Genomic DNA, 57,671 nt, shown 5'->3' with positions numbered 1-57,671 from the left:
AAACCATATTGCCAGCCAAAGTAGAAGTTTCTGTTTCTGATCGCATCAAAGTTTCCATTGGTGTTTCCGCTTAAAATAGATTCTACGTTTCTAAACTCAAGTTCATTATAATTTCTGTCAATTTCCGTTCTGAAAGATAATCTTGTCGGAATAGGGTTAAAGTTAAATTCTTTTACCCATCTCAGATACTTCGTAGACTTCGCCGTATCGCTGATCATTTTGTTAAAAGGTTTCACCACCCAAGGCTTGAAGGTATAGTTGTAATCAATATACCCTCTCAGATATTGTCTGTAGTTTCTCTTGGTATAAATATCTCTGAAATAGTCATCATTATAAACCGCAGTTACCGAAACGTTTTCAATATCATAAAACTTAGGCTTTTTATTTTGATTAACTCTTTCTTTACGCATATTCACCACTCCGATACTTCTTTGCTGGGTATATGTTCTTGCTACTTTCTTCAGCTGTTCTTTGTTTGGTGCCTTACTAAACTCCACATCGGTATCCAAAGGATTGTACTTCGGATCTTCAATGGTTTGTGAATAAGAATAATTTAAAGGAATCTTTACTCCCGTTTTTTCAGGAAGAAGCTTATCTACATTGATTGCAGTATTGATACTGAACGCAGACTGTGTAGACTGAGTTCTTTCTGCAGGCTTTGAATCTATATTTCCGAAACCAACTGAGGTATAAGAAGCATTGGCGTTTACCGTAGCAAAATCTCCCATATTGAAATTCAAACTTGCATTTCCTGCATATCCGCCATCGTTTTCAATTTCAGACAAACGGATTTCGTTTACCCAAAGAACCCTATCAAGAGGCATAGCATCTTGTTCTCCCCTTGCAACACCATTTCTCACCCCAATCATAATGGTTGTTACGTTTCCTAAACTAGGACGACCTTTGATATAGATTTTTTTATCATTATCACCTCCTCCAAAAACATTATCAAGTGTCCTTTCGGCAATATTATTCGGGTTATTTTTATCTCTTCTAATCTTTGCGTCTACAAAATTTTGAATATCAAGATCAACATCGTTTTCCATTGGCCAGATTTCCATTGGTGTTGTCTCTGTAGTTCTCGTTAGTTTTAATGCTGCTTCATATTCGTAATAGTTGTCTGTGGCATCTGTTCCAAAACGAATAAAAAATCTAGTTTTAGGATCAATTCTTCCTAAATATTTATCTCTATTCGCCGGATCATGAGCATGAGTAAAAAGCTTAAGTTTTTTATATCTTCTCATATCAAGAGAAGTATTCTTAAATACTCCTCTGGCATCACCACTTTCCAATTGATTGGTCTTTATATACAAAGAGGCTTCATTTTGCCTTTGTGCTCCGGCATTTCCACTCAGTACCTGTCGATCTATTCCCGGAGGCAAAACGTACGGAGGTTGGTTAAATGCGTTTTCTTCAATATTCACACTTCCTACATCAAAGTTATCATTTGATACTTCGCCTATTCCTTCCTGGTTTCCACCTACATTTAGACTTGCAATTTTATTTGGATATTTTCTCCAGTCTGATCTCACCAAGTCCATGGTCGCAAATCTTAATGTAGAGGTTTGCTCAAATCCTGTCAGCATTAATCTTGCAAATCTCACATTATTCAATACAGAGGGATCTGCCGTTCCTTCATTTTTATCAAATTGAGAAACCGGTATTCTGAATAAGAACCATTTTACATCTGCAGACTGCCCGTTTTGGAAACTTGCTTTTACTGTTTTTACATCTACAATATTATTATTCTTTGTGCCCAATACCAGATCTGTTTGCTTTAGACTTACAGAGTATTGATTATAGCTTTCTGTCTGATCAAGATTATAATCTCTGTTGATATCTTCCGCATCCGGAGTCTGTGATGCCACATTCAGAGAGTTGGCTTCAGAGTTTCCATCCGGATTTCTGAAATATTTATATCGTTGGATCAATGAAGAAGCCTGGCTTCCTGTAAATTTATCCGACAAATAAAATACAAAGTCATCCACTGCAGGGTCAACAATATTTGTTACCGGATTTACAAATGTATTTCCAAACTTCATTGCTTCCTGATCTGAGCTTAAACCATCATATCCAACATCCTGCCTCTTTCTGTCATCTCCTTCAGTAGAGAATGCATATAGAATAGGTGGCTGCTTTGGTTGTGTCCCCCAATTTGAAGTAGTCGTAGATGATTGCGTAGCTGGAGTTGGAAGTCCATTTTCATAAAGCATTTTTCCATCTTTCAATACATCTTCGGAAACGTTTCCTAAGTGTAGTAGAAGTTTTGCGTTATCCCCTAATTTATTACCATCCGCATATGGATCCATCATCCAGAATTCAACATATTCAATATTTGAACTTACAAAGTTAGGAACACTAATTGGTCTCATAATCCCCGCCCATCTACTCTGTGCCTGCTCTGCTCCCGGATTTACATTGTATGGTCCTCTTTCCTGAGGATAGTAAGAGATATCAAAAGTATTCGTGTAGGTTTGCTCACCTGCTACGAAGTCTCTGTTATTATAAATTTCAGAATACTGCACCCTTCTGGAGGCATGATTGGATACAGACTGCGGTGTGATTCCACCGGGAGCTTTCCCTCCCACATTCCAGAATCTTGGGTCAATATTATACCAGGATAATAGCCCTCTTCCATAACCACTTGTGATATCGTCGTTAGCAGGAACCGTATTGAATGGCGGTAGTGTATTTTTCTCAGGTTTTGAGGCCAGACTCCAGGCTGCCGGTTCTTTTAATGAGATTTTAGAAGTTGTTTGTTCGAAATCATCAATATAAGACTGACTGTTTGTTGCCTTGTTTAATCCCGGAATCAAATAAGCTCCTTCCATCTTGAAGTTAATATTGGATGGTGCTTCAGTTTTTATTAACGGAAGTTTATCTGTCAATCTTGTCAGGAAAGGGGCCTGATTGTTATACATCAAATTGATCCCTGCCATCGTATTGTTAACAGCTTCCTGCCCGAAGTTCACTTTTTGGGTAAGCGGAGATTCTGAATAATTGATTACTGTACCTCCTAAGATAAAGTGCTCGTTAAACCTTCTTTCCAGGTTTAATCCCAAAAATCTTTTTCTCTGGGTATTAAAGGTCAATTGATTTTCTAATGAAATATTAATGGCTTGTCCGGACTGCTTTACATTTTCATTGATGATGGTCACTGTACCTAGCATATAGTCTACAGTATAGTCTACCCCCTCGGCAAGTTGTACTCCATTGGCTGAGACTTTTACAGATCCTTGCGGCACGTTTACAGCACCTAAAGAAATACCTTGTCCTTGAACTCCTTTGTATCGCCCTTCCAGAGTATATCTTTGTGCAAGGTTACTGGAAAGTGCTTGTTGTTTTTGTTTATCATAGAGATCATGGAAAACATATTGAGGATCATTACTGCCTCCTAATACTTTTTGCATATAATCTCCAAAAGGCTGGACCTTCGTAAAAATAACCCTTCCTGTTTCCGGTCTTATAGTAATTCCGTTTACAAAGTCAAAAATACCATCCCCCTTAGTACCATCTTTATTGTTCTGAATATCTCCGTTCATATTCAGACGGTCCCAATTGAATAATTTCAGTAAGTTGATATCTTTTACAGGAGTATCCGGAAGATAATTGACTTTACCACCAGTTTTTTGATCTCTATAGTAAGCGTTCAGAATAAATCCATCCGGTGATACCTGACCTGCATCTAAAGAATACACGTTCTTCATCATCAGATCCCACATTGGCGATTCCGTATCTACTTTATTGTTTACCCTTAGTACTTTGGTAATCAAAACAGGGCTTTCCTCAGAGAATTCTCCGACTTTATACACCTTATTACTTCCATTGACAGTATATGAATAAGAAACGGCCAAAAGCTGATTCTCATTAAGTTTCTGATTCAATGAAATATATCCTAACTGTGGTTGAAATATAAATTCACTGTTGTTTAATTTTCTGGCTTTGGTATTATAGATAAACTGATCACTGTTATTGTATGGTACTGTACTTCCCGGAAAAGTCTGCCCCTGTAAGATGGTACCATAGTTTTTACCTGCTTCTCTGGTTCCCGCTGCTGCTGATATAGCATCATATAACCCGTTCTGCGAGTTATCCGGCAATGGCGTGGTGCCACCCGGGCCTTCCCCCAGGTCTCTGATCCCGATAATACTTTTCTGATAGGCTAAGTTGCTGTTTCCCTGATCCAGTACCCATACTTCTATTCTTGTAATATTGATGGTAGAATTGATTTGTGGATAATTCTGTAAGGCATCATCATATTTATTAAGAAAATAGTGTCCTAAAAAGAAGTGCTGATTTTCTTCGTAATCAATAGCGTTGACTTTAAAATTATTCATCACACCACCACCCTGTACTACAATATTTCTGGCTTCACCCTGTTGCTGTGAGAGAACGACTGTTCCAAAGGTTTTCCCTAATTGGAATTCTGCTTTCACCCCGAATAAAGATTGGGATCCACGAATTAAACTGGTTGAAAGTGGCATATTTACGTTACCGAATTCAACTCTTTTGATAATTTTATCTTCTCCTCCTTCGCTGGGTTTGTCAACATTTCCAAGACCTTTATTCTGAAGATCTTTCCAGCTTCCTTTTGCCTGCCAAACGAGATTCATTCTGTTTTCAAATGCAAATCCACTCTGGGTATCATAGTTAGCCTTTAACTGAAGGTTCTCTCCTACTTTACCTAATAATCCAAGCTGAATTCTCTGGTCGATATCAAAGGTAAAACTGGTTCTGTTTTGTGGTAGAATAAGTGGATTATCAATCTTCTGATATAATCCTGCAAAATCAATTGAGGCATACCCTGAAGGGATAATCTCAATTTTATTCCCTCCAAATATAGTTTCAAATAATTTGTTGTTGATGAGTAAAGAAGGAATCAGCCCTTTTTTTCTGGCATCACTTCTATCTTTTCTGAAAAGGAGATTGTATTTATCGGATTTTTCCTTGTAATATGCTTTAGTCTGTGTGGCGAGCATGTATTCTTTATACTCTTCAGGAGACATGGCAGTAGGAGGACCGGTTATGGTATTTCCGACTTTGGGATATACATAGTACATCCCGGTTTTTATATCGTAATAGGCCTCATACCTTGTAGGGTCAGCCACTTCGTATTGTTTTCTTATGATCAGTGTGTCTGTCTTTTTCTGCTGTGCAAAGGCACTCACAGACATACACAGGAACGACAGGAACAAAAATATCTTAAAATGCTTATTATTCGCCACCAAATGTTAAATGTTTTTTAAAATTTGTTTAACCAATTCTTCAACTGAGCTATTTGGATTTTGCTTCAATATTCTGTCTGCAATTTTTTCACTCATTCGCTTCGGAATCCCCAAAACTTCTAATGCAGATAACGATTCTTCCTTAATTTTATTATCCACAGGCGCAGAAATGTTCTCACCCGGAACACTGAATTTCTGTACTTTATCTTTAAGATCAACAATAATTCTCTCAGCTGTTTTGGCCCCAATTCCTTTAGCTTTTTGGATCAGCGCACTGTTCTTTGAAAGGATTGCATTAGCAATCTCGTCAAGACTAAGTGTTGACAATAAAATAAGAGCAGAAACAGCTCCTACTCCGTTAACACTTATTAACAGATTGAACATTTCTTTTTCAGAACGAGTGTTAAATCCAAAGAGAAGATGGGCATCTTCACGGATGATCTGCTGAATAAACAGAAAGGTCTGCTGATTAAGAACCAGCGTCTGTGAGGTCATTAAGCTGATTCCCACGTAGTAACCAACTCCTTGTACATTAATTACGGCGTAGGTAGGCGTAAGTTCTTGAACTGTGCCTTGTAAAGAAAATATCATTATTAATTTTTAAAACTCCCAAATATAGCAATTTAAACTAATTAATATTTTCATTTCACACACGAATGCTTTTTAACTTAAATTTTGAAGCGATATTCAATCAATTTATTATAAAAATAAAAGATCACCAAAAAATAAAATTTCTTAAATATTCATTTTATGGTTTAAAATATTTCTTATTTTAACCAAATTACTTTACCACCATACCTCAAGCTGGAGACCAAATGAAAACCCATTATTTTTACTGATAAGCCTTGTGTTGAAATCTGACATCCCTGTAGTCCCCTTAAAACTATCAGACCAATGCGCATAGGTAACAAACGGTCTTAATACCGGTCTTGAATAATATCCGTAATCCCAGGAAATCTGAGGCGAAAATGTGACTTTCTGTAAACTTCCTTCTACTCCTGATCTGTTATTTTTTACATAATCGTTTCCAGCCTCCAAAGCAAGATTAAAATGTTTATTGATATAATACAGATATCGGAAACCCACGCTAAAAAGGTTCCTTGACGCTTTATCGTCGATAATTATTCCATTATTATCGGTATTGCCAATACCAAAATCTCTATATTGGTAGGTAAGAGATGCCTGTACGGCATGTTTTCTTTTATCATCATAAACAAAATTATTAATCACATCAAAGGAATTGGCCCTATCAAGATTATACATTATTTTATCGCCTGCATTTTCCGTTATTGTTTTTCCTGTGTAAGTATTATCGGTAATGGAGCTTCCTTTCCTGAAAATTACAGTGGAAGTATTTGTGATATTCTTTTGGGAATAAGTCCACCAACCTCCGACAGCGTAGCCTGTAGAGCGTGGTGTATTTGTAATATCATTTTGAGTTTTCACACTATACTGTCCTAAAAGATTAAGTTTGGAGTGTTCCGAGACCGGAATGTCCAGATATCTGAAATCCGTTACATAGGAGTGAGCGTCATTATTTCCGTATTTAAATCTCATCACGGCCAGATTCAAGGTACCGGAGTTTTTGACCTGATAATTCTCTAATCCAATTCCTAACTGAGAATTTTGAGCAGAATTGATCCAAAAATAATCTAACATTTCTACATTTCTACGATCATAGTATCTCTTTCCAATCCAAATGCTGGCATTTTTAACGACTTTGTTTATTTTACCATACAATTGAGCGGTTTCGGGAAACTGCTTATAGTTGTCTCCACCGAAAGGAATATACTTAGACATCATGTAGGTGACTTCATACAGATTAACGGAATCTTTGTTTTTGTATCGGTAATTGAATTGAAATTCGGCATAATGGTTGGCTTCATTACCCATTCTGAATTTATGAACGTTATCCGGAGTTATAAAATTGACCATCTGACCTCCTTCTGTCCATCCAAAACCTGTTCTTAAATAGCCATTGGAAGAGAGTTCATGTGATTTAAAATTAATTTTTTGCGCATACAATAATGATCCTGTTGCCAAAAAAAACAGGTATCCTGATCTTGCAAGTGTTCTTTTTTTCATAGTCGTTTCTCAATAGTGTTTTTCTAAGAAGAACCAACTAAAAACAATACAAACTCCCCAACAGAAGAGAACATCTGCTATTTAAAAGAATCTAAGAATGTGAGTGGAATTATCTAAGTCTGATTATTGAAACATTGTACGCTTCCTTTCGGATCAATCATTATGCTTTCTATGATCAACTTATAACAAAACGATTTTATCCGCCCGAAAACTTTTTTTCCTTTTTCATGCATTTGTATTTTTGTGTTTTTAGTACGTCTTTGTGTTTTATAAACCTAAGATATTAAATAATCTTATCCATTTAAAAAAAACAATAACATTTCATAAGAAACGATGTATCAATATACTTTTTGCATTTTCAGCTCTAAAAACCAAGATACAATTTGAATCAAAATAACAAAAAATAGTAAAAAAAATTAACCTCTATTTTTTGCCACATCACAAAAACAAGCATTCCAATACTCCTATTTTGTCCTTCGATAAGGTTTAATCATATACAAAAACAAAAAAACCAGACGAATATTCGTCTGGTTTATCCCGATTTTACAATCGTTTATTTGTTACGCTTTCTTTTCTCTTCTTTGAGCATCAAGAACTGCGATAGTGGCAAGATTCACAATCTCATCTACACTGGAACGCATCTGAAGTACGTGTACCGGCTGCTTTAATCCCATTAAGATAGGTCCGATTACCTGTGCAACCTTCATTCCTCTTAGAATTTTGTATGATAAGTTGGCACTTTCAAGATTCGGGAAGATAAATGTATTGGCAGGTGTTGTTCCTAATTTTGAGAAAGGATAGTCACTTAAATGATCAGCATTCATGGCAAAATCCGGTTGAATTTCACCGTCTACGATCATTTTAGGATACTTCTCATGAAGAATACTTACTGCCTTCGCTACTTTCTTGGATGTTTCAGAGATGGCAGCAAAGTTTTCAAAACCAAGCATTGCAATTCTTGGCTCGATCGCGAAAGACTTCACTGTAAACTCCGCCATTTTAGCAATATTCACAAGATCTTCTGATGTAGGATTCTGGTTGATAGAAGTATCTGCAAAGAAAATAGGTTTCTTTTCAGACAGGATCATCATCATCGCCGCCACTTTATCTACTCCTTTATCTTTTTCAATAACTTCCAAAACAGGACGTAATACTGAGGTATAATTTTTAGAGAATCCAACGATAAGACCGTCAGTATCTCCATGCTTAAGCATTAAAGGTCCGAAGTAATCTCTCTGGCGAACATATCTTTTCGCTTTGTACTCGTTCATTCCTTTTCTCTGACGAAGTTTCCAAAGGGTTTCTCTGTATTTCTTTCTGTTTTCTTTCTGATCGTCATCGCTTGGATCAATGATTGGAATGTCAAGGTTAATTCCATAACGATCCATTTGTTCCTTGATGTATTTTTTATCTCCTAAAAGACTTGGATAAGCAATTCCTTCTTCATAAAGAATCTGAGCAGCCTTCAACACATTATATTCTTCTGCATTTCCAAGGGTAATTCTTTTTGGGTTAGACTTGGCACGGCTCTGCATCATTCTTACCAACCTTTCGTCTCTGCCCATTCTGTCCAGAAGCTGGTGTTCATATTCTTCGAAATCCGAGATTGTCTTTCTGGCAACACCACTTTCAATAGCAGCTTTTGCTACAGCACTTGAAACTTTCGTGATCAGTCTGTTATCAAATGGTTTTGGAATAAAGTAGTCTCTTCCGAATTGCAGACTTTGAACGTTATAAGCTAGAATTACAGCTTCAGGTACCGGCTCTTTTGCCAGATCAGCAATAGCATGCACCGCTGCCAATTTCATTTCTTCATTAATTCCTGTAGCCTGAACATCCAGTGCACCACGGAAAATATAAGGGAATCCCAATACGTTATTTACCTGGTTAGGATAATCGCTTCTTCCTGTTGCCATGATCACGTCTTTACGGGTTTCAAGGGCAAGGTCGTAAGCAATTTCCGGATCCGGATTAGCCAAAGCAAATACAATAGGATTTTCACCCATGCTCAACAACATTTCGGGAGTCATTACATTTCCTTTGGATAATCCAACGAAAACATCAGATCCTTTTACAGCATCTTCTAATGTTTCTATATCTGTATTAGCAATGAAATCTAATTTTTCAGGCGTAAGGTTTTCTCTTTTGTGGTTAATTACCCCCTTACTGTCACACATCAGGACGTTTTCTTTTTTCAATCCTAATGAAATATAAAGCTTAGTACAGGCAATAGCAGCAGCACCGGCTCCATTCACTACCATTTTTACTTCACCAATATTCTTATTGGCAATCTGTAGTGAGTTGATCAATGCGGCAGCAGAAATAATTGCAGTTCCGTGCTGATCATCATGCATTAAAGGAATATTCAATTCCTCTTTCAGCTTTTGCTCAATATAAAATGCTTCAGGAGCTTTAATATCTTCAAGGTTGATTCCTCCAAAGGTTGGAGCAATTCCTTTTACAATTTCAATAAATTTGTCTGGATCTTTTTCATCAATTTCGATGTCAAATACGTTGATATCTGCAAATATTTTGAATAAAAGACCTTTCCCTTCCATTACCGGTTTTGAAGCCTCAGCACCAATATCTCCAAGTCCAAGTACAGCAGTACCGTTAGAAATTACAGCGACCAGGTTCCCTTTTCCTGTATAATCATATACGGTTTCCGGTTTATCGTGAATTTCCATACAAGGAACTGCTACTCCCGGAGAATATGCCAATGACAAATCTCTCTGAGAAGAGTGTGGCTTTGATGGGATAACTTCTATTTTTCCTTTGGGTTCTGCTTTATGATAATCTAACGCGGCCTGGCTAAAGTTCTTTTCGTCGCGGTGGTTTTTACTTGACATAAAATTTCGTTTTTTGTTAGAGTATATATTTAATGTGGTAATCTACTAAGCTTTCAATTGGTTTCTGAACAACATGTCCCACATTTAAATGAAGTTCTGTAGCAACAGAACGTAGAATATTTTCGTAATAATAAGCAATAGAGCCGATGAAATTAATCTCAGCATCTTTAGCTTCATGATAAGGCAAAACCTGGTATTCGAAGAAGCTTTTCATTTCTTCAAAAACCATATCCCTGAAATAAGGATGATCTTTTCTTTCGATCACAAATTTGGTAAAATTAGCCAAATAAGCATTTGGCCTTGGAGCGTGATACATATTTTTCAATGCATCTTCTACGGTAAGATTGTAGTCTGCTTCGAATTCGGTATGAAGATCAGACGGCAGTTTTTTCATAAAATATCTGCGAACGAGTTGTTTTCCGATCGCGCTTCCGCTTCCCTCATCTCCAATCAGGAATCCAAGGGATGGCAATTCTATTTTCAGATTTTTACCGTCAAAATAGCAAGAGTTTGAGCCTGTGCCCAGAATACAGACAATTGCCGGTTTTCCGCTGTAGGCAGCATAGGCAGCGGCCATCAGGTCTTCTTTTACAATAATCTCAGCTTTTCCAAATACTTTCTGAAGCTCTTCTTCTATGGTTTCACAATTCTTTTGCACTCCACATCCTGAGCCATAAAAATAGACTTTGGTAATTGAATTTCTCACCAACATCAGGTTGCTGTTCTTCTGAATTTCAGGAGCGATAAGTTCTCTATTGATAAAATTCGGATTAAAGCCGATGGTTTCTGTTTTCAGAAAAACTTTCTTAAAGTCATCAAGAATTACCCAATCCGATTTAGTAGAACCACTATCTACAATAGCAACCATATTTTAGATTTTAATTTAAGGATGCTAAATTATGAATTTATCTTCAATTAGCATTTAAAAACAACCCGGAAGCTGTCTAAAATCACGAATGTTTTATATCAGTCTTTTTTTCGTTAAACTGCAAAAGCCAGTCTTCAATCTCATCTTCAAGATAAGAAGTCTGTAGTACCATTGCATTAATAAAATCATCGGGTACAGGTTCTCCTTTGGAGTTTTCAAGATTCCAAAGTTCATTAGACATATTTTCGTACTCAGAATACACTCGTTTGAAGCGGGAGTTTTCTTTTTCAAGAGCCTCAATATTTTTCTGTTGAAGCTGGAATTTTCTGTATTTGTTTTGACGTTTCATACAAATATTATTATCAATTGGATCAAAAAATGTTGGAGAGTATGCCTTCAACCGTGCATTACAAGATAGAAAAAACCATTAACACAAGAATTTGAAAATGAATTTATTATCAGGTTATTGTACATCATTCTGTTGATTAAAATTAGACATAATTTTTATTTAAAAAAATATTTTAACAACTTTTTTCAGTGTTTAACATATAGTTATAAATTTGCATATCCATATTATGAAATGTTATGTTTATCAATAGACATTATTCATTATTGACGAAACTAACACTACTGATTAAAAATGGTTTTTATACAAAACATTCTAAACATCAGTTTAATACGGAAATATTTTCAAGTTTTATTTTAAATTAAATGAAAGAAATACTTATACGCCAGAAACAGGTTCTGTTCTTTATCGTGGCAGGAGGACTGAGTGCTATTGTAGAAATTGGCAGCTTCAAGATATTCAGTACTTACCTTCCTCATTTTCTCGCAAAAGAAACGAATTTTCATGGGATCCATTATCCATTGAGTAATATCTTTTCGACGAGCTGCGGAATTATCACCAACTATTTTCTGAGCATTTGGTTTGTTTTCGAAAGAGGTAAGCATTCCAAGAAAAAGGAATTTGTCTATTTTATGGCCGTTTCATTCGTATCAACTTTATTAAGCTTAGGATTCTTCCAGATATTTTACAGTTTAATCTTTAAGGATAATATCAATTTATTTTTTTATACCTTGAGCCCGGAAATAATCAGTAAAATTGCAGCAATATTGCTGGTTTCCATTCTTAATTATTCGGTAAAAAAGAAAGTAATTTTTAACGGTTAAGTAGTGACAAAAATTTTAAATCATCTCTGGCGACTTTGGCTGTTTGTGTTAGCATTTGTTTTAACCATCACTCTTGGTATCCCTGTTTATATTTTATCTTTTAATAAAAAGCATTATAAATATGCTTATCAATTCATCCGTCTCTGGTGTTTCGGAATATTTTACGGAATGGGTTTCAGGTATGATCTCATTAAGCTTTCCGAACAAAAAATGGACAAAAACATCCCGTATGTTTTCATATCCAATCATACCTCGATTATGGATATTATGCTGGTTTGTATTTTATCTCCGGATCATCCGATTTGTTTTGTAGGAAAAAAAGAACTTGTCAAGATTCCTATTTTTGGAACGATATATAAAAGGATATGTGTAATGGTAGACAGAAGCAGTGCAAGAAGCCGGGCCGATGTATACCGCAGATGTGCTGAAAAAATGGAGGAAGGGAACAGCGTTGCCATTTTCCCTGAAGGAGGAGTTCCTGATGATACCTCTGTTCTTTTGGATGACTTTAAGGATGGGGCATTTATTTTATCCTCAAAACACAACTCCCCTATTGCTGTTTACACGTTTATTGGGTTGAAAGAAATGTTTCCGTTTGACAATGCTAAGGGGCACCCCGGTACTGTAAAGGTGTATTTCAATGGAGTCATAGATACTACACATTCTCCAAAAGACTCAAAATCAATAAGTTTCGAAGAAATAAAAAAAACCTTAGTTAAGTATTCCGTTTAACGGAAATAGTTATATTTGTTGTGAAATCTTTAATAAATATGTCAAATTATTCTAAACAAACCAATTGGGCACAATTCATTCCTTTGGTTACTGTATTCTTCTTTTGGGGATTTGTAGCGGCCAGTAATGATATTCTGATCCCAGTTTTCCAAAAAGCCTTCAATTTAACCCAAACTGAGAGTATGCTGGTACAGATCTGCTTTTATGTTGCATATACTGTAGGCTCTTTAATCTACATGGGTATTTCCAAAAGTATTCGTCAGGATTTGATTAACAAAATCGGATATAAAAACGGGCTTATTCTGGGATTGCTTATTTCTGCATTGGGGACATTGTTATTTTACCCTGCTGCCAATCTGAAATCTTTCCCACTAATGATCTCAGGATTATTTATTGTAGGTTTAGGCTTCTCTCTTCAGCAGATTGTTGCCAATCCGCTTGCCATTGAGGTAGGTCCTACGGAAACAGGATCTCAAAGGTTAACGATGGCCGGAGGAATCAACAACCTGGGAACGACGATCGGACCTCTTATTGTTGCATTTGCTATTTTCGGTTCTGCTTCGGCAGCCAACACGGAAGCCAGTATCGAGAGTGTGAAAATTCCTTATCTAATTTTGGGAGTTGCTTTTGTATTGGTTGCAATAATGCTGAAGTTCTCATCTCTTCCTGCTGTAACGCCAACAAATGTTGAAAATACAGATGATTCAACTCCGGGAGAGCATAAAAGTTCAGCGTTTCAGTACCCTCAATTGGTAATGGGAATGATTGCTATCTTTGTGTACGTTGGAGTGGAAGTTTCTACAGCCAGTAACCTTCCTGCCTATATGGAGAAAAACTTAGGTTTTGAAACCAAAGATGTAGCGCCATATGTTTCTTTATATTGGGCATCACTTATGATTGGCCGTTGGACGGGTGCCGTGGAAGCATTTGACGTCAATGCAGGTTTTAAAAAGATACTAAGATTCCTGGCTCCATATCTTGCATTTGGTGTATTTTTATTTGTGAACGCAATTGCCAAGCATGATCTTTCACCATTTTATGTGTATGGTTTTGTTATCATCGCCATGATTATTTGTGATATCATGAGTAAAGGAAATCCTGCAAGAATGCTTTTGATTTTCTCAGTAGCAGGAATAGCAGCATTGCTAACAGGTATGTTTACAACAGGAATGATTTCTGTGTATGCATTCACAAGTGTAGGTTTATTCTGCTCAACGTTATGGCCATGTATTTTTGCGCTGGCTATCAACGGTCTTGGAAAGCATACCAATCAAGGGTCAGGATACCTGATTATGATGATTATGGGAGGTGGTCTTGTAAGTCTTTTACAAGGATACGTAGCAGATGTTATCAATATCCAGTTTAGCTATATCGTGGGTGTTATTTGTTTTGCTTATCTTGCATTCTATGCAATCCGTGTAACCGGTATTTTAAAAAGCCAGGGAATTAGCCTGGATCATATATCTAAAGGCAATGGTCATTAACAGTACGAAAATAATATATAAAAAAAGAAGTTGGGCAGGTTTATTACTTGCCCAATTTCTTTTGTTTTACCTTTTCTCAAAGTCTTCACTGATGATTTCTTTTTTTGAAAATTTCTTTGAATTTCAAAAAGGATTTCATCAAATTCTATTCAGTTGGATTCCATTTTCTGTGGGAGATCTGCTCTACTTTATACTGGGAGGTTTTATTGTGTATCTTTTCATTTCTTTATTCAACAAGAAGCGTAGAAACGGCTCTCTTCTGAAGATGTTGATCATGGTCAATATCTTCTATTTTGTCTATCAGATATTTTGGGGAATGATGTATTTCCAGACTCCGATCATTAAAAAACTGTCGAGCCAGGAGAAGCCGGAGACAGAAAAGGCTAAAAAACTGGCGTTGCGTTATCTTGAAAAATGCAAGCTCACCAGAGAATCCGTGCATGAAGATCAGAAAGGAGTCTTCATGATAACGGATCTAAAGTCCATACAACAGGAAATTTTGCAACAACAGGCCAAACTCCCTCATTATATCTCAGATAAAACAACAACGCAAATTTTGGCCATTAAACCGAGCTTGTTTAAGAATGTCATGAGTTTTACCGGAATACTGGGATATTACAATCCTTTTACTGCTGAAGCTCAATATAATTCTGAACTTCCTTCTATATTCATTCCTTTTACTACAGCACATGAAAGCTCTCATCAATTGGGCTTTGCCAGGGAGCAGGAAGCTAATTTTGTGGGATACCTGATAGGCATCAATTCCAGTAATACGGATCTGAGATATAGTACAGAGTATTTTACATTGAAAAGTCTTCTAAGGTTTATTGTTGAAGAAGATCCTGAATTTGTAAAATCTGTTCTTACTAATTATTCATCTGCAATGAAAAGAGACAGGATTTATGAAAAAAAATTCGCGTTTACTCACCAGGGGTGGCTGGATGACTTCTTCGGATATACTAATAATCTGTTTCTTAAGAGCAATCAACAGGAAGGTTCGGTGACCTATTCTTACTTTATTGACCTTCTTCTCAACTATGAAAAATAGGCATAAAAAAAGAATCGTATCAGGCGATACGATTCTAAAAACACAAATGATGAAAAAAAATTTATTACCTTGACTTGTTCCCTCATTCAAGGCGATGTAAAAGTACGACATATTTTATAAATACAAAAACATTTCTATCCTTTTTTAAAACTTTATGAAAACTTTATGATTTTTTAAGTTTTTTTGAGTTCAACCGATACTAACATTATCATAATCAATCGTTCTATCCAACTATAAAAACACACTTAAAAGTATACTTAAAGTACAAAAACGCCATTAAATCAAACATTTGTTTAATAATTAAATATTCCAGTTATTCTATATTTTTCATGAATGAAAAATTGGAGTTATCTTCATTATAATTAAAAATATTTTTAAAAATAAATGCTCTTTAGTTCATTAAACTTTTGAAGTTTTTTCTACTCAAAATCTTAGAAAGATATTATTATTGGACGCAATAATTTAAGATTGGAATCTTAGAAATAAGGTATTTCTGTGTATAATATCCTCCGGTTAAGCCATCAGAAAGATTAAATTGTTTGAAAATAGAAGACCTATTCCAATAATGAAAGCTAATTCTTTATCAATTTTTAAAAGCAAGTGATTTATAGTATCTGGACAGATAATCATAAATAATCATCTCAAACAACCGCTGATTTGAAATAAACAACCGGTTGACATGCATATGAAATACACTTGGAAAAAAGGTTTGAATAGCGTCTGGGTTGTTACTTTTTATATATTGTAACACCTCTTCACACTCATTTATATTCTTTTGAATAATCTTCTTGAAAGGCATGTAATCATCGGATTCGACAAATTCTGAATATTGAGAAGTAAACACCCTGTACTTCTTATCCAACTGACTGTTCAGTCTCTTATCTGCATTAAATTCCTTTTTAAAAGACTGATTACCATGGCCTGCCCACTCTACTTTTTCGTGAATCGTTAACCCTAAATAATCTAACATTTTATCGATATGAAAAAGGGCGACCATAATTTTCTCTTCATCATCAAAGTGCAGATACTCCCGAAGTATTTCATTGCTGCTCTTCCAAAATAAAAATTCAGCTGCTTCAATAGTTTGCTCTCCGTACCGCTCAACTTCCCTTTTATAGACATCTACTAAAAATTCCGAAATCTCTCCGGAATCGATATGCTCCTGCAAACAATCAGTGATCAGTGACAGAACTTTACTAAAATGATGAATGTCCGAAAGTTCGAAACGCAGCCGAAGATGAATTTTTGGATCATTATACCGTATAAAGAACCATTTTCTTATTAAGTCTTCTTCCTGCAATTTTTGCAGTAAAGGGTTCACAGCTTCTTCCAAAATAACATCCGCTGTTTTCACTCCTGTATAAATTTTGATATACAGCCATTCACTTCCTGGAATAAACGTTCTTTTTATCAACATTTTATTTTAATTTATACATTGGAAAGATAAATTCACGCTTAAAATCTTCATTATGATTAAACAGACATTCTTCTATAACAATGGTCTTCTTACTTTGAATGGTTTGAATAAGGAGCTTTGCCATATCGTAATTTTCAAGGTTCATCGTTACAGTATGATCAAACTCTATCCATTGTATCCATACAGGAATTTTTCTTTTAATTCTCCAGTTTGTAATTTGATTTAAAAATTGTTTCTTCTCACAACCTTTACTCACCAAAAAAGAAATATCTTTTTCACTTAGTTTCCATCGAGCTTTTGAAAGAATACTATTTTTATATTCTACTCTGGGTAAAAAATTATATATTTTATCCAGCCCTTCCCAGCTGAAAGATAGTCCGGATCTATGATCCTGTGAATGAAAATCTGATAAGAAATGATATACAGGTAAAGTATTTGTAAAGTAATTATGAGCATTAGTAAGGCAAGGCTTAATTTCCTTATTTAACCTCTTAGACCGCAATACAATCTTATTGTTTTTCAAAGAAATTAACAGATCTTCTACCGGTATCTGGTTTTCTTTTGGCACTACAGATTGCGCTAAATATGGAATTTCGTATTCTCTTAAAGTTGGCCTTCTTATAATATTTCCTATTCGCGCTTCGGGTAAATGTATAACTTCCGCCAGGATATGATCCGGATTTAATTCTTTTTCCTTTACTGTGATTCTTTTTGTTAATTCACTTATTTCAGTTTTTTCAGAACAAAATCTGCCTAACAAGTTTCCAGCACTGCTCCCACTACTCCCTTTTAAATATAATTTTTCACTATGATTTTCAGATACAATTTCAGCCATAAAAGACAGCGTATCCGGTATAAGATCCCAATTTTCTGCAAAATCTATAAAATCTTCATCTGTTAATTGAATGGTATTCTGATTTTCAAGTAAAGCATCCTGCACTTTTTTGTTCAGAATTTTACTCACCGGATTGATCTCAATAATTAAATTTTGTGGTTGTTTCGAAAAATCTAAATCGTCAAGATATGGATGAATACCATCGGCAGAAAGATTTTGTCTGTAGCCAATTCCGACTTCAGTATCCAGAACATAACTCAAAGGTAGTTCCTGACCTTCAAATCTCTCACTAAAAACTCTTTTGAACTTTTCAAAATGACTGTCTTTTCGGGACAAAGTAATTTTATTTAAAAAACCGATTCCTTTTTTTAATTCTTTCTTCCAATCCGATGATAAAGAAAATTCATTTTTATTGTAAAGATCTGTTTGAAAAATATATTTCTGTTCATATTCTGTTGTAAAAGCCTTGATGAGTTCTTCGATCTCAGCATAAAGAAAAGGGTCATTTCCAATATTTTGATCTAGCCCGCTTAGTTTTTCCTTTATTAAAAGTAATCTCTTACTTTCAGTATCAGCATCTATTCTATTCAATACAGAAATCAGAATATCGAGAAAGTCTTTTCCTGAAACATTGGGCTCCATTTCACTTACCAGAACCTGATTCTCTATTAATTCATTTATAAATTCTTCGGCATCTTCTGATGCAATATCTTCATTAACAAGAACCCCGGAAAGTTGCTTAATCGTTCTTCCTTCTTTTGAAAAGTCTAATATTTTTTGCAATTCGTCAGAAATAGGAGCTGATGATATGATATAGTCTCTCTTCCCTTTATCATATTGATATTCAATATAACGAATCTTGGTCCCAATGCGATAAATGCTATTATTAGGATAAAATAATAAGCAGTTTCTGATATGTTCTGTTTTAATAAATTGATAAGCCAAACCTACAAGGAAATGCATGTCCAGTTTAGTATCTCTTATTTTCTCTGAAAGGGAATGATTCTGCTCAATTTTGTTGTCTTCAAAATTACCTAACCCCACATCAGAAAATAAACCGAAAGGAGTACATCTGGTAGTCATTCGGCTATAATATTTCAATAGAGTATTTTTAAGTTTTTGATCCTGCTTTGATGCCAGATCTTTCCCGGAAAGCCATTGTTTAATCTCATTGTATAGATATGGGGAGGCTAAATAAATGGCTTCCTGAAATACTCGATGAGTACAAATACCTGTCAACTCATCATGAGAAATCTCTTCTTGATTGAACGTCTCTTCAAACTTCTTGTATGAAAATAAGGGAGTACGTACAATAAATTTATCAAAAAATTGATAGGGAAAACGAGGCATTTTATTTTTTTGTATTTTCTTTTGGCTGATAGTCCGGATGTCCCAACTGCCAGAAAGCAAAGGCAAAAATATCTGAAAGATTCGAATGCGCATGAGCTGCAGTGGTATTCATGCCGTGCCCACCTTCATAGTCCACCTGAAGTAATACAGGATTTTTTGACGCATTAGCCGCTTGCAGTTTTGCAGCAAATTTCACAGGCTCCCAGACAAATACTCTAGGGTCATTTATTCCACCCGTTATAAAAGTTGCCGGATAACGGACTCCTTTTTTGATATGTTGATAAGCATCCATTTCCAATAAGGCTTTAAATCCTTCAGAATCTTTAGTTGAACCATATTCATCTGCACTACTCGTAGAGGAGAGTACATCTCGTAAAGCATTAGTCGTTGGAACCTCCAGAATTGCAGCTTTAAACAAATCCGGTCTTTCAGTTATTGCTCGTCCTACTGTAATTCCTCCTGCACTAGCTCCCCAGATTGCCACTTTATCTTTTGAGGTATATTTTTCATTAATTAAATAATCCGTACAATCAATTAAATCTTTCCATGAATTAGGCTTAGTTTCTTTATATCCTCCCAAACGCCATTTTTCTCCTTTTTCTGCACCTCCTCTTACATGGGCAATCGCAAAAACACCTCCTTCTTTTACCCATAATAAATACATCCTTGCAAAAACCGGATTTCTAGATATTCCATAAGCTCCGTAAGCATCTATTAAAACAGGGTTCTTCCCATTCCTTTTACTATTTTTATTATAGATAAGAGACAATGGTATTTCTTCACCATCTCTTGCTTTCACAGTAATTTCCTCAACTACGATATCTTTAAATTCCGGATATTCTGTGGTAGGAGCTATATTCTCTGTAAAAAAGGAATTTGTATTCAGCTCATATTTGAAACGTTGTTCTTCATTTGCCCAACCGGAACAGCTAACCCACAGATCCGAAAATTCTTTCCCTTTTGCTTGTAAGCTGATGCTTCCCGATGGATATGGAAGCTTGATAGGAGTATCTTTACCATCTTTATATAGGTATAGTTTCGCTTCTACTCCATTTTTGATAGTTGTGTAGTAGATCCCATCTTTAGTTATTCTATACTGACCAATAACTTCATCTTTTCTTTCAGAAACCAGGGTTATAGGATTTCTGAAATTTGGTTTTTCAAAATTAGTTTTACAAAGAGTGTAATTTTGAGAATTATACTGAGATAAAAAATACATTTCCTTATCAGCAAGCTGTAAAGATCTTACCTTATCATCTTTATCATAAAGAGGATTCCATGTTTTTTTATCTTTTAATAAATCTTGTTTTGAAATTATAAATGTTTGCCTGTAATAACTGTTATCAAGCAGCATTACTGTGTAGTACTTCTCATTATCATCTAAGATAATGGGAGGTTTATTTTCATCTAATTTTAATTCAGGATTATTTTTAGTAGAAAAAATATCCTTTAATTCTTTTGGGTTAGTTCCTATTTTATATAAAATAATCTGTGTATTCTTATAGAAGTCACGAGATCTTACATCATTAAGAGGAAAATAAGTGTAAAAAAAACCAGAATTATCATCAAGCCAATATATTCCACCAACATTAGCAGGCATTGTATTACTTATAATTTCAGGGCGGATATATTTATCCTTAACCTCCATAATAACTACTTCTGCCAATTCCTTTCCTTTTTCAGCCATGGCAATAGCTATCTTATCTCCTTTGTGACTTGGACTAATATAATTGATTATGTATTCGTGATTCCCATCAGAGTTTCTGAAATTTGTAGGGTCGAAAAGAAACTCTTCTTTTCCAGAAAATCCTTCTCGATAATAAAGCTTGGCAGTTTTTTCATTACTACTTTTCTTCAGGTAAAAATATTTATTATTACTTGTAATTTTTAAGTCAGATACAGAAAATCCTTGTCTACCATCAAATCCTAATCTTTGTTCCAGATAGTAACGCCTTTTGGGAATTTGATTAAGCAGAGAATTGGTATATTCGGTCTGTGTTTTCATCCATAATTTTGTAGAAGGATTTTCCAAATCTTCCAAATTTCTGTACTGATCCACCACCTTAGTTCCAAAATACTCCTCGGTTACCGGAAAAGATGGAGCCGGATTACTTTTCTGGCCATGTACAGAAATTAAATAAAAAAAAGTAATGATAAGTATTAATTGCCTCATGCTCCTAACGTATTATTGTCTCAGGTTTTTGAGGAATAAGTGTTGGAGGTTCATCTCCACCGGTATTAAAATTCATTTCACGACCACCTCCGCCTCCGGTGATAGTCTTCATGTTATTAATTTTCATGATTTGTGTTTTTTTCAATGATAATTTTTTTCCTTGTTCAATTGTTTTTTTCATGATAATATATTTAAAACATTGTGACAAATAAAAGAATATTTTTCAAGTTTACCATAAAAATGAACCCTAGATTTATAAATTCATATTTTAATTACTTCAAAAAAAATTCAATATCAGTCAATTACATTTTTATTGACACAGTCTAGTAGTGATTTTTTTTTAGCAATAAAAATGTAAATTTGTCACTGTATTTATGAGATGATGAAATATTTTTTTTTATTTATAATATTATTTAGCAGTTTCATTACTGCACAACAGAACAAAACTGATAGCCTGGATGAACTGAAATATTCAGAACTGAAGGATAAAATCTATGATCACTTTCAGCATAATAGAATTTCTGAAGCCGCTCAAATAGCAAAATATTATCTCCAGAGAGCAAAAAAAGAAAAAAATACTCTCGAAATAGCGGAAGGTTATAATCTTGTTCATTTCGATGCAGATTTTCCAACAGCTCTACTATATATTGATAGTATGGCTTCAATCACAAACAATATAAAAGGTGGTTTGTATCCCGCACGCACTTATCTCATCAAAGGAGGTCTATATTACACGCACAACAACTTAAAGGCAGCACTGGATAATTACATTTTGGGACTTAAATATGCAAAAGAACAAAATGATAAAAAGCAAATCGCTTATGCTAATATAAATATTGCCTATATCAATAATTATATAGGTAAAAATATTGAAGCTGCAAAAGTTTTCAGATATTATCTTTATCATAGGGATAACATAATAGATGATCAACAGAGCAGCCAGATGCGCTTAGCTTTAATAAGTTGTTATCTGGAAATGAATAAACTAGATTCTGCTAATATCTTAATTAATGAAGGACAAAAATTAGCGCTCATCAATAAAAATAAATACGAGCCATATCTCTATTCGTATTTATCCGGAAGCTACGATCTTAAGGTAAAAAATTACGATACTGCAATCACCAAATTAAACAATGCCTACAATTATTTTTCTAAATCCGGCGAAAATAGCAGTGCTAATTACAGTCTTTACAATCTTGGAAAATCTTATGAAGGAACAAAAAATAAAGAAAAAGCTTTAGAGGCTTATATTAAATTAGATTCCAGTGTACAAAAACATGACTTAGTATTTCCTGAACTTCGGGAGGCGTATACTTTTCTAGTAGATTATTATAAGGAAAAAGGAAATAAAGAAAAGCAATTGTATTATATCGATCGATTCCTAAAAGTCGATAAGAAGCTTGATGAACAAGTTCTTTACCTATCTACAGAATTACCAAAAAAATATGATACTCCTAACCTCTTACAGGAAAAAGAAAATATTATAGAAGATCTAAAGACAAGAAAAAACATTCTGTACATTTCTGTCAGCCTACTGATAATAACTCTTTTATTGGTTATATATCTCTATTTCAAATCTAAAAAGAAAGAAAGAGAGCAAAGAAAAATTGCACAGGACTTAATCAGTTGGGTTGAAAAGAGAACTCTTGAAGAAAGCAATATAAAAAATGAAGCCAAAGATACTGAAATAGCTCATATACCAACTCCGGAACAAAGTGAACAAGATGATAAGGCCTCTAAAATCATATCTGAAGAGGTCATTCAATTTATATTACAAGAATTGAGAATATTTGAATCCAGAGAGCTTTTTCTGAAAAAAGGGATCACTTTAGCCAGCTTGGCAAAAAATATAAAAACAAACACAGCTTATTTATCAGAAATAATCAATACTCATAAAGGGAAAAACTTTGCTACCTACCTGAATGATCTTAGAATTGATTTTGCTCTAAACAGATTGGTAAAAGATAAGAAGTTCCGTTCCTATAAAGTAGCTGTCATTGCTGAAGAATTGGGATATAATAATGAACAGGCTTTTTCTTTGGCTTTTAAGAAAAAAACAGGCACTACTTTGTCTATGTACATTAAAGAAATCAACAATATAGACGACAAAAAAAGAATTAAATAACTAATTGTCAATTATTTAAATCCTACAACCTTATAAAAAACCATTATAAATTTATAAATCTAAAATCTTAAAGCTTTTTTTGAGATTCAGACTTTTGTATGTTTGTTTCAGGTAAAAGCCTGAAATGTGGTTACAATCCATATTGTGTAGAATTGGAAGACTGGAGTAAAAATCCTTTGAAACAAAAAGCAATACAGTATTACAACCTGAAAATCTGTTACAAAAATAAAACATCGTAAAATAAAATATTGAAACTCAAATCAAATCTACCAACACCCGCTTATATCTCACTAATAAAAGAAAAAAATTTTTGTTTATTTAAAACATCTGTGTATTTTAGATAAAAATATTAATATGATTTTTGACAAACTAATAAACTATCTGAAACTTGACAAACAGGAATTTATTTTCCAGTTCAATTCTCATCCCAATTACCCATCAGCACTGGCGTTCAGTGATACTTTAAACTTTTTGGGTGTAAAAAACGATGCCTATGAACTTGATAAAGAATATTGGGACGAACTTCCGGAAGAGTTTATAGCCATTGTTGAAAATTCTTTCTCTCTGGTAAAAAAATCAGGAAATAGTTATTCTGTGTATTCTGAGAAAGCAAAAACACTCAACAAAGAAGAACTTTATAAAAATTCTACTGACTTTGTACTGTTATTTGAAAAAACTGAAAGTGCAGAAAATAAATCGGCATTCGACTTCAAACCGATTCTGTATGCTCTTTTTGCCGTTATCCTTATTTATTCTGCGATAAGCCAAACCATCACTGAAGCCATTTTTAACCTTCTTTCATTAGCAGGAGTGTATATTTCACTTGAAATTTTTAACCAAAAATTCGGAAATGTTTCAACTGTAATCGGGAGCATTTGTGGTGGAGGCGGAAGCGCTGCAGCTAGCCAAACAACAAATTCCTGTGATAAAATTATAAAGCAGGATAAAACCAGTATTTTAGGTTTAAAATTTGCAGATTTCTCGTTGATTTATTTTACAGGAATTGCAGTATTAGGGTTATTTTTACCCACAACAGCTTATATTGTGAAAGGATTTACTTTTGTTTCCATTATAGCAATTGGGTATTCTCTATACATTCAGGCTTTCGTGGAGAAAGCATTTTGTAGAGTTTGTCTGTTGATTATTTCAATTTTAGTAGGACAACTGGTAATCAGCATTCTATTTTTCCAAAATTCACCTTTAGGAATAGGCGCATTTCTATTAACGGCTATTTTATGGGTACTTATTTTTTCCGCTGTTTTATATTTTAATACCCTGCTTGAACAAAAAGAAGTACTTCAAAAATCCAACGCAAAAAATCTTAGATTTAAAAGAAACTACGAGCTTTTTAAAAGTCAACTCTTAGAAAAGGAAAAAGTAGAATTTCAGAATACTGAAACTTTTGTAGTGGGAAAAAAAGATTCTCCGCTTCGTATCTCCATCGTTTCCAATCCTTATTGCGGTTTCTGTAAAGATGCTCATAAATTGGCAGAAGGACTTTTAGAAAAGTATCCTAATGATATTTCTTTACAAATGAGATTCAATTATACTCCGGACAGAGCCAACGAAAAGTACACTCATTTAATTTCTGATCTTACATATATTTATCACAATAAACCGGAAAAAGAATTTTTACACGCTGTAGAAGAGTGGTTTGAAACAAGAGATGAAAGTAAAATCAATCAATTGTCAGGAGGTACTGTAACGTCAGAAAACCTGGAACCATTAGTTGAAATGTCCAGAGAAAATAGTAACGCCGGATTAAACTTTACTCCCATCCTTATTATCAACGGATATCAGTTTCCTGAGAAATATGACAGAGAAGATATTGTGTATTTTATTGATGAATTAATAGAAGATGAAGACATCAGTTAATAAATGTCGTTGATATTAAAATTTCACTATCTTAGGAAAAACAAAAGCGATATCCGAAAAGCTATAAAAGAGTAGGAAAAGCTAAAAACTATTGATCATGAAAAACATTAAAAAACTTTCAAGAGAGAATCTAAGAACCCTGAAAGGGGGTATTACTCAAGAATGTGCCAGAATCCAAAGTGAGGCAAGCTATTGTGAATCCAAAACAAACCCACCTAAAGAAGGGGCAATAAATGCTTGCAACAAATGGTGTTATTACTAATAACAACCATGTATTTGAATTATAATATTGAATAAAAGAAAAAATGTCGTCAAAATATGACGACATTTTATAATGAGTATTAGTTTTGAAAAAATTTCCTTTTTATAAGCAGCCAGACACTAAAGACTGTGGGCCTACCTGCCTTAGAATCGTAAGTAAATACTACGGCAGAAGCATATCTTTACAACAAATCCGAAACCTTTCTGAGACCACTCGCGAAGGAAGTAGCCTTCTTGGTCTGAGCGATGCTGCAGAAAACCTGGGATTCCGTTCAGTGGGAGTCCAAATCGACTTTAATACCCTTGTAGAAGAAGTTCCGTTTCCGTGTATCGTACACTGGAATAAAAATCATTTTGTTGTTGTTTATAAAATTGACAAAAATAACAAAGTATATATATCAGATCCCAGCTATGGACTGATCACCTATACCCGAGAAGAATTCATTACATTTTGGATCGGAGAAAACGCTAACGAAAATACAGAAGAGGGAATCGCCCTTATTCTGGAAACTACACCGGCATTCTTCCAAACTGAATTTGATACCGATGAGAGCAAGGCTAGTTTCACTTTCCTTTCTAAATATCTCCTTAAGTATAAATCTCTTGTTATACAGCTTGCGGTAGGTCTTTTAGGAGGAAGTTTACTCTCGCTAATCTTCCCGTTTCTTACCCAAAGTATCGTAGACGTCGGGATACAGAACCAGGATATTAACTTTATCTACGTGGTATTGCTTGCCCAAATTATGCTTTTCCTTGGAAGAATGGGAATAGAAGTAATCCGAAGCTGGATTCTCCTCCATCTTTCAGCCAGAATTAATATTTCAATCATCTCCGATTTCTTTATCAAACTGATGAAACTGCCGATAAGCTTTTTTGATACCAGAATGACCGGAGATATCATGCAAAGGATCAACGACCACCACAGAATAGAACAGCTTCTTACAAGCTCATCGTTAAATACTCTATTCTCATTGGTGAACCTTATCATCTTCAGTATCGTTCTTTTATTTTATGATTACAGACTATTCATTGTCTATCTCGTAGGAGCTGTATTATATATCGGATGGATCAGTTTCTTCCTTAAAAAAAGAAAAGAACTTGACTACAAAAGATTCTCTCAGGTTTCTCAGGAGCAAAGCAAGGTGATTGAGCTGATTAACGGGATGCAGGAAATCAAAATGCATAATGCCGAAAAACAAAAAAGATGGGATTGGGAATTTCTTCAGGTTAAATTATTTAAAATCAGAATAAAATCTCTTTCTTTAGAACAGTGGCAATCCGTTGGAGGGAACTTTATCAACCAGATGAAAGACATTCTTGTGAGTTTCCTTTCTGCAAAATTAGTATTGAGCGGAAATCTTACTTTAGGGATGATGCTTTCGGTACAATATATTATCGGACAGCTTAACAGTCCCCTTCTGCAATTGATCGACTTTATAAAACAATCGCAGGATGCTAAAATTTCCCTTGAAAGATTAGGTGAAATTCACGATAAAGAAGATGAAGAAGATAAAAATGAACAATATGCTACAGAAATTCCACACAGGGATATTGAAATTACCAATATGTCCTTCAGATATATTGGATCTGATGTTCCTGTCTTCGAAGATCTGAGCCTTACCATTCCTTATCAAAAAACTACCGCTATTGTAGGTGCCAGCGGAAGTGGAAAGACAACATTATTAAAACTCCTGATGAAATTTTACGACCCTGACCAGGGTGATATTAGAATCGGAAACACCAGCCTTAAAAATATATCTCCGAGGTACTGGAGAGACCATTGTGGTGTCGTAATGCAGGAAGGCTACGTATTTAATGACACTATTGCCAATAATATTGCCGTTGGTGAAGATCATATTGACAAAAAGAAACTAAGACGTGCAGTAGAAATTGCCAACATCAAAGAATTCATCGAAGGACTTCCTTTAAGCTATAATACAAAAATCGGAAATGAAGGAGTTGGAGTAAGTGGAGGACAAAAGCAAAGACTTTTCATTGCCAGAGCAGTGTACAAATCACCTGAATATATTTTGTTTGATGAAGCAACCTCTGCATTGGACGCCAATAATGAAAAAATCATTATGGAAAATCTCGAACAGTTCTTCAGAGGAAAAACCGCAGTAGTTATTGCCCACAGACTTTCCACCGTAAAACATGCTGATAAAATCATTGTACTGGATAACGGAAGAGTTGTAGAAGAAGGAAGTCATGCCGATTTAGTAGATTTGAGAGGAGAATACTACAGGCTGGTTAGAAATCAGCTGGAATTAGGAAATTAATATCATGAAAATCAATACAGCGGGATCCGAAAAGCTTACAGAGTAGGAAAAACAAAAAAACTAATATTTATGAAAAATTTAAAAAAGATCTCAAGAAAGGATCTAGCCTTCGTAAGTGGAGGAGTTGTAATTCCTCCGGACAACAACTGTTGTGGGTCTTGGTGCCTGGGAAGTTGGATGCCATGCAGAATGCATCACATTGCATGTCCACCGGATGCTGATACAAGTCCTCCGTCATGGTACGACGGAAACTGTCCATTTATTTAATTTATATTCCCTCTGAAATAATGGGGGAAATTTTACCTCAGAAAAATGAAAGAAGACGTTTTAGACAATATTGAACTCCGCTCAGAAAGCGTACAGGATATTCTTACCCAGCCTCCACATTGGATGATCCGCTGGGGAAACACGGTTATATTTATTATTCTCCTGCTCATTCTCGCAATGAGTTATATTATAAAATATCCGGAGTTCGTACCGGCTCCTATTATTGTAACCTCTCAAAATCCTCCTGAAAAAATGGAGGCAAGGATTGGTTCCAAAATTGAAAAAATATTTATCAAAGACCATCAGGAAGTAAAAAAAGGAGATGTAATGATGGTGATGCAATCTGCTGCCAATTATCAAGATGTACTGGAATTGAAAAAACTGGTAGATTCTATTGCGCCTAATCAGATCGTATCTTTTCCACTTGCTGTAGCTTCAAGATTTAAACTTGGAGAATTACAGGGTGATTACAACAGCTTTGCAAAAGCATTTCAGGATGAAGAGCTTTTCACCAGATTACAACCTTATGCTCCGGAAAGCCTGGCTGCCAATAACAGCATTTCAGAATACAGAATAAGAATTGCTACATTAAAGCAGCAGAAAAATCTGGAATCAGCGAAGTATGATCTTACCAAGAAAAACTTCCAGAGATCTCAGGAACTTTACAATCAAGGAGTTATTTCTGCCATGGAACTTGAAAATGAAAAGATTAAATATCTTCAGGCTCAACAAAACATGGAAAATATTAATATTTCCATCTCTCAATCAGAAGAAGGTATTTCCAATCTTAACAAAACCAAAAGTGGAACCGCCATTAATACTGAAAAAGATAAGATCACTTATTCTTCACAAACACTGCAGTTGTTTGAACAGCTACGCAAATCATTAAAGCAATGGGAGCAGAATTATCTTGTTATTTCATCTACTGATGGTGTTGCCAGCTTTCAACAGTTTTTTGGCGAAAATCAGTTTGTAAAGGCCGGAGAACCGATCTTATCTATCCTACCTAGGAACAAGGAAAAACTAGTGGGTAGAATGTCAGTGCCTACAATTAATTCCGGAAAGATTACTCAGGGAGAAAAAGTCTTGATTAAACTTGACAATTACCGTTTCCAGGAATATGGTATTATAGAAGGAAAAGTACAGAATATCTCTCTTATTCCTGATGATAAAGGAAATTACTATGTAGATGTAGTTTTACCGAAAGGGCTAAAAACAAGCTATAATAAAACATTGGTATTCGATAAAGAGCTTAGAGGTAGTGCGGAAATTGTTACGCAGGATTTAAGACTTATCGAAAGGTTCTTCTATCAGATCAGAAAGCTACTGGGATATCAATCCTGATAAATTGTATTAAGAATAAAAAAACAAAACCGTTTCATACAGTGATAACGGTTTTTTTGTGCATGCCGACTGAATCAACATCTGCACGTTCACATATGAATAATTACATCGAAAAGAAAGTCAAAAAAGACTTTTTGTCACAATTACATAATACGATGGAGTTCCCGTCAGATCATCCTATTTTAGCTGCTGTTTGACTCAAAAAAACTATGAATAGTAAGAATCTACAATATATAAGAATGAGACCCGGAATATCTTTAATTTTAGGTTAAGAAGATGTAAGTCTATAAAAAGAAAATAATTTGAGAAATTAGAATAGAAAACCTTATGGTTTTTAAAAGCAAAAACCGCAATCATGATAAACAATGATTGCGGCTTTTTGTAGCGAAGACGGGAATTGAACCCGTGACCTCAGGGTTATGAATCCTGCGCTCTAACCAACTGAGCTACCTCGCCTTTTTGGTGGTGCAAATATAGAAATTATATTTTAACTACCAAAATTATTTTAGTTTAAAATACTCTAAAACATTGCCAACATGCTCTGGTTTATTGATTATCTTGTTGTTAGCATCTAAAATAAAATACGTCGGAGTTGCATGCACATTGTACATATCTACGTAACTACTATTCCATCCCTGTAATTCGGAATCATTAACCCATGGAAATGCCGCAATCCTTTTTGTGTACGAGCTTTTGTCAACATCTAAAGAAAGGCCAATCACCTGAATATTTTTGGACTTTAAATCATTGTATTTTTCCAATAATTTTGGAAGCTCAGTTTCACAATGTGAACAGGTAGAAGACCAGAAAACAACAACCTTTTTATCTGCTTTTACATCATAAATTGATTTTGCTGTCGTATTAGCCGGTGACTTGAATTTATAATTAGGGAAAGCTGCTCCAATTTCTACATTGGCATTAGATTTTAAGGTAGAAGCAAGTCGATCGTTGATAGTACATTTAAGGTTCTTGGCAAGACCAAGATATTTGGTCTTAAGATCATCCATCTGGTATACATCAAAGATCTCAATCAATTCAGATAAAACAGTTTGCCCTCTCGGAGTTTCTACTTTTAAACGATCCAGAAGTTTATCCACAGAACCTGCTACATTTGTATTTCCACCTGAATTCAGATAAGCTACTAATACCGGTCTTAATAATGATGAAGACTCAAGCATATCATTAGACTTATCAAGGAAATTAATAATTTCGTCCTGATTCACCTTTTTAGCGGGATCTGATGAGTTAGATAGAAACTTGCTGTAATTGCTATTATAATATGATATAAACGGGTGCTGTGCAGCATCAATCGAGCCTGAAGTTCCGGAAAGTCTTTCAATCTCTGTTTTCAGTGCTTTTCCAAAGTCAGTATTATCTTTGTAATATTCTTTTATCTGAGCTAAAGCCGGGAGAATAAGCTCTTTCTTTTGTGATCCTTCCTGCTGCTTACTCATCAGCTCATTGGCTTCGTCAAGATAAATTATATCTTTAACTTTATTATTCTGAACGTCTAGCTTTAAGCTTATATTTTTATTTTCAGAAATAAAATTTATAGTATTATTAGAACCTGGGAAATAGACTTTCATCATTCCCATATAATGGCTAGGATACTTAAATGTCCATGTGTTATTCTTACTTTGTTCTTTAGTAACAATAACATCTTTTGAACCGTTTAATGTATATAGAATAGCGTCTTGATCTTTAAAATCTGCAGGGGTCTGAATGGTCACTGAAAATTGAGCCTGCAAAGCAAAAGCGGCCATAACCGCAGCTAGTGTATAAATCTTTTTCATAGAGTAAAAATAAAAAAACTCTCTGATTAATCAGAGAGTTTAATATTATTTTAATAAAATTTTATGCTTTTACATTTTTATACTTTTTAGTAAACAACACAATAAATGCGATTGCTACAATAGAAAGTACATATACATACATATCAATTGGTGCTGCCGGGTCTCCCCCACCGGTACCGTGTCCTCCGGTACCACCGCCTCCACCTGGTACAGGTGGCGCCGCTTGTACAAACAACACAGCAAGAAGAAAAAATGCGGATACTAGTTTATTAATAGTCTTCATATTGTTTATTTTAAGATTTTAGTGTTAACAGTTTCTCCCTTATCAGAGACGATTTTTACAACGTAAGAATTTTTAACTGAGCCATCAAGCTCGATTACAAAATCTCTGGATGTATCAACCGCTTTTTTAGAGATTACTAGTTTACCGCTCATATCATAAACTTCAATATCTGCTTTTTTCCAGTTTGGATCAAATCTAACAATATAATTTGTAATTGCCGGATTATAAACCACTGCTGTTCTTGAAGGTTTTGCTTCTTTTTTACCAACAGCTAACGTACCGTTAGGCTCTCCATAGTATAAGTTATATTCCTCGTTAGTTACAGGGATTATATCTCCTTGTTTAGCCTGTTGTACCGATCCGTTTTCAGGTTTATAGTAGAATCCTATTCCAGCAGAAAGTGGATGTGTTCCTGTAGGAATTAGTTCAGCATTTTCTTTTATTTCAAATTTGTAATACTTAATCTTAGTCTGATCATAGTTTACAAGCATTACATTCTTCCCTTGGAAGTTATTTTCATTAGCTTCATTGATATACAACCAATATTTACCAGTATAGTTGTTATCATAACCTCCGTTGATAGCATCTTCTTCAAATGTTCCGATAAGGTTCATTGGAGTTGCTGCTGCCTGTACTGTAGAAGCAATAGAAGTCTGGTGTCCTGAAGTTGCAGTAGAACTCACTACATAGTATGTTCTTGCAATTTCATTTTTATTGGCATCAAGACCAATGACTGCTAATTGTTTTATAGTACCTCTATCCGTAGATTTGTTACCATTACCATGACTCATTTTTGCCGCGTTAACGTTATAATCAACTCCGTTTGCTCTCACAACATCTTTGAATCTTCTCAATGTGTTAAAGTTTAACGTCTGAGCTGTATTATCTCTAAGCTTAATGATAAATGGTTGCATTGGCTTAATAAGAAGCCCTGTATCCCCAACAGGAATACCAGTTGCTGCGTCAAATGTTTGAATCTGAGCACCCGTTGTATACGTTGCAGAAGAACCTCCGGAATTTTGTGTTACTACAGTACCTGAGGTATACTCAATCCCCATTACATTGGTAATGTTGTTACCATCAGTAATTGTTCCGTTCTCAATATATCCGATTTTGGATAAATCAAGGTTGGTTAGGAATGGGTTACCAAACTGGTAGATGTTTTTACCATAAGTACCTGTCCAAGATCCGTTAGGTAAATCAAACTGATCCTGAATATACGTATTGTAATATTCCTGGTAAGAATTTTTAAAGGTACCGTTTGGTCCAAAATTAACATTCCCCGCGTTTTGCAAATTTACAGGAGCTGCAAATTCTGCGTAAGGCCTTCCGTTAAGGGTAAAGACAGAACCTGATACAGGAGTATCTAAATTCAAGTTATTGTTTCTTGAACCTAGCATGTAGTAACCTGAACCGTCGTTTGTCGTCGTTGAAAGGTTAGCGAAATGGTCAGACACAGCACTTGTGTTGTTCCATTTTAAGATCAGGTCATTATTCACAGAGTTAGCGTTGTTTACACTTCTGGTAGTTCCAAAAGTTTTACCAAGCTCAGTAGATAATGAACTAACTGCTTTTCCAAAGAATGGAAGGGCAATTTGTTGGAAGTAGTTACCGTTACCTTGTCTGTTGGTACGATATTCCTTAGTTACGATACCAGTAATTCCGGCTTGGGATAAACCTTGAATATATAACTGGCCGTAAGTAGAAGTCGCAAAGTTGGCAGCATCATTCATTTTTAGAACAATATTTCCACCGTCAGTTTTATCTGCGCCGGCAGTTGTAATTGTTTTAAAAGCGTCTGTAGTTGCTCCTACGACCATCATGTTTCCGTGTAACTCAACAAGACCATTATCTCTTGTTTGTACACCGCCCCCACTATAAACAAGGGTGCCTTCGCTCACATACATATTAGCACCAGTGTCAACATGACATAATATCTGCGCCTGAACAGAATAACTGATTGCTAAGAGACCTATAGCAAATAAACTTTTTCTCATTGTATAAATTATTTGTGTGTTAATACAATCTTCACCCGCAAAGGTATTATTTTTTTCTATAAAAAAAAAATATTTTTATCTATTAATCAAAATATTATCTTCAGTTAAGACAATCTTTTTGTCCTCTCCGATTGAAAACATATAGTCTTCCAGAACTTTTTCAGTAGTTCCTCTTAACCCTCTCGCTCCTAATCCTTTTTCAATGGTTTCTTCTACAATTCTTTCGATTGCTCCGTCCGTAATTGCCAAATCCGTGCCATCCATCTTGAAAAGTTCCACAAATTGATTCACAATTGAATTTTTAGGCTCCTTCATGATTCTTACCAACGTTTCTTTTGTGAGTTTATCGAGGTAAGTAATGATTGGAAATCTTCCTAAAAGTTCGGGAATTAATCCGAAAGAACGAAGATCGACTGCATTAATATTTGTTAATACATACTCGTCTTCATCCGTTTTATTGATTTTTTCTGAGCTGAAACCAATTGCCTGTTTGTTCATTCTTCTTTCGATGATCTCCTTGATCCCGTCAAAAGCTCCTCCAGCAATGAATAATATATTTTGCGTATTTACCTGGATATATTTTTGGTCCGGGTGTTTTCTTCCTCCCTGTGGTGGAACGTTTACGATACTTCCTTCTAATAATTTCAATAATCCCTGCTGTACTCCTTCTCCGGAAACATCTCTTGTAATACTCGGGTTATCTGATTTTCTTGCGATTTTATCAATCTCATCAATAAAGACAATTCCTTTTTCTGCCTTTTCCACATCATAATCGGCAACCATCAATAGTCTGGAAAGAATACTTTCAACATCTTCTCCCACATATCCGGCTTCAGTCAGAATCGTTGCATCTACAATACAGAAAGGAACGTTCAGTTCTCTGGCAATCGTTTTTGCCAGTAACGTTTTCCCGGTTCCCGTCTCTCCTATCATAATGATATTGGACTTCTCAAGTTCTACTTCTCTGTTTTCGTCCTGAGCATGAAGAAGTCTCTTATAGTGATTGTAAACAGCTATCGAAAGCTGTTTTTTAGCCTGATCCTGGCCAATTACATATTGATCAAGAAATTCTTTGATCTGTTTCGGCTTTTTAAGCTCCTCCATACTGTCTGCAGGTGAGTATTCTGTTTTGGAGGCACTGTCTTTAACAATAGTGTGTGCTTGTTCTATACAATTTTCACAAATAAAACCGTTCTGCCCAGAAATCAGCATCTGTACTTCATTTCTTTTTCTACCGCAGAAAGAACACTGGTTTGAATTCATATTATATAATATATGTATACGTTAAAGAAAATCGTAAAAAATTTCTTTTTTACGATTTTCGGTTTTTTAAGAATTAATAATTGAGTTTTGAATCTCTGTATATTCTTCGTTCGTTAATTTTAATCTTTCATTTCTGAAGTTCATGTCTTCCATCTTGTTTAAAGGGATCAGATGGATGTGTGCATGAGGAACTTCAAGTCCTACTACCGCTACTCCTACTCTTACACATGGAATTGCAGTTTTGATCTTCTTGGCAACCTCTTGGGCAAATCCCCAAAGGTTTTTGTATTCTTCACTTTCAAGATCAAAAATCAAATCCACTTCTTTTTTAGGAACTACAAGGGTATGTCCTTTCACCAATGGCATTGCGTCTAAGAATGCTATAAAGTTTTCATCTTCCGCAATTTTGTACGAGGGAATTTCACCGTTGATGATTTTTGTGAATATAGTGCTCATTTTATAATAGAAGTTAGAGGTTAGATGTGAGAAGTTAGAAATGGAAAGTTGTGATCAGACTATAAAGTAATGTCTAATACTTCAAAAGAAAGTTTATTTCCGTTTGGTAGCGTGATTTCCGCAGTTTCTCCTACCACTTTTCCAAGAAGGCCTTTTGCAATAGGTGTATTTACAGAGATCTTCCCTGTTTTAAGGTCACTTTCGTTATCCGGCACCAATGTAAATACCTGCTCTTGTTTAGTCGCATTGTTTTTAAGTTTCACCGTTGTCAGGATAGAAACTTTTGAAGTATCTAATTGGCTTTCGTCTATAATCTTAGAGGTAGAAATAACATCTTTAAGCTTGGAAATTCTCATCTCAAGCATACCTTGAGCCTCTTTAGCCGCATCATATTCTGCATTTTCAGACAAATCTCCTTTGTCTCTTGCTTCAGCGATCTGTTGAGTAATCTTTGGTCTTTCCACAGTTTCCAACTGTTCCAGCTCAGCTTTCATTTTCTCTAGCCCCTCCTTAGTTACGTAGCTTGCCATAATTTTCAAAATTTAGTTTTAGTATAAAAAAATAATCCGACATTTGCCGGACAATGTTTTACGTGTTATAATCGTTTAATTTTTACAAATATATAAAAATTTAAATTCAAATGAAAAAAACTTTCTCAATAATATCCTTTTTTACTTTATTGATTTTCAGTAATTTATCTATAAACTCTTGCGGAAGTAGAGAAGATACCGTAAGCTGCTTTCCGAATAATCCAATCAACGTTACATTAAATTTAAACCTGCCTGCCTACAATAATTTGAACTATAATAATGGCTGGGTTTACATCAATGAACAACAATCCGGAACAAGGGGATTAATCGTTGTCAACACCGGAAATGGATTCAAAGCGTATGACCGTAATGCACCTCATTTATGTCCTGCCAACAACACGACACTTGAAGTAAAGGATGATATCGCCATTATATGTCCTGCAGATAATACCCGATGGATCTTAAGAACCGGGCAGCCGGAATCAGGTTCTAAAACCTCACTTCCTCCTAAAACCTATCCTTATAATTATGATGCGGCAACCAAAACTTTAAGTATTTACTACTAAATATCAATAAAAAACCACAATAAAAGTATTGTGGTTTTTTACTCTAGTTCGGGTATTTAACAGCCTTATCCAGCTCTATAGGATTATTGAATGATCTGATTTTTTCTCTTTCTCTTTTCTCAGCAGGTTTTAATTCATCTTTGCTTAAAATAGTTCCGTCATCAAGCAGCAGTTTCTTTCCTTCGGGAATACTGAGTTTTCCGTTAAAAACATACTTAAACGGATCTTTATATAATTCCAGTTTTAATGTGGATAGCTTTTTATAATTGGTGGGTATTGCGCCTTTCCTAAATTCCTTCACATTATAACTCTCATAATTTTCCGGAATTTTTTCACTTTTAACCAGTTTGAAAATATAATTCTTTTTATCATCATACATTTCCGTAATGAGTCCCGGCAAACCATTGAATTTATATGGTCCATATGATAAAGGGATTTCCGGCGTAAACCAGGCGGTCCAATTTCTTCCTCCAAAATATATTTCTGCTTTTTGAACTTTCAATTCATTAATCATCTTTGTATCATTTGAAATTTTCCAATCAAGATGTACAGGTTCTTCGATTTTATAAAAGTTGACGTCACCGATATATTCATAGTTTTCATATAGAGAACTATTTAATTTTTTGGTTAAAAATGAAGTTAATTTAAATCCCTGAAATCCATGCATTCCTGTCGCAGTAAATATGGAGTCTCTTATGTAATACAACCTGTTGTAGTAGGCAACATCATCTTTGGTAATATCCAGATAATAATTTTCTTTTGTAATCTCCGCGGAGACGGAATCTCTCTTATATTTGAGTTCATAAATGAACCGGTCATTTTGGGCAAATAGCAGACCGTTGAAAATCAGTAATAATAAAGCAATCATCTTCTTCATGGTATTCTTTTTTTAGTTTTTATTTTCTCAACGCTTTACAATCGATCTCTGGAAATTTGGCAAAACCTTTCCTAAAAAAGATTGAACATTACTTCCATCGTCCTTAAGAAAGAAAAGGGTCCATCAATCCTGGATTCATAAATGTGTAAAGACAGGCAATGATATGAATAAAAACAGTATTTTTACGTATAAAATTTTGAAAAGAAATGAAACTTAGAAATTAAGTTTCCATGTAGGATAGCAATAAAATGGTAACATTCTATTTTTAAGCTTAAAAAGAAACAGAATTATAATTTGATTCCAGGATACTTACATTCTTTTAAGAAAAAACACAAATATTGTTGACCATTATTATTTTAAAATGAAGATCGTTGTACAAAGAGTTTCAGAAGCCCATGTAAAAGTAGACGGAAAAATCGTCGGAGAAATCGGAAAAGGCTTACTACTACTGGTAGGTGTTGATGAAAATGATGAAAAAACAGACGTTGACTGGTTGGTACAAAAAGTTTTAAATCTCAGAATTTTTGGAGATGAAGACGACAAACTCAACCTTTCGGTAAAAGATATCTCGGGAGAGATTCTCTGCATCAGCCAATTTACCTTGATTGCAGATTATAAAAAGGGAAACCGACCATCATTTATAAAAGCAGCCAAACCTGATAAAGCAGTTCCTTTATTTGATTATTTTAAAGAGGAAATGGCAAAATCAGGGTTAAAAACAGCAAGTGGAATTTTTGGTGCCGACATGAAAGTTTCTCTTATCAACGACGGACCTGTAACGATTGTGATGGATTCAATCACCAAAAGCTGATGATAAAATGAAGAATACCCACATCACCATACTCTACTCGATCGTCAGTTTAATTTTTCTTACAGAAGTTATTTTAAGTTTTAATCATTATAGCTTTTCCGGCTATTATACTGATAAAATCATCAACTGGATCTGGTTGGCCATGACCCTATTTATGATCATCTGGTTTTGGAAAAAAAAGATCATGAAGGCTTATTTTGTATTCCTGGCCTTTACCATACTTTTGAGCATGCTGCCGATGATGATTCCTTTCTTTGCTTTGGTCAATTATTTTTCTACGCTGGATGATTATCAGCAAATTCAGCTTGATGATACTTACAGAATTGAAAGAACACGTCCGAATGTCTTACATAAACCCCAGATTTCTGTCTACAAAAAAGAAGGAATTATTGAAAAAGGCATTTACCAAACTCCTTATTTGTTTATTGTAGAAAAGGTATTTCAGGATCATTTTACCAACGACATTGAGGGAGAAAACCAACCCATCCAAAAGGCGAGACTTGTAGACGTTAATAAGGACAGTATAGGGATTGAATACGAGATCATGAATAAAAAAACTATTTTTTATCACAAAGAAAAAGAAGCATCAGAATTATAAGAAACATTTAAAACTAAAACCGCAAAAACCATGTTTATTCATTTTTATTTAAAAGCAAAAGCTTCTCTTTTCTTGATTCTTACGACAACATTTATTTGCTACGGACAAAACCGGGAAGAGCTTTTAAAAACAAAACTTGACTCTGCGTTTTCAAAGGTTTTTAATGAAAATGATCCCGGAGGAAGTATTTTGATTCAACAAGGGGATAAGATACTCTATGAAAATTCATTTGGACTTGCCGACCTCAAAACAAAGGAAAAATTTACCAATAAAACAGTATCTAATTTAGGTTCAATCACAAAAACTTTTGTGTCTTATGGAATCCTGATTCTCCGGAATAAGAAAAAGCTTTCCCTTGAAGATCCTCTTCTGAAGTTCTTCCCCGACTTCAAAAACAGAAAAGTTGTTTCCGGCATCACCCTTCGTCATCTTCTAAGCCATACTTCCGGACTTCCGGATATCAGACATGTTGACAAAGACAGTATATTTTATCTGACAGCGAAGGACGAAGAAAATTTTAATCCATTAAAATTAACAGACTCACTGGAATTTGAGCCGGGAACGAAATCGAATTATTCCAATCCTGCTTATAATGGACTTGCTTTAATTATTGAAAAAACAAGCCATACAAAATGGCAGCATTTTATTGCAGAAAATATATTCAAGCCTTCAGGGATGAAAAATACGACTATTACTGACGGTAGTTTTCCGGATAAAGGTGTAGCTCACGGATATGTTCTCAGAAAAAATGCCTACGAAGAATATGATTATGGTGAATCCCCAACTTTTGCGGCTGCCGGAAATGGTGGTGTATGGAGCTCTGTTGAGGACTTGAAAAAATACATTTCGGCTCTTCAACAATGTAAATTTACAGATTGTAAGACTATCGAAGAATCCAAAACCGTCTGGAAACCTTCTAACTGGAAAAGTGAAAAAATGGCCGATCACACCGGAATCTGGTTCGTTCATAACGGGTTCTATTCCGGAATAAAAACGGAAGAAAAGGTAAAAGTTATTGAACATGCCGGAGATCAGGGAGGTTTTAAATCACATCTTATGATCATTCCTGAAAAGCAGATGTCTATTGTTTGGCTCACCAATAACAATGCTTTTATTACCGGACATATCAGAAGGATATTATTACAATTAAAATATATTGAATAAAAAAAATCAACAGCGTTTCCCAACCTATTAGGAGACGCTTTTTTTATTTGAAACTCCCTTTCATTCTACAATTTCTCAGACAGAAATCTCCGTGCTTCCCTTAAGAAAGCACAACTTAAAATAATTTCACAAAAATGTGATTTGTTTTCATTTTATTATTATTTTTGATTCAACATAATCAAATTCACAACCATTTAATAAAATTTATATGAAAACAAAAATTAAACTTTTCTTGTTTATGTCCTGTTTTTCCTTGTCTTTCGGACAAAAACCATCGAACGGAGATCATGATGTAAACGCCAATATTTATGTTTGTTTTTCTAAAGGAATTACTTCAGAAAAAGCAGCATTTACCAAAAATTCTGAACTTGAAAAATTTGCCAGAGGAAACGGAATATCCTTTACTTATGATCTTGGATTTAGTAAAGAAAAAATCTCTGATATGGCCAGAAACAGTAAGGCAAACGGCAATTCAACCGAGTCTGTGGAAAAACTGACAAGAATATTCAAGGCCAATCTTTCTCTTCAGGATGAAAGCTCTACCCAAAAACTGGCTCATGCACTTGAAAGGTTTCCAGAAGTAGAATATGTTTCCATCATGAGTGGTACGCCGGTTGAACCTCCTTTAATTAATATGTTTGTTGCTACTCCGGATTTGGAAAGTGTTCAGACTTACCTGAATGATAACCCGGGAATCAACGCCAAATATGCATGGTCCAGAGGAATTACAGGCCAAAATATCAGGGTCCGTGATGTAGAATATGGTTTTTACAAAACTCATGAAATGCTGGCTAATCAAAACTCTATCCAACTGGAGCCGGGATACAGTCCCAATTCAGGGTTATCGGGAAATAATTACAGAGATCATGGAACAGCTGTGGTAAGTATTCTGGGTTCTGTAAAAGATAATATTGGGCTTACCGGTGCTGCATACAACACCTCTGAAATAAAAGGTTACATGGAATGGACAACGGTTGGATACAACAGAGCTACTGCCGTCAGCAGATCCATTAATGCTTCTCAGGCCGGCGATATTATTTTATATGAAATGCAGACTGGAGGTAAAGACGGGCAATATTGTCCTGCAGAATATGATAAAGTAATCTGGGATATGACAAAAGCAGCTACAGATTCCGGGATTATCATTATTGCCGCGGCAGGTAACGGAAATCAGAATCTTGATGATCCTTTTTATGCTGCATATATGGCAAGAGGAAACAGTGGGGCAATTATTGTAGGCGCAGGCTCTCCTAACACGACTCATTCAAAATTAAGTTTCAGTACCTTCGGAAACAGAGTCGATGTACAGGGTTGGGGAAGCAATGTTTTAGCGGCAGGCTATGGTTCGTATGCTAAATATGATAATGATGACAACAGAACATACAATTACTTCAGCGGAACAAGTTCTGCCACTCCTACGGTGGCTTCTGCAGCAATATTGATTCAATCTTTCTATCGTCAGACTACGGGGCAAAATCTGACACCTACAGCGATGAAAAACCTTTTAATAACTACAGGAATTCCTCAAGGCGGTACAGTTGCCAATCAAAAAATAGGACCTCTTCCCAATGTAAAAAATGCCATCTTACAATTGGAAGGAAAACTGGCAACACCGGTTAAAACTCTCCCTTCGTTAGAAGTAAAAGTGTATCCTAATCCTTCAGGTAGCTACATTAGCCTTCAAAATACTGAAGACAAAAAACTTGATTTTGAAATTATCAATATGCAAGGACGATCTGTCATAAAAAGTACAGTTTCCCCTAATGAAAAGATCAATATTTCTCACCTTCAACCTGGTCAGTACCTCATCAATATTAATGATGGACCGCGAAGAGTGGTTGAAAAATTCATAAAGCTTTAAACAAACTAACAATCAAAAACGTCTTTCAAATTATTGAAAGACGTTTTCTTATAATAAACTTTTATAAAAACTATTTCGCAGGAACACTGCTGAAATTAAGTGCTACTTTAATGTTCATGTCTGAAGTGGTTTGGTTTTTCAGTTCATAAACAGTTCTTACGGTCAATCCTGAACTTTTCACAATCTCATCAAGATATCCTGTATCATTAAGATCCAGATTCAGGCTGGAAGAATTGGTAGATATATTGGAACGAGATGCGATAAGTCTTTCGCCGGTTCCGGATGATGAAACATAAATTTTCACGGACTTGAATGCGCTTAGGTTTCCTCCTGAAGGTGAAGCTACAGAAATTTTTGCATCTGAAATTCTTACATCTTTAATTTTGGCATTATTATTTCCTCCGAACCATGTTTGTACATTGGTAGCAGTAGCGGTAGAGGAAACTTCTTTATCAGCAGGTACACCTGTTGAGATTAAAACACTGGTTGTGTATGGAAACGTATTCTGAACCAGCGATTGTACGGTTCCGCAACTTACAAGTACAGCTGAAGCGGCCATTGCTGTTAGAACGATATTTTTCATAATATTAAATTTAAACTTAAAGATAAGTTTGCAGAAATTATACCAAATTCATTAATCTTATTCAACACTTACGGTAAAGCTTCCTTTCGTATTTCCTGAAGCCATATTACTTTTTCCGATGATCAGCCATACTTCTCCTTTTCCCGGAGTTTCATAGGTAATATCTCTACTGAAAGGTCCGTCATAATCTCCATTAGGAAGTTTTATCTGATTAAAACGGATATTAAAATCTTTTTCTTTGGTTAAAATCTTAGCCTTAATATTAGGCTGATTGTAATTAGTAAGTTTTAATACCAACTCCTGCCCATCTTTTGTAAATTCTTCACCTAAAGTGAAAGGCAATTGGGAGGCATCGGCTGTTCTTATGACCTGTCCTTCTTTTTCACTTCTCATGACTCCTTTTTGCAAAACCTCTTTTGTGGCAGGTGCATTGTTAATAATTGAATCTTTTTTCCTTAAAGCTATCGAATCAGCTTTATACGCAGAATCCGGCATTTCCGAGACAATGGTAGAATCTTTACCCGGTACTTCTGTTACGTTGGCTTCTTTTTTACATGAAATAATAATCAATGGAATTAACAATAAGCTTTTTTTCATAATAAATAATTTATGGATGTTCCAATTCAACATTTAGTTAAGTCTTTTTACATGCTAAAATTGTTCCAATTCTTCATTATTTGCTTACTTTTCAAGTTGTGGTATTGTATCATTATTGTTTCTTATTGATTTAAATGTGAAATACATAAAATTAAGCATGATTCCCATTAAAATGGTTACTCCCCAGGTTTTTGTATACTCCATTGGATATATAAATCGTACAATAATATCATTAAATAATCCGAAAGGGTTATTGAGAATATCCCAACTGTTCCATCTTAAAAATCGTCCAAGGTAAACCCCAAAACTGCTCATAAAAAGGAAAATTATAACTACTCCGGTCACCCATTTGTTGTTCCCGTAATCGGAAAGTAATTTTTCAATATCATTAAGGCTTATAAAACCACAGATCAGCCCCGTCCATGCATAAGAAAGAATAACAATGAGATCATACCAGATGGGTATGGCATTTCTTGCTTTTAAATGAAAAAGATCGGTAAGGATATAGGGTGAATTTGGAAAAAATAAAATCCAGACTGCAATAATTAACAGAATTGATATTTTACTTTTAGTTTTCGAAACTATAATCAGCGAACTTAATAACAACGGTATCCAGGCCAAAAATAAATTCCAGTTCAAAAAGAAAAACACTTTGGTTTCAGTGATGTAATATCTGAAAAGAGAGAGACTGAAACAAAATAAAGTCATCAATCCCAACAATGCATTCATTGTAAATCTTGGGGATTTCAATAATATTTTCATAATCAGGCTATTTAATCGTTTGATAATACATAATTTTTGAAAGGAATGTTTTGGCCTTTTCGTCCTCAATTTTATCATGTATATCGTTTTTAAGCTTCTGGTTATCTTTCTCTTCAGCATATTTCAGAAGATACTTATCACTGAAATTAATAGAATTAAGATGATAGTTTACTACAAAATCCTTACGCTTCATATTTTGAGAAGTAATAATACCGCCCCAGTTGATATAGCTGCACACCAGGATCGTTCCATACATATACCAGGTCATGGTATTAAACATGAATGCATTTCTTTTTTTCTTCTGAATTTTAATAAAAGTTAAAGCAAGTCCAACAAGAGATAAAATCAGGAATGCAAATACCCCCAGTCTTTTGTAGGTAAACCCGTAACTGAGAATGTAATCATAATTTTTTGCGGCTGCCGATACGACAAGAACGCCATTCAGAAAAATCCAGATTTTGGCTAAAACCTTCATCAAACCTGCCTTAGGATCAAAATTAAAACCGGATTTAAAGTAAAACATAATCACCAGGATGGACATAATAATAGACATAATCACTGCATTCACTCTCTCATGAGTTTCTTCCGAAAGCTGAACCGGTGTCTTTGAAACTTCATAGAACTGTTCGTAGTTATAAGTAATGATGAAAAAGACCAGTAAGATATTCAATAAAAGAAAAGAGATTACTCCGCTCATCCTTTCGGCGTCCAGATCCAGAAAGGAGTAAGTGGCTTTTGGAACCCGGGAATCCTTTGAAAAATCGTTATCCAATACATGATTGGTTTTATAGATCAGCTTTTCAACAGCGTAGTTCCAGTAATTAAATGCGATAAAAAATCCCAAAACAAAAAGACAGAATACCTGCCACAAATTAATATCCAGTTCATAGTCTGTAAAAAGTGCTGCGAAATGATTACTCCCGGCTGAATAGATTCCGAAAAAAACAGAAACAAGCACCAAAGGAATTAAGATAAAGGCTAAAGTTTTTTGCCATAATCCGGGAACATTTTTCTTGGGCAGCCATTGATCAAAGCTGAAAAATCTACAAAATGAGGTAAGACAGTTGATCACAAAAACGGGAACAAGGAAAAGGATTTTCATTTTTCTGTTTTTTGATCTGTAGGCAAAAAGAAGCAGAGAGCTTGCCACCGCCAGGAAAGACGGGAAATCTCCGTACCATGCAAAAGCAATTGCCGAGAGCATACTTGTGACGAAAAGGATAAGAAAAGTCCGGGTTCTGTTTCTTTCCGGGGTTCGGAATAAGGTGAGTACCGCATAGGCAATGGCAAGAATTCCAAGGTTAAGGCCTATATCCTGATCATAAAACAGAATAACAAATAAAAAGGCGGTCAATACTATATAATGATGTGTTTTCATGAGATTAAATGATTTAAAAATTAAAAAGAGGAAAGAGAGCCACTTATAAAATGGGGGCTTATTACAGAAGATATCAGGAACGTGCTTTTCCCCTGATTGCTGAATTTTATATTTTTCATCTGACAACTAATGAAGTACAACGGTTTCTTTCTGCTGAATAAAATCCATCACATGTTCAAAATTCTGCCATAGTAATTCTTCGAAGTCCCAGTGATGAAATGCTCTCATGTTCTGACCTTTTTTATATGCTTTGATATAAATTTTCACATATTCAGGCAGAATAATTGTTCCTAAAACGACGGCAGCCAAAAGGTGGGCATTGAGTTTACCATTTCCCAGTAAGAGATACTGCATGGCAATTTCATCTTCAAAATGGGTTCCGCATCCTGTAATCAGATGGTGAACATCGTGATTTTCCATTTTGGGAATCATTGAGAAGCCATGTTTCCTATAAAACTCACCGAGCTTTCTTCCGAGAGAATCTTCCTGAAATTCCAGCAGCTGCTTCTCATTAAACTGCCATTGTCGTTTTTTCTTTTTAAAATATTTTCTGTACAATTTCTGCGTTTTATCATACACCAAAAGCAGAAAGGCAACGCGTATTTTTTTCATAATGTATTTATTTAAAGAAGATTAATTCCTATTATGGCATAAAGAATAGCAATGGGAATATTGATAGCAATGATTCCAACGGCTTTGAGGCAGACATTCAGTTGACGTGTGTTTATGGCACCATAAATCAACAGACCGAAAACGATCAGTACATTGATTACAGTACCAAAGCCAAGCAACACATACCCTCCAAAAGCAAATTCATTGAACCGTGTTATTATAAATCCGAAAAGGCAAATACTTCCCAATAAAAAGCATAATCCGAATATCGATTTGCCTAAGTTTATTATTTCCTGGTCTTTCATAAAATATAATAGTTTTTAAATTTCAAATAACAAAGAACTTTGAATTACAAAGTTAAAAAGCAAAAAAATATAGGACTTACCTTCCCAATAATTTTTCAAGCGCATCCAGATGTTCTGTAAAAGCCTGTCTCCCACTCTGGGTTACACGATAAGATGTTTTGGGCTTCTTTCCCACAAATTCCTTCTTTACTTCAATATACCCGTTTTTTTCCAAAGCGCTGCTGTGGCTGGCCAGGTTACCATCTGTGATTTCGAGCAAGCCTTTCATTTCAGAGAAATCAACCCAGTCGTTGACCATAAGAACGGACATAATCCCCAGTCTTACACGGCTTTCGAATTCTTTATTGAGTTGATTTATTTTTATCATAATGAGGTAATAAATTGCAGATCTTAGGTTGCAGGCTATAGAAGTAGCGACTAAAGAGCTGCAAATTTAGTTTTTATTTATATTTTTTATGCATAATCAGTCCGTAAACAATATGCAAAACGCCGAAACCGACTGACCAGAAGACCAATCCCCATCCTAATACAAATGAGGCTAAAAGACCTAAGACTATTTCACAATATCCCAAATATTTGATATCCGGTAATGTGTATCTTTCGGCACTTACCAAAGCCAACCCATAGAAAATCAAGGTTACCGGAGCAATCCATACGAATAAGTGATGGAAAATAAGAGCTGAACAAAATATTCCACCGGCTGCTAAAGGAATTGCAAAGGTTACTATCAATCGTCTTGTAGTGGCATCCCATATTTTCAGTCCCTTCTTCTTGCTTTTATTCGCAGTAAAAATATATCCGCTCAAAACAGCTATTACTAACACGATAAGTCCCGTCAATACTAATTCCTGTACTAAAGACTTGTCATAAAACAGCCTGCCACCATGAGTATAGTTTACTTTTTCTCTTTCCATGGCATAATAAGCATATCCGGCACCCAACAGGGCAACTACACCGGCAACAACTCCGGATAATCCGCTCAAAGAAATAAATCGGGAAGACCGCTCCATCATGGAACGGATATGGGATAAATCTTCGTGATAGTTTTTTGTCTCCATAAAAAGAACTTTGAATTACAAAGTTATAATTTATTTTTAATCTGCAAAATTTTTTTTATCATTTATAAAGAGAATTTCTAATGGTCAATTAAACGTTCTCATTCTGTCAAAATAAAAAAGCCGTTGAATCTATCAACGGCTATCTATTTTTAAACAAGTTACTATTTACTTTGCTCTTAATCTTTCTTTAATGGCTTCGATATTTTTCTTTGCAGAATCTTCCAGAATCAGGCTTGCACTCATGTGAATTCTTGCCGGCATCAATTCATTGAAATGATCTGTACCTTCCCATGAAACTTTCTTAATCAATGCTAATGCTTCACTGCTTCTCGAAGCCAATGTCTGTAAAAACTTCTCAAGCTTTTCATCCATTTCCTGAATAGTTTCTGAAACGGAATGATACACATTATGTTGCTCCGCCCACTCAGCAGATCTGAAATCCGCGTCAATAGCCATTGCCGAAAATTGTGATTTACCAATTTTTCTTTCTACGTAAGGGCCGATGACGAAAGGTCCGATTCCTAAATTAATTTCTGTAAGTGCTAAAGCGGAATCTTTGGTTGCAAAGCAATAATCTGCACCGCAGGCAATACCAACTCCTCCACCGGTAGTTTTTCCCTGCACTCTTACCACTACAATTTTCCCACAGTTTCTCATCGCATTTAAAACTTTAGCAAAACCACCGAAAAATTGAGTTGAAGCTTGCAATTCGTCAATAGCTAATAACTCATCGAAGCTGGCTCCTGCACAAAAAGCTTTTTCGCCTTCGCTTTTTACCAAAATTGCCTTCACCTCATCTTTAGCACCTTCTTCAAGAATAGTCTGCGCCAGTTTTTCTAAGATGGCTCCCGGAAGAGAATTGCTTTTTGGGGTTCCGAAAGTAATTTCGGCGATATTATTTTTAATTTCTGATGCTACGAATTCGTTCATTTTTAATTTTATTGGATTCTTACAAAAATACTAAATACAGTGCTTTCAGAGAAACTTAAGTCCTACAAATTATGGGGTATTTATTCAACTTTTATTACGTAGAAATACGGACTTGATAATTTGGTATTTTCTACTCTAGTTCTGTTTTTTTATTCGTTGTTCCTTTGGCTTACTAAATCAAACCAATGGGCGGAATCCGAAAAGCCAGCGAAACAGAGTAGGAAAATTAAAAAAACTGAAAAACTATATATCATGGAAGAATACATTGGAATTGTCAAGTTATTTGCCGGAAATTTTGCACCAAGAGGCTGGATGTTTTGTGACGGAAGCTTATTAGGCATCGCTCAAAACAGCGCTTTGTTTTCTATTCTGGGAACAACTTATGGTGGCGACGGCATCACTACTTTTGCGTTGCCTAATCTAAAAGGACGTATGGCTCTGGGTGCAGGTAACGTAAATGCCAATAAATTTTATCCACTAGGTGTTGTTTCCGGAAGTGAACAAACCACTTTGCTAGCTCAGAATCTACCAAGTATAGGTGCCGGATTTCAATTGAAAGTGGCAAATAAAAATGCCAATACTTCTACTCCTACAGCTGCAGCATCTATTGCTATCACAGGCACACAAGTAGGAAGAGATTTCAATGCTGTTACAAGTTTTGTAAACAACGCGAATCCGGATACAGCCATTAATGCACAATCTATTGCATTTGTTGGACAAAATCTTCCAATCAATAATATGCCTCCCTATCTGGGCTTAAACTATATCATCTGCGTAGAAGGGGTCTATCCTTCACGTGGATAATACTATTCACACAATAAACTAACATTTAAAACAGAAATCATGAAAAGCACTACCTTTTTAACGATCTGTAGTCTGCTCATTTCAATTTTTTCATTCGGGCAGACGAGTACAGAGTCTTTTGAAACAGAATCAAACGGAAGCACCAGCTTTACGGATAACGGAGTAATTTTTAATATTATCTCATATGTCAGTGTTTTCGATATTCAAGCTAATTTTCCTGCAACAGGCTGGAATGGAACAACATTCGATAACAGATATATTGATAATTCCAATGATATGGCTTCACCACCATCTTTCGGTATTAAAACCACATCCAATTTATTTAAAGTAAATAGATTCTGGATGTATCTTTCTGCACTCAACCTGGATCTCAATGTAACAGGAAGTTTGACTGTCACCGGAAAATTGAGTGGGATAACAAAATTTACCCAAACAAAGACAAACGGTTTTGTAACATCTCTGGGAAGTACAAACGGTTACACACTCATTGATCTGACAAATTTAAATGGCCAGAATTATTCAAATATTGTTATTGATGAACTTCAAATAACCGCTAACGGTGGATTCAGGTATGTTGCCTTAGATGCTTTCACCTGGGTAAAAGACAGCAATATTGTATTGGGAACCACAGAAAGTAAAGCTTCCCAGAAAAATATGAGTATTTATCCAAATCCTACTACCGGACCTTTATCTATCAAAGCAGAGAATAGTTCTGAGGCACAGATTTACAGCCAGGATGGAAAATTATTACAAAGCTTACAGATTAAAAAAGGGATGAATGAAATCAGTATTTCTGATTATCCAAAAGGTGTTTATTTTATTAAAACAGCCAACGGATCCAGTAAAGTTATTAAAAAATAAGATTTTAAATTTTACATAAGTATTGTTCCCTCAAGTAAAGATTCTAATACATGAATGGAAAAGTCCCTTAATCGTCAATGATTTGGGGATTCTTCCTTTTTTAGGGCCAGAATATACTTATCAATATACAATTGTTTTTCTTTTGACTTGTATTGCTGGATATACCTGGGATGTTCCAGGACAGTCATCCTTTCAAATAATTGGGCCTCTTTATTTAATTTTGAGATAAAATCAGCATTCTTTTTTCCAAGGATGAAAACTTCTGAGGTGTCAATATTGAGACTGATATGTTTTTTCAGAGATTCTATCATAAAAGGTTTTACAGATTCAAAAAGCCCTTTGTCATCATAATAATTGGCATTGAGCCACCCGTTTTTTGTTTGTCTTACAATAGCCAAAGGAAATGGGGAATTGATATAAATATCTTTATAAAAAAGATCTGCACCACCATAGTCAGCAATCATATCATACATAAAAACTGAGGAAACTTCGTGGGTACGGGCAGATTCCATTTTTATACCACATATGCTTTCCAGTCTTTTGGTATCGGTAAACGGTACTCCTGTAACTCCGGCTCCATGACGGCTGGGATTGATTCCTATGATAAATTTTCTCTGGTTGGAATCATTATAATATTTGTTATAAAACTTTTGCATCACAATCATTGTTTCCGGATTATCCAGGTATGGATTCATAACCTGAAAACCTTCCGGAAGTTCTCCTGAATATGAGAGATTCTTATTGAATTCAATAACCTGATCTGCAAAAGTTTTATTCATTGAAAAATTATTTTAAAAAGACGAAATTATCCGCCTGATCAGAAACTTCATCATCTTCGTCCTCATCATCTTCGTCGTTATCTGATAGTGCTAATTCAATATCAATAAATTGAATATAAAGACCACATATTTTTCCTTGTGCATCATAAGCAAAATAAACCGGATAAGTACCGTCTCCTATTCCAGTGGCAAACATTGGAATCTGGTATTCTGTATTGGGAACGGTCCAATTGATCCAATCCCCCAGCTCTCTCTGATTTGCAGGGTCTTCTTTGTAGCTTTTCGCAAACAATTCAGCGAAATAGTCATCGTAAGCATTATCTACATTTAATTCTGAAATAAATTTATCTACATAAGGAACCACTTCCACATCGGTAATACATCCTAACCCTGCATCTACTGCAAATCCGAAATAATCTCCTTCATTAATGTCTTCAAGATCTTCAATTCCAATTAGCGCTTCTCTGTATATCACAGGTTTTTCTTTTGTGAATTCTACTTTCACCGCACTATACCGGTCTCCCCATTCTTCCAGTTTTACCACGGCAATTTTTACAGGGAAATTCCCTTTGGGTACTTCTACAAAATAAGGTTTCTCCCGTGCACTGAGGAATACCAGTGGATCTCTTACAATTACTTTTCCGGAAGGCAGAGAAACATTTCCTATTTCCATCACTTCCATTTTCTTATCCATTATTTCATCAGAAGTAAAATAACTTTCAATATCTACAGGTGAGATAAGAATATCTTTTACTTTCTCCCATTTTTGCATCCAGCTTTCGTTCATTATTTTTTTATTTTATGATTTGAGCTTTAAAGGTACTACTCATTTACTTCTCGTCAAAATCTTCTGTGTAAGAAGTGATTCCTGGATTGGATGCCGGTTTTTATCCTTGTCAAGGTTTAAAACCTTGACAAGGATTCACCCGTCTTTGTCTTTTGATGTGCTAGTATGAAGTTTTCTCTGTTATCAAACAGGTCAATAACCTCATCCCTTTTCAGTAAAGTTTTTGATGTACTCAAAATGGATTGATAAGAGGAAAAATTATATTTTGAAAACTGATCAATAAAAGAATGATATTGTGGATTTTGATGAATATAAATTATTACGTTAATCAAATATTTATCTGAGGTAATTAATTTTCTTTTAAATGGAGATTCAATAAGAGAGCCATGTCTTTTATTTTCTTTATTAAAAGCCTGGGAGTAAGAATTGAAAATCCGGGCAAATTGCTTTGAGAAAATATTCTGAGGAGAATGGAGTCCTGTTTTCGTAGCATTGGCAAGATTTTGAACCTTGACAAAGCTATCCAGTTCAAAGTCAGATTTTATCCTGACTAAAAAATGGAAATGATTGGGCATAAGGCAATAAGCGTATATATCACAGACAGGAATAAGAAATTCAAAAACTTTATTGAGAAAAAACGAATAATTCCGATCTGACTTAAAAATATTTTCTCCGTTAATACCACGATTATAAATATGGTAAAAACAATCCGCTTCGATTGAAGTAGTTCTGATATCTGCCATCTTTGTGTTTTTTAATTCATCTTAGAAAGTTAAAAAATTTCTTTTAAATTAAACTGTGTCAAGCCTTTGAACCTTGACATGGTTTAAAAAAATCCCTTTAAGTAAAAACCTAAAGGGACTGTAAATTTATATTTTATCTGAATTAAATCAATCCAAACTGTTGGAAGTGGTGGGTAAAATGCTTTTTATGCATCAGTTCCCACATTTCTTTATTCAGTTTTCCGAATACATAATTCATATGTTCTGCCTGAGGATTTTCTTTGTAATACACGACAAATCTTTTCAAATTATCAATGAAGGATTGTTTTGCAGCATCCAGATTTTTGTGTACAGGATCCGGAAGTGAACCGTCCTGTGGTAAAAACGGAGCCGTAAATTCTTTCGGCATTGCTCTGTGATTGTAAAGGGAATCCTGCCATTTTTCCAAATGTTCTTCAGGAGTGAAGCATTTATCTGCTTCAGGCTCACCTAAACTTACCAATAAAGCCTGATCCAGGTGCTCAATCATTTGCTGCGGAGACATTTTCCCCCATTGAGAAGGAGTACTTTCTGTTAATCCACTCAATATTTTCTGAACATTTTTCACATTCAGATCGATGAAAGGAGATTGTTTTGCCACCAAAGTCAAAATAGTTGCCACACAAACGACCTCATCTCTTTGGTTAATCACTTCAACCAGCCATTTTACTACTCCTGATGGAATATTTCTTCCTTTTACGCCTCTGTTGATTTTTTCTTTTGCAGTTAAATAAACGGTAATTGTATCTCCCGCATATACTGGTTTGAAGAAGCTACACTCTTCCAATCCGTAATTAGCAATTACAGGTCCTTTTTTCCCGGAAACGAATAATCCTGCCGCTGCTGAAAGGATGAAATATCCGTGAGCTACAGTTTTGTCAAAGATTGTACCCGATAAACTTGTAGCATCAGTATGAGCATAGAAATGATCCCATGAAACATTGGAGAAGTTTACGATATCTGCATCAGTAACTGTTCTTCCTGCTGTTTCTAGAGAATCTCCTACTTCAACTTCTTCGAAGTATTTCTGGAAAGGATGCTTATCTGAGAACTTCTTCTCTGCTCCTTGCTGATAAATTTTAGTAATCGCTTTCAGTACATCCGGAGATCCCTGAATAGCCGTTTTCTGCAGGAAGAAATGAAGACCACTTAGTCCTCCCATTTCTTCTCCGCCTCCTGCTCTACCAGGGCCTCCATGCATTAATGTAGGAAGTGGTGAACCATGTCCTGTGCTTTCCTTAGCGTTGTCTCTGTTTAACACAAAGATTCGTCCGTGTTGGGAAGCCATTTTCCATGAAGTTTCTGCGATAAAATTTTCATCGTGAGAAATGATGGATCCTACCAAACTTCCTTTTCCTCTTTTTGCCAAAGCAGCAGCTTCTTCTGCATCTTTATACGGCATCAATGTAGATACCGGCCCGAAAGCTTCTACATCATGAGAAATATTTTTTTCGAAAGGTTTATCATTAAGGAATAATTTAGGACTCATGAATGCTCCTTTTTCATAGTCTGCATCTACAAGTTCGTGTTTCCCATCATATACAAGCTCTGTTTCTGATTTTAGCATGTTTACTTTTCTCAGAACTTCTTCATACTGCTGTTTTCCTACCAAGGAACCCATTTTGGTTTCTCTGCTTAGCGGGTTTCCTATTTTTGTTTGGTCTAAAGCTTTAGATAATGCATTCTGTACATCCCCGATTAAATGTTCAGGAACAATAATTCTTCTGATTGCCGTACACTTCTGCCCTGCTTTGGTGGTCATTTCGTTACGAACCTCTTTGATGAATAAATCAAATTCCGGAGTTCCCGGTTTTGCTTCCAACCCTAGGATAGAACAGTTCAAAGAATCTGCTTCCATATTGAAACGAACGGCATTTCCTGCAACGGATGGAAGTGATTTCAGCTTTCTTCCCGTAGTAGCAGAACCTGTAAATAATACAGAATCTCCATCCTTTACATAATCCAGAATATTTCCAGGTTCTCCACAAACAAGCTGGATTGCTCCTTCGGGTAAAATTCCACTTTCAATCATATCCTGGAAAACTGCGTTCGTAAGATAAGATCCGAAAGGAGATGGCTTTACAATGGACGGCACTCCTGCTAACAATGATGTGGATAACTTTTCCAACATTCCCCAAACAGGAAAATTGTAGGCATTGATCTGAACAGAAACCCCTTCACTTGGTGTTAAAATATGAGTTCCCAGGAAAGTTCCGTTAGCAGAAATTTTCTGAGTATCCCCATCCACCCAGAACGGAGTATTGGGAAGCATTCTCTTTGCTAATCCCGAGTAGGTAAAGAAGGTTCCAAAACCTCCTTCAATATCCACCCATGAATCCACGTGAGTGGCTCCGGTTTTATAAGATAATTCGTAGTATTTTTTCTTTCTTTCCAACAGGTAAAGAGCTACTTTTTTTAACATCTCTCCACGGTCATAGAACGTCATTGAAGAAAGGTTCTTGTAGCCTGTTGTTCTTCCGTAATCCAAAGCTTGTTCAAAATTAAGCCCTTCTGTATCGGAAACGGCAACCTGCTCTCCTGTAACGGCATTGTATAAAGGAATTCCGGTCCCGGTCCCTTCTACCCATTCACCGTAGATATAGTTTTTTAATTTTTCCATAAAATATTTAATTTAACAATATAAAAATGTATCGGTTTATCAATGAGATACTTCATGAACTGCGTTCGTAAACCTTCAGTTTATGCTCAGCACGACAATGGATTATTACATTTTCACATTGGTCTATTGTTACATTTATTAATTATTTCGGTTCCTGATAGGGAAACATTTTTACCAGCCCTTCATATAAGCTTCTATGAAGAATTGTAGCATGGTTGTCTGTTTCCATCATTTTATATTCTACTGTCCAGTTTTTCTTGTTTGACTTTTTCAAAACATTGAACCATTCTTCAGCATCTTTTACCATTACCGGATGTTCTCCTTTTCCTACAGACACATAGACAAACTTTTTGGTATCCTGAGATTTGGATAGTAATTGCCCTGCCTGTTTCAATAAGCTCTCATCATCCCACCATAAGCTCGGACTGATGATAAAATAGTTATCAAACATTTCCGGCTTTTTCAAAAGGATCTCTGTTGCCACAAGCCCTCCTAAAGACTGACCGAAAATATATTTATCTGTAGTTTTAAACTGGCTCTCAATATAAGGCTTCAATTCTTTTTCCAAAAAAGAAATAAACTTATCAGAATGCCCCGTTGTAGGATAATCTTTCTGAAGATCTTTTATATCAGTATGGAAAGTAAAATCTCTTTTCCTATCCACATTTGCAATTCCTATTACAATTGTTTCCGGCATAGAATACATCTCATTAAAGAATTGTACTAATCCTGAAACATGGATAAAATCCTCATTCATACTTCCATCTAGAAGATAAATAACAGGATATGATTTCGATTTGTCAAATCCCTGTGGCAAATAGATATTCAAGGTTCTGTCTTCATTTAAAGTTTTAGATTTAAATGTTCTTACCTCTCCTATTGTAAGCGGTTTTACCGTTGCAGTTTGTCCCGTCATCATAGAATTCGCAGCCCATAGAATACTGCAAAAAATAAAAGCTTTTTTTATCATAGATTTAATACTAATTGTAATTTACAGATTTATCAATCTTATATTTTTATTTTAACTGATACTACTCTAATTCAATAAAATCATACTCTACATTAGACCGATGATAGGCTATAAAGATTTTCAATGTATCAAAATAGTCCATTATTTCTGACCTTTGTAGTTTACTTGGCTTCTTTTCATTAATATAAGAATTATACGAAGAATGTCTCCAATCTTCAATTTGATTTACAAAGCCGTGATTAACTGGATTATTATGAATGTAATGCAGCACCTTTAACAAATATTTTTCATCCCGAATCTTTTTCCTCTTTATTGTATTAAGAAAAAGAGCACCTTTCCTGTTATAAACCTTATTATAAGCTTTTGCATAAGCATTCAATAAATCACTGAAGGATTTCATTAAAAACTGATGTTCATTTTCATGATCTATCTCGTCAAAATTCTTAAATCGAAGTAATAAATGAAAGTGATTAGGTAGTAAACAATAAGCATAAACATCAGCTATCGGAAGAATATATTTCTCTACCTTTTCCAGAAAATATTGATAATTTGAAGCTTCGCGAAAAATAATTTCTGTCCCATTTACATGGGAGAAAATATGATAGATCCCTTCAAATTCAAAACTTTCTGTATTAATCATTTTATATTTTCACTGTTATGCTTATAATTTATAATCTGAAATTAAACCTAACAGGTTTTAAAAACCTGTTAGGTTTAGGTGTGTCATATTAAAGTTATTTTACATCATCCCAAATGCTATAATCAACAATTTTTGTAGGAATCTGCTGAACGTATTCGGTAAACGGTTCACAAGGTAAAATGGCTTCTTTTCCTTCTCTTGCTAATTCCTGATACAGTTTTGTTCCTTCTGTTTTCCAGTGAATCATTTCATCAGAAACATCACGAATAATTTTCGCAGGGCTTCCAACGATCAGTTTCCTTGGCTCACATCTGAAATTAGCTGGTACAAAAGCCAATGCTCCGACAATACTTTCATCACCAATGTAGGCTTTGTCCATTACAACAGAATTCATCCCGATTAAGCAATTCTTTCCGATATGCCCGGAGTGAATAATGGCTCCATGCCCAATATGGGCAGATTCTTCCAAAATGGTTTCTATATTTGGAAAAACGTGAAGTGTACAGTTTTCCTGTACATTGGCTCCGTCTTTAATGATAATTTTTCCCCAGTCACCACGAATTACTGCATTGGGGCCGATATATACTTCTTCGCCGATTTCCACATTACCGATAATCACCGCCTGCGGATGAATATAAGCAGAAGGCTTTATAATGGGACGGATTCCGTGATATGAGTAGATGTTCATTTTATTTAATTTGAAAATTTAAGAATGAGATAATTTGAAAATTAACAATTTCGCCGAACATTTTCAATTTTCAAATTACCTCACTTTCAAATTGATTATGCTTTTTCGATAACCATTGCATAGCCTTGTCCGACACCGATACAAAGGGTACACAATGCATATTTTTTATCTTGTTTCTGAAGCTCCATCGCTGCAGAACCTATAATTCTTGCTCCGGAAACTCCCAGTGGGTGTCCGATTGCAATAGCTCCACCGTTAGGGTTTATTCTTGCGTCATCATCTTTTAATCCTAAGCTTCTTGTTACGGCCAGAGCCTGTGCAGCAAATGCTTCGTTTAATTCGATAATGTCCATATCTTCTAAAGAAAGGTCTAATCTTTTCAATAATTTTTGAGTAGCTTCTACAGGTCCGATCCCCATGATTCTTGGTTCAACACCTGCTACGGAAGAGCCTAAGATTTTAGCTTTAGGTTTTAAACCATATTTTTTAACAGCTTCTTCACTTGCTAAGATCAATGCAGCAGCGCCGTCGTTCATTCCCGAGGCATTTCCTGCCGTTACCGTTCCTTCTTTTCTGAATGCAGGACGAAGTTTCCCTAAACCTTCCATAGAAGATGTAGGCTTAATAAATTCATCTTTATCAAAGACGATGGGATCTCCTTTTCTCTGTGGAATTTCAACGTTTACAATTTCTTCAGCCAATCTTCCGCTTTCCTGCGCTTTTGTAGCTTTCTGCTGAGACCAAAGGGCAAATTTATCTTGATCCTCTCTGTTGATCTGGTGCATGTCTGCAAGATTTTCTGCAGTTTCACCCATACCGTCAACACCATACATCTCTTTCATTTTAGGGTTGATAAAACGCCATCCGAAAGTAGTATCATACATCTGGCTGTCTCTTCCGAAAGCTGCACTAGGTTTTGACATTACATATGGAGAACGTGTCATATGTTC

50 protein-coding genes and 1 tRNA gene (2 of these 51 running past the window's edge) are annotated in these 57,671 nt (G+C 35.2%); 16 read left to right on the top strand and 35 right to left on the bottom strand.

Annotated features, from left to right (window positions below):
- The 6 genes from sov to EG342_RS08950 form a co-directional block, all read right to left on the bottom strand.
- On the bottom strand, positions 1-5,225 hold the 5' portion of the coding sequence (sov, locus tag EG342_RS08975) for a T9SS outer membrane translocon Sov/SprA (RefSeq protein WP_455423427.1). The gene continues 1,903 nt to the left of window position 1, outside the view; 5,225 of the gene's 7,128 nt are visible here — the first part of the coding sequence; it begins with the start codon at positions 5,223-5,225; its stop codon lies off the left edge, out of view.
- Positions 5,226-5,231: 6 nt separating this feature from the next.
- A complete protein-coding gene (gene ruvA, locus EG342_RS08970; protein WP_103294234.1) occupies positions 5,232-5,816 on the bottom strand; it encodes a Holliday junction branch migration protein RuvA in 585 nt (194 codons plus the stop codon).
- Between the two features lie 195 nt (positions 5,817-6,011).
- The gene (locus EG342_RS08965) at positions 6,012-7,310 is read right to left on the bottom strand and encodes a carbohydrate porin (RefSeq protein ID WP_103294235.1); all 1,299 of its coding nucleotides are present in this window, start codon (positions 7,308-7,310) and stop codon (positions 6,012-6,014) included.
- A gap of 560 nt (positions 7,311-7,870) precedes the next feature.
- Complete coding sequence (locus EG342_RS08960; protein ID WP_103294236.1) at positions 7,871-10,159, bottom strand: NADP-dependent malic enzyme; 2,289 nt, start codon at positions 10,157-10,159, stop codon at positions 7,871-7,873.
- Positions 10,160-10,175: 16 nt separating this feature from the next.
- Complete coding sequence (locus EG342_RS08955; RefSeq protein WP_103294237.1) at positions 10,176-11,027, bottom strand: BadF/BadG/BcrA/BcrD ATPase family protein; 852 nt, start codon at positions 11,025-11,027, stop codon at positions 10,176-10,178.
- Between the two features lie 82 nt (positions 11,028-11,109).
- Complete coding sequence (locus tag EG342_RS08950; RefSeq protein WP_103294238.1) at positions 11,110-11,376, bottom strand: hypothetical protein; 267 nt, start codon at positions 11,374-11,376, stop codon at positions 11,110-11,112.
- A 362-nt stretch (positions 11,377-11,738) separates the two neighbouring features.
- Here EG342_RS08950 and EG342_RS08945 point away from each other — a divergent pair, with 362 nt between their 5' ends.
- The 4 genes from EG342_RS08945 to EG342_RS08930 all read left to right on the top strand — a co-directional run bounded on the left by EG342_RS08945 (position 11,739) and on the right by EG342_RS08930 (position 15,461).
- A complete protein-coding gene (locus tag EG342_RS08945; RefSeq protein WP_103294239.1) occupies positions 11,739-12,197 on the top strand; it encodes a GtrA family protein in 459 nt (152 codons plus the stop codon).
- Positions 12,198-12,200: 3 nt separating this feature from the next.
- Complete coding sequence (locus EG342_RS08940) at positions 12,201-12,929, top strand: lysophospholipid acyltransferase family protein (RefSeq protein ID WP_103294240.1); 729 nt, start codon at positions 12,201-12,203, stop codon at positions 12,927-12,929.
- Positions 12,930-12,967: 38 nt separating this feature from the next.
- The gene (locus EG342_RS08935; protein ID WP_103294241.1) at positions 12,968-14,413 is read left to right on the top strand and encodes an MFS transporter; all 1,446 of its coding nucleotides are present in this window, start codon (positions 12,968-12,970) and stop codon (positions 14,411-14,413) included.
- 91 nt (positions 14,414-14,504) lie between these two features.
- A complete protein-coding gene (locus EG342_RS08930) occupies positions 14,505-15,461 on the top strand; it encodes a DUF3810 domain-containing protein (RefSeq protein ID WP_317126844.1) in 957 nt (318 codons plus the stop codon).
- Positions 15,462-16,044: 583 nt separating this feature from the next.
- Here the strand turns inward: EG342_RS08930 and EG342_RS08925 are convergent.
- From EG342_RS08925 to EG342_RS25625, 4 genes are read right to left on the bottom strand one after another with little or no spacing between them, the layout of a single operon-like run.
- Positions 16,045-16,878: a thiopeptide-type bacteriocin biosynthesis protein gene (locus EG342_RS08925; RefSeq protein WP_103294242.1), complete on the bottom strand. Its 834-nt coding sequence runs from the start codon at positions 16,876-16,878 to the stop codon at positions 16,045-16,047.
- Position 16,879: 1 nt separating this feature from the next.
- Entirely contained in the window at positions 16,880-19,063 is a 2,184-nt protein-coding gene (locus EG342_RS08920; protein ID WP_103294305.1) for a lantibiotic dehydratase family protein, read from the bottom strand.
- 1 nt (position 19,064) lies between these two features.
- Positions 19,065-21,236, bottom strand: coding sequence for a prolyl oligopeptidase family serine peptidase (locus tag EG342_RS08915; protein ID WP_103294243.1), 2,172 nt, complete (start codon positions 21,234-21,236; stop codon positions 19,065-19,067).
- Positions 21,237-21,240: 4 nt separating this feature from the next.
- Positions 21,241-21,363: a hypothetical protein gene (locus EG342_RS25625; RefSeq protein WP_260232383.1), complete on the bottom strand. Its 123-nt coding sequence runs from the start codon at positions 21,361-21,363 to the stop codon at positions 21,241-21,243.
- Positions 21,364-21,615: 252 nt separating this feature from the next.
- Between EG342_RS25625 and EG342_RS08910 the strand changes: the two genes are divergently transcribed.
- The 5 genes from EG342_RS08910 (at position 21,616) to EG342_RS08895 (ending at position 29,387) form a co-directional block, all read left to right on the top strand.
- A complete protein-coding gene (locus EG342_RS08910) occupies positions 21,616-23,361 on the top strand; it encodes a helix-turn-helix domain-containing protein (protein ID WP_103294244.1) in 1,746 nt (581 codons plus the stop codon).
- Between the two features lie 354 nt (positions 23,362-23,715).
- Entirely contained in the window at positions 23,716-25,236 is a 1,521-nt protein-coding gene (locus EG342_RS08905) for a vitamin K epoxide reductase family protein (protein WP_103294245.1), read from the top strand.
- 97 nt (positions 25,237-25,333) lie between these two features.
- Positions 25,334-25,498 (top strand): bacteriocin-like protein, encoded by a 165-nt coding sequence (locus tag EG342_RS25125; RefSeq protein WP_164465164.1) that lies wholly within the window; start codon positions 25,334-25,336, stop codon positions 25,496-25,498.
- Between the two features lie 85 nt (positions 25,499-25,583).
- Positions 25,584-27,776, top strand: a complete 2,193-nt coding sequence (locus tag EG342_RS08900; RefSeq protein WP_103294246.1) for a peptidase domain-containing ABC transporter — start codon at positions 25,584-25,586, stop codon at positions 27,774-27,776.
- Positions 27,777-28,088: 312 nt separating this feature from the next.
- A complete protein-coding gene (locus EG342_RS08895) occupies positions 28,089-29,387 on the top strand; it encodes an HlyD family secretion protein (RefSeq protein WP_103294247.1) in 1,299 nt (432 codons plus the stop codon).
- A gap of 382 nt (positions 29,388-29,769) precedes the next feature.
- Here the strand turns inward: EG342_RS08895 and EG342_RS08890 are convergent.
- The 7 genes from EG342_RS08890 to greA form a co-directional block, all read right to left on the bottom strand.
- Positions 29,770-29,843: transfer RNA gene (locus EG342_RS08890), tRNA-Met, on the bottom strand.
- Between the two features lie 44 nt (positions 29,844-29,887).
- A complete protein-coding gene (locus EG342_RS08885) occupies positions 29,888-31,180 on the bottom strand; it encodes a TlpA family protein disulfide reductase (RefSeq protein WP_103294248.1) in 1,293 nt (430 codons plus the stop codon).
- 61 nt (positions 31,181-31,241) lie between these two features.
- Positions 31,242-31,463, bottom strand: coding sequence for a signal peptidase (locus EG342_RS08880; RefSeq protein WP_103294249.1), 222 nt, complete (start codon positions 31,461-31,463; stop codon positions 31,242-31,244).
- 5 nt (positions 31,464-31,468) lie between these two features.
- Positions 31,469-33,460, bottom strand: coding sequence for a T9SS type A sorting domain-containing protein (locus tag EG342_RS08875; RefSeq protein ID WP_103294250.1), 1,992 nt, complete (start codon positions 33,458-33,460; stop codon positions 31,469-31,471).
- Between the two features lie 75 nt (positions 33,461-33,535).
- Positions 33,536-34,723, bottom strand: a complete 1,188-nt coding sequence (gene clpX / locus EG342_RS08870; protein ID WP_103294251.1) for an ATP-dependent Clp protease ATP-binding subunit ClpX — start codon at positions 34,721-34,723, stop codon at positions 33,536-33,538.
- 66 nt (positions 34,724-34,789) lie between these two features.
- On the bottom strand, positions 34,790-35,179 hold the full coding sequence (locus EG342_RS08865; RefSeq protein ID WP_045492597.1) for an HIT family protein: 390 nt from the start codon (positions 35,177-35,179) through the stop codon (positions 34,790-34,792).
- A gap of 59 nt (positions 35,180-35,238) precedes the next feature.
- Positions 35,239-35,709, bottom strand: coding sequence for a transcription elongation factor GreA (gene greA / locus EG342_RS08860; RefSeq protein WP_103294252.1), 471 nt, complete (start codon positions 35,707-35,709; stop codon positions 35,239-35,241).
- A gap of 110 nt (positions 35,710-35,819) precedes the next feature.
- On the opposite strand from greA, the gene EG342_RS08855 reads away from it, so the two are divergent.
- Positions 35,820-36,275 (top strand): Rieske (2Fe-2S) protein, encoded by a 456-nt coding sequence (locus EG342_RS08855; RefSeq protein ID WP_103294253.1) that lies wholly within the window; start codon positions 35,820-35,822, stop codon positions 36,273-36,275.
- Between the two features lie 43 nt (positions 36,276-36,318).
- Here EG342_RS08855 and EG342_RS08850 read toward each other — a convergent pair whose 3' ends face one another.
- Complete coding sequence (locus EG342_RS08850) at positions 36,319-37,152, bottom strand: GLPGLI family protein (RefSeq protein ID WP_103294254.1); 834 nt, start codon at positions 37,150-37,152, stop codon at positions 36,319-36,321.
- A 361-nt stretch (positions 37,153-37,513) separates the two neighbouring features.
- Here EG342_RS08850 and dtd point away from each other — a divergent pair, with 361 nt between their 5' ends.
- The 4 genes from dtd to EG342_RS08830 all read left to right on the top strand — a co-directional run bounded on the left by dtd (position 37,514) and on the right by EG342_RS08830 (position 41,586).
- A complete protein-coding gene (gene dtd / locus EG342_RS08845; protein ID WP_103294255.1) occupies positions 37,514-37,963 on the top strand; it encodes a D-aminoacyl-tRNA deacylase in 450 nt (149 codons plus the stop codon).
- Positions 37,964-37,970: 7 nt separating this feature from the next.
- Entirely contained in the window at positions 37,971-38,561 is a 591-nt protein-coding gene (locus tag EG342_RS08840) for a hypothetical protein (RefSeq protein WP_103294256.1), read from the top strand.
- 30 nt (positions 38,562-38,591) lie between these two features.
- On the top strand, positions 38,592-39,725 hold the full coding sequence (locus tag EG342_RS08835) for a serine hydrolase domain-containing protein (protein WP_103294257.1): 1,134 nt from the start codon (positions 38,592-38,594) through the stop codon (positions 39,723-39,725).
- 208 nt (positions 39,726-39,933) lie between these two features.
- On the top strand, positions 39,934-41,586 hold the full coding sequence (locus EG342_RS08830; protein WP_103294258.1) for a S8 family peptidase: 1,653 nt from the start codon (positions 39,934-39,936) through the stop codon (positions 41,584-41,586).
- Positions 41,587-41,656: 70 nt separating this feature from the next.
- On the opposite strand, the gene EG342_RS08825 is transcribed toward EG342_RS08830, so the two are convergent.
- From EG342_RS08825 to EG342_RS08785, 9 genes are all read right to left on the bottom strand, one after another.
- A complete protein-coding gene (locus EG342_RS08825; protein ID WP_103294259.1) occupies positions 41,657-42,169 on the bottom strand; it encodes a hypothetical protein in 513 nt (170 codons plus the stop codon).
- Positions 42,170-42,226: 57 nt separating this feature from the next.
- The gene (locus tag EG342_RS08820) at positions 42,227-42,766 is read right to left on the bottom strand and encodes a hypothetical protein (RefSeq protein ID WP_103294306.1); all 540 of its coding nucleotides are present in this window, start codon (positions 42,764-42,766) and stop codon (positions 42,227-42,229) included.
- 84 nt (positions 42,767-42,850) lie between these two features.
- Positions 42,851-43,528, bottom strand: coding sequence for a DUF1361 domain-containing protein (locus EG342_RS08815; protein WP_103294260.1), 678 nt, complete (start codon positions 43,526-43,528; stop codon positions 42,851-42,853).
- A 7-nt stretch (positions 43,529-43,535) separates the two neighbouring features.
- Complete coding sequence (locus tag EG342_RS08810) at positions 43,536-44,906, bottom strand: DUF4153 domain-containing protein (protein ID WP_103294261.1); 1,371 nt, start codon at positions 44,904-44,906, stop codon at positions 43,536-43,538.
- 126 nt (positions 44,907-45,032) lie between these two features.
- Positions 45,033-45,518 carry a Coq4 family protein gene (locus tag EG342_RS08805; RefSeq protein WP_103294262.1) on the bottom strand — a complete coding sequence of 162 codons (486 nt, stop codon included), beginning with the start codon at positions 45,516-45,518 and terminating at the stop codon, positions 45,033-45,035.
- A gap of 11 nt (positions 45,519-45,529) precedes the next feature.
- Positions 45,530-45,823, bottom strand: a complete 294-nt coding sequence (locus EG342_RS08800) for a hypothetical protein (RefSeq protein WP_103294263.1) — start codon at positions 45,821-45,823, stop codon at positions 45,530-45,532.
- A gap of 76 nt (positions 45,824-45,899) precedes the next feature.
- Positions 45,900-46,190, bottom strand: coding sequence for a winged helix-turn-helix domain-containing protein (locus EG342_RS08795; RefSeq protein ID WP_103294264.1), 291 nt, complete (start codon positions 46,188-46,190; stop codon positions 45,900-45,902).
- Between the two features lie 73 nt (positions 46,191-46,263).
- Positions 46,264-46,881, bottom strand: coding sequence for a hypothetical protein (locus EG342_RS08790; protein WP_164465163.1), 618 nt, complete (start codon positions 46,879-46,881; stop codon positions 46,264-46,266).
- A gap of 165 nt (positions 46,882-47,046) precedes the next feature.
- Positions 47,047-47,811: an enoyl-CoA hydratase/isomerase family protein gene (locus EG342_RS08785; RefSeq protein WP_103294265.1), complete on the bottom strand. Its 765-nt coding sequence runs from the start codon at positions 47,809-47,811 to the stop codon at positions 47,047-47,049.
- A gap of 252 nt (positions 47,812-48,063) precedes the next feature.
- Here EG342_RS08785 and EG342_RS08780 point away from each other — a divergent pair, with 252 nt between their 5' ends.
- Positions 48,064-48,615, top strand: a complete 552-nt coding sequence (locus EG342_RS08780) for a phage tail protein (RefSeq protein ID WP_103294307.1) — start codon at positions 48,064-48,066, stop codon at positions 48,613-48,615.
- Between the two features lie 39 nt (positions 48,616-48,654).
- On the top strand, positions 48,655-49,476 hold the full coding sequence (locus EG342_RS08775) for a T9SS type A sorting domain-containing protein (RefSeq protein ID WP_103294266.1): 822 nt from the start codon (positions 48,655-48,657) through the stop codon (positions 49,474-49,476).
- Positions 49,477-49,550: 74 nt separating this feature from the next.
- On the opposite strand, the gene EG342_RS08770 is transcribed toward EG342_RS08775, so the two are convergent.
- The 8 genes from EG342_RS08770 to pcaF all read right to left on the bottom strand — a co-directional run.
- Positions 49,551-50,255 carry an SMUG2 DNA glycosylase family protein gene (locus tag EG342_RS08770; RefSeq protein WP_103294267.1) on the bottom strand — a complete coding sequence of 235 codons (705 nt, stop codon included), beginning with the start codon at positions 50,253-50,255 and terminating at the stop codon, positions 49,551-49,553.
- A gap of 7 nt (positions 50,256-50,262) precedes the next feature.
- Positions 50,263-51,042, bottom strand: coding sequence for a DUF4241 domain-containing protein (locus EG342_RS08765; protein WP_103294268.1), 780 nt, complete (start codon positions 51,040-51,042; stop codon positions 50,263-50,265).
- Between the two features lie 116 nt (positions 51,043-51,158).
- Entirely contained in the window at positions 51,159-51,785 is a 627-nt protein-coding gene (locus tag EG342_RS08760; protein ID WP_103294269.1) for a transposase, read from the bottom strand.
- A gap of 142 nt (positions 51,786-51,927) precedes the next feature.
- Positions 51,928-54,423 carry a phenylacetic acid degradation bifunctional protein PaaZ gene (gene paaZ / locus EG342_RS08755; protein ID WP_103294270.1) on the bottom strand — a complete coding sequence of 832 codons (2,496 nt, stop codon included), beginning with the start codon at positions 54,421-54,423 and terminating at the stop codon, positions 51,928-51,930.
- 142 nt (positions 54,424-54,565) lie between these two features.
- Positions 54,566-55,393, bottom strand: coding sequence for an alpha/beta hydrolase (locus EG342_RS08750; protein ID WP_103294271.1), 828 nt, complete (start codon positions 55,391-55,393; stop codon positions 54,566-54,568).
- Positions 55,394-55,454: 61 nt separating this feature from the next.
- Positions 55,455-56,033 carry a transposase gene (locus tag EG342_RS08745; protein WP_103294272.1) on the bottom strand — a complete coding sequence of 193 codons (579 nt, stop codon included), beginning with the start codon at positions 56,031-56,033 and terminating at the stop codon, positions 55,455-55,457.
- A 94-nt stretch (positions 56,034-56,127) separates the two neighbouring features.
- Positions 56,128-56,721, bottom strand: coding sequence for an acyltransferase (locus tag EG342_RS08740; protein WP_047382988.1), 594 nt, complete (start codon positions 56,719-56,721; stop codon positions 56,128-56,130).
- Positions 56,722-56,816: 95 nt separating this feature from the next.
- A protein-coding gene (gene pcaF, locus EG342_RS08735; protein WP_103294273.1) for a 3-oxoadipyl-CoA thiolase crosses the window boundary here: on the bottom strand, positions 56,817-57,671 show its 3' portion. Its footprint extends 351 nt past the window's final position; 855 of the gene's 1,206 nt are visible here — the last part of the coding sequence; the start codon falls outside the window, past its right edge; its stop codon occupies positions 56,817-56,819.

Source organism: Chryseobacterium lactis (assembly GCF_003815875.1).
GTDB lineage: Bacteria > Bacteroidota > Bacteroidia > Flavobacteriales > Weeksellaceae > Chryseobacterium > Chryseobacterium lactis.
This window is presented reverse-complemented; position numbering and strand designations above follow the sequence as displayed.

What these genes read in the sequence shown, in the direction of transcription:
- EG342_RS08855 (WP_103294253.1), top strand. Translation starts at nt 35,820, where the DNA reads ATGAAAAAAACTTTCTCAATAATATCCTTTTTTACTTTATTGATTTTC.
- EG342_RS08850 (WP_103294254.1), bottom strand. Translation starts at nt 37,152, where the DNA reads ATGAAGAAGATGATTGCTTTATTATTACTGATTTTCAACGGTCTGCTA.
- EG342_RS08915 (WP_103294243.1), bottom strand. Translation starts at nt 21,236, where the DNA reads ATGAGGCAATTAATACTTATCATTACTTTTTTTTATTTAATTTCTGTA.
- EG342_RS08765 (WP_103294268.1), bottom strand. Translation starts at nt 51,042, where the DNA reads ATGAACGAAAGCTGGATGCAAAAATGGGAGAAAGTAAAAGATATTCTT.
- paaZ (WP_103294270.1), bottom strand. Translation starts at nt 54,423, where the DNA reads ATGGAAAAATTAAAAAACTATATCTACGGTGAATGGGTAGAAGGGACC.
- EG342_RS08780 (WP_103294307.1), top strand. Translation starts at nt 48,064, where the DNA reads ATGGAAGAATACATTGGAATTGTCAAGTTATTTGCCGGAAATTTTGCA.
- EG342_RS08740 (WP_047382988.1), bottom strand. Translation starts at nt 56,721, where the DNA reads ATGAACATCTACTCATATCACGGAATCCGTCCCATTATAAAGCCTTCT.
- EG342_RS08935 (WP_103294241.1), top strand. Translation starts at nt 12,968, where the DNA reads ATGTCAAATTATTCTAAACAAACCAATTGGGCACAATTCATTCCTTTG.
- EG342_RS08800 (WP_103294263.1), bottom strand. Translation starts at nt 45,823, where the DNA reads ATGAAAGACCAGGAAATAATAAACTTAGGCAAATCGATATTCGGATTA.
- EG342_RS08910 (WP_103294244.1), top strand. Translation starts at nt 21,616, where the DNA reads ATGATGAAATATTTTTTTTTATTTATAATATTATTTAGCAGTTTCATT.
- EG342_RS08840 (WP_103294256.1), top strand. Translation starts at nt 37,971, where the DNA reads ATGAAGAATACCCACATCACCATACTCTACTCGATCGTCAGTTTAATT.
- greA (WP_103294252.1), bottom strand. Translation starts at nt 35,709, where the DNA reads ATGGCAAGCTACGTAACTAAGGAGGGGCTAGAGAAAATGAAAGCTGAG.
- EG342_RS08745 (WP_103294272.1), bottom strand. Translation starts at nt 56,033, where the DNA reads ATGATTAATACAGAAAGTTTTGAATTTGAAGGGATCTATCATATTTTC.
- EG342_RS08790 (WP_164465163.1), bottom strand. Translation starts at nt 46,881, where the DNA reads ATGGAGACAAAAAACTATCACGAAGATTTATCCCATATCCGTTCCATG.
- EG342_RS08885 (WP_103294248.1), bottom strand. Translation starts at nt 31,180, where the DNA reads ATGAAAAAGATTTATACACTAGCTGCGGTTATGGCCGCTTTTGCTTTG.
- EG342_RS08775 (WP_103294266.1), top strand. Translation starts at nt 48,655, where the DNA reads ATGAAAAGCACTACCTTTTTAACGATCTGTAGTCTGCTCATTTCAATT.
- EG342_RS08880 (WP_103294249.1), bottom strand. Translation starts at nt 31,463, where the DNA reads ATGAAGACTATTAATAAACTAGTATCCGCATTTTTTCTTCTTGCTGTG.
- EG342_RS08825 (WP_103294259.1), bottom strand. Translation starts at nt 42,169, where the DNA reads ATGAAAAATATCGTTCTAACAGCAATGGCCGCTTCAGCTGTACTTGTA.
- EG342_RS25625 (WP_260232383.1), bottom strand. Translation starts at nt 21,363, where the DNA reads ATGAAAATTAATAACATGAAGACTATCACCGGAGGCGGAGGTGGTCGT.
- dtd (WP_103294255.1), top strand. Translation starts at nt 37,514, where the DNA reads ATGAAGATCGTTGTACAAAGAGTTTCAGAAGCCCATGTAAAAGTAGAC.
- clpX (WP_103294251.1), bottom strand. Translation starts at nt 34,723, where the DNA reads ATGAATTCAAACCAGTGTTCTTTCTGCGGTAGAAAAAGAAATGAAGTA.
- EG342_RS08760 (WP_103294269.1), bottom strand. Translation starts at nt 51,785, where the DNA reads ATGGCAGATATCAGAACTACTTCAATCGAAGCGGATTGTTTTTACCAT.
- EG342_RS08955 (WP_103294237.1), bottom strand. Translation starts at nt 11,027, where the DNA reads ATGGTTGCTATTGTAGATAGTGGTTCTACTAAATCGGATTGGGTAATT.
- EG342_RS08950 (WP_103294238.1), bottom strand. Translation starts at nt 11,376, where the DNA reads ATGAAACGTCAAAACAAATACAGAAAATTCCAGCTTCAACAGAAAAAT.
- EG342_RS08805 (WP_103294262.1), bottom strand. Translation starts at nt 45,518, where the DNA reads ATGAAAAAAATACGCGTTGCCTTTCTGCTTTTGGTGTATGATAAAACG.
- EG342_RS08960 (WP_103294236.1), bottom strand. Translation starts at nt 10,159, where the DNA reads ATGTCAAGTAAAAACCACCGCGACGAAAAGAACTTTAGCCAGGCCGCG.
- EG342_RS08815 (WP_103294260.1), bottom strand. Translation starts at nt 43,528, where the DNA reads ATGAAAATATTATTGAAATCCCCAAGATTTACAATGAATGCATTGTTG.
- EG342_RS08835 (WP_103294257.1), top strand. Translation starts at nt 38,592, where the DNA reads ATGTTTATTCATTTTTATTTAAAAGCAAAAGCTTCTCTTTTCTTGATT.
- EG342_RS08965 (WP_103294235.1), bottom strand. Translation starts at nt 7,310, where the DNA reads ATGAAAAAAAGAACACTTGCAAGATCAGGATACCTGTTTTTTTTGGCA.
- EG342_RS08875 (WP_103294250.1), bottom strand. Translation starts at nt 33,460, where the DNA reads ATGAGAAAAAGTTTATTTGCTATAGGTCTCTTAGCAATCAGTTATTCT.
- EG342_RS08895 (WP_103294247.1), top strand. Translation starts at nt 28,089, where the DNA reads ATGAAAGAAGACGTTTTAGACAATATTGAACTCCGCTCAGAAAGCGTA.
- EG342_RS08785 (WP_103294265.1), bottom strand. Translation starts at nt 47,811, where the DNA reads ATGAACGAATTCGTAGCATCAGAAATTAAAAATAATATCGCCGAAATT.
- EG342_RS08930 (WP_317126844.1), top strand. Translation starts at nt 14,505, where the DNA reads ATGATTTCTTTTTTTGAAAATTTCTTTGAATTTCAAAAAGGATTTCAT.
- EG342_RS08810 (WP_103294261.1), bottom strand. Translation starts at nt 44,906, where the DNA reads ATGAAAACACATCATTATATAGTATTGACCGCCTTTTTATTTGTTATT.
- EG342_RS08795 (WP_103294264.1), bottom strand. Translation starts at nt 46,190, where the DNA reads ATGATAAAAATAAATCAACTCAATAAAGAATTCGAAAGCCGTGTAAGA.
- EG342_RS08945 (WP_103294239.1), top strand. Translation starts at nt 11,739, where the DNA reads ATGAAAGAAATACTTATACGCCAGAAACAGGTTCTGTTCTTTATCGTG.
- EG342_RS08925 (WP_103294242.1), bottom strand. Translation starts at nt 16,878, where the DNA reads ATGTTGATAAAAAGAACGTTTATTCCAGGAAGTGAATGGCTGTATATC.
- EG342_RS08750 (WP_103294271.1), bottom strand. Translation starts at nt 55,393, where the DNA reads ATGATAAAAAAAGCTTTTATTTTTTGCAGTATTCTATGGGCTGCGAAT.
- EG342_RS08820 (WP_103294306.1), bottom strand. Translation starts at nt 42,766, where the DNA reads ATGAAAAAAAGCTTATTGTTAATTCCATTGATTATTATTTCATGTAAA.
- EG342_RS08770 (WP_103294267.1), bottom strand. Translation starts at nt 50,255, where the DNA reads ATGAATAAAACTTTTGCAGATCAGGTTATTGAATTCAATAAGAATCTC.
- EG342_RS08920 (WP_103294305.1), bottom strand. Translation starts at nt 19,063, where the DNA reads ATGCCTCGTTTTCCCTATCAATTTTTTGATAAATTTATTGTACGTACT.
- EG342_RS08830 (WP_103294258.1), top strand. Translation starts at nt 39,934, where the DNA reads ATGAAAACAAAAATTAAACTTTTCTTGTTTATGTCCTGTTTTTCCTTG.
- ruvA (WP_103294234.1), bottom strand. Translation starts at nt 5,816, where the DNA reads ATGATATTTTCTTTACAAGGCACAGTTCAAGAACTTACGCCTACCTAC.
- EG342_RS08865 (WP_045492597.1), bottom strand. Translation starts at nt 35,179, where the DNA reads ATGAGCACTATATTCACAAAAATCATCAACGGTGAAATTCCCTCGTAC.
- EG342_RS08905 (WP_103294245.1), top strand. Translation starts at nt 23,716, where the DNA reads ATGATTTTTGACAAACTAATAAACTATCTGAAACTTGACAAACAGGAA.
- EG342_RS25125 (WP_164465164.1), top strand. Translation starts at nt 25,334, where the DNA reads ATGAAAAACATTAAAAAACTTTCAAGAGAGAATCTAAGAACCCTGAAA.